This is a genomic window from Sphingobium xenophagum (assembly GCF_002288285.1).
In the GTDB taxonomy this organism is placed as follows: domain Bacteria; phylum Pseudomonadota; class Alphaproteobacteria; order Sphingomonadales; family Sphingomonadaceae; genus Sphingobium; species Sphingobium xenophagum.
Map to the genome: position 1 here is coordinate 112265 of NZ_CP022747.1, position 56272 is coordinate 168536.

The following is a 56272-nucleotide window of genomic DNA, read 5'->3' on the forward strand; positions in this document are numbered from 1 at the left end:
GATCCGCTTCCGGTCGTGCTGCGCGTGACGGGCCCTGCGCGCAGCGTCTTCCAGAACGGACGCCTGCTCACCACCAAGATCGAGGGCTGCCTCATCAACGGGGCGGCGCGCGGCGACCTTTCGGCCGAGAAGGTCTACGTCAAACTGCAAAAGATGACCTGTCCGCAGCCCGGCGGCCGCTATGCGGTTTCGGAGGTCAAGGGCTTCATCGCCTTCGGCGGCAAAACCGGGGTGCGCGGCCGGGTGGTCTCGCGCGAAGGCGGGCTGGTGACGCAGGCCTTCATTGCCGGCCTCTTCGGTGGTTTTGGCCGCGGCTTCTCCGCAAACGCCAATTCGGTGTTCCAGGGCACCAACATCACCACAAACGGCAAGCGCGACAAACTCTCGGCGGGCGAGATCCTGGAGGGTGGCTTCGGGGAAGGCGTCGCCCAGACCGGCGACATGGTCTCGAAATATCTGATCGAGCGCGCCGAACAATATCAGCCGGTGATCGAGATGCCGACCGGCATCGATGTCGAAATCGTCTTCTTGGAGGGTGTCTATGTCCGTAACTGATCGCCTTCGCGCCGCTGCTGCGCGCACGCCCTGGAGCTTTGGCCTCGTCGCCCTGCCGGTAGTCGGACTAGGCGCTGCAGCCATTGCTGCCGCCGCCGTGCCGACCGAAGACAGCCAGGTCGCCGGCCTGCTCAAGGTACGGCTGCCCAAGACCGAGATCAGCGCTGTCAACTGCGCCAAGGTCGCAGGGCTGTGCGAAGTGACCGCCGGCGCCAACCTCTTCTATGTCGATCGAGGCGCCCGCTATCTCGTCATCGGCCGGGTCTACGACATGGAAACGCGGCAGGACGTGACGGCCGCACGCCTCCTGGAGATGAACCCCGACATGCTGGTCGGCGGCGCGGCCAAGGCCAATGCGACGGCCGCCCTCGACGGCGAGGCGGAAGCTTCTCCCGTCGCACCGACAGCCGGCGCGCGCCGTGTCTCAGTGCCGGTGCGGCCGGCCACGCTGTCGCTCGCGGGGCTGCCCCGCGACGGAGCGATCGTCTGGGGCAACAAGGCATCGAGCCAGTCGGTCACGGTCTTTACCGATTTTCGCTGCGGCTACTGCCGCGCGCTTACCAGCGTGCTGCGCAGCATGGACGTCAAGGTCATCGAACGGCCCATTTCGGTCTTGGGCAGCCGGGATCTGGCCGACCGCGTCTATTGCGCCAAGAACCGGGAAGAGGCGCTCCACGCCGCCTATTCCGGTGCGCCCTTCGAAAGCGGCGGCAAATGCGACACGCGCGGTCTCGACGCCAACGAGCAGTTCGCCCGCAGTCATGGACTGAGCGGGACCCCGGTGATCGTCCGCAGCGACGGCGCGATGCTTGAGGGCTACCGACCCAAGGACGTGCTCGAAGCGTGGCTGAAGGGAGCCAAGTCGTGAAGGGCCGCGCCACTCGCTGGCATGCTGGCCTAGCGCTCGCCGTCCTGCCAGTCATGGGGGGCTGCGCCTCGTTCGGCAGCAATATCGCGGGGAGTTTTTCCTGCCCTGCGCCGGACGGAATTTGTGCGCCGTCGTCATCGATCGACGACCGGGCACTGGCCCTTATCACAGCTGAAGCGCCGGACGCCGTGCCGTCAGCGGCGGGACCCTATCGCGATCCCGACATGGGAGGGGGGAAAGCCGCCCGGACAGCGGTGGCAAGCCCGCGGCGCATGCCGGTGTCGGTCGGAGAGGCGGGCCGCACACAGGAGAAAGTGCTGCGGATCGTCTTCCAGCCCTATATCGACGAGCGCGGCCGGTTGCACGAGGCGAGTGCCGTCCATGCCGTGGTTGCGCAAGGCGAGTGGCAGCAGCAGGCTATCGCGGACGCGTCTGGCCTCTCCTCCCGCAATGAGCGCGCCGCGGCCTATGCGGGCGAGACGCTCGCCGACGCGGTCGATCGGGCCGAGACGGAGCGCTTCTCCCCCGCCGAAGGCCTGCCTGACCCGGCGGCTGTCGCTGCTGCGCGGGCGCGTGCGACATCAGATCCGGTTGCCAGCATCAAGAGCGCTGTCGCGGCCCGGCTTTCGCCAAAGCCGGATGCGCGGGCGCGGCGCAAGGTCGCAGCGACACCCGCGCAACCCGTGAGCGCTGCGGCCCCGTCTGCCGAACCGACTGCTCCTCCCGCGGCAGCGGCTGCACCGCCGGCACGCGCGGTCCCGTCCGTCCCGCAGGCTGCGGCAGTCCCTGGCGCTCCCGCCAAGACGGCCGCTGGCGCGGAAGCGGCGGCGCGGGTGAAAGCCGATAGCCGGTACCAGGCGGTGGCGTCGCAGGCACAGGATGGTGCGCGGGCAGCGGCCACGGGCGCGCAGGCGCCCGACTTGCGGCCGGTGCTCAAGCCCACGGTGAATTCGGCCGCATTCCCCGGCGCCGTCGCGGAGGAGAACTGACATGGCGAAAGGCGGCTTTTTCGACAGCATGCTCTCGGGGCTCTTCGGCGATGCGGCGCGTCCCGATGATGACCGGCCCGCGCTCGGCGTTCCCATGCTGGCGCACTGGCTGCCCTATCGCAGTTATGATCCCAAGACGGGGATCTTCTACAACAGCGCCTCGCGCGGTTTCGTGATCGAGGCCGCTCCAATGGTGGGCGCTGACGAGCGCACCGCGGAGATCATCACGCAGTTCCTGTCCGAAGGCATTCCCGCGCCGGGCTGCATCCAGTTCCATCAGTGGATGAGCCCGCGCGTGGGGGAGGCGCTGAGCAAATGGTATCTGCCGCGCTATGCCGCACGCGGCGTCTACGAACGGATGGCCAAGCACCGGGTCGATTTCCTCAGCGACGGCGTATGGCAGTCGCTCTCGAAGGACGCGCCCTTTTGCCTGCGCCATCACCGCGTGGCGATCTCCTATTCGACGCCCGAGAGCTCGTCGGTGTCCGATGACGACATCGTCTCGGTCATGGAGGGCCTCGTCTCCGCGCTGGCTTCGGTGGGGGTCACGACCCGGCGCATGGATCCGGTCGCGCTGATCGCCTGGATCGACGACATCACCTCACCGACCACGGCTGCCGGCGAGGACGTCGTCAGCTACAATCCCTTCGATCCCATCGCCGACCAGGCCATTCGCCGCGACATCGAGCTCCGGGTCGAACCCGACCGGATGCTGCTGCGCACCGAGCGGTTCCGACCGACCGGCAAGGTCCACGAAGGGGCCCCGGAGATCGGCGAAATTTATCCCGATGTCTTCGACGTGCGCTCCTTCTCGGTGCGCAACCTGCCCAATCGCTGGGCGCCCTGGGACATGGCGAAGCTCGTGGGCGACATGTTCACCGACAAGCTGCGCATGCCGTGCCCGGTCGCGACGAACCTGTGCGTTGAATATCCGGACACCCAGGCCTCGTCGAACAAGGCGAGTTTCAAGTTCATGCGGACGACGAGTCTCGCCGATTCCAAGTCCGCGCGTTTCCTGCCGCAGCTGCGCGACCAGAGCCAGGAGTGGCGCTTCGTCAACGACGAGATCCGGCAGGGCCGCAAGCTCGTGCGGGTGTTCTTTTCGGTCACGTCCTTCTCGCCCAAGGGGCGCGGCGACGCCAACGAACGCGTGCTCAAATCCGTCTACCGCGCGGCGGGCTGGGACCTGCTCGACGACCGCTACCTGCAGGTGATGGGCCTGCTCTGCGCCATGCCCATGACGATGGCCAACGGCCTGTCGCGCGATCTCGAGCGGATGAAGCGCATGCGCACTCTGCTCACCACCACCGCAGCCAATCTCGCGCCGCTGCAGGGCGAATATCTGGGCGGCCATGTGCCACATCTCCTGATGGTGGGACGGCGCGGCCAGCCCTTCTTCTGGTCACCCTTCGAAAACGCGGCGGGCAACCATAATGTCGCGGTCTTCGGCAAATCGGGATCGGGCAAGTCGGTGGCCTTGCAGGAGCTGTGCGCTTCGCTGTGCGGCGCTGGCGCGAAGGTGGTCGTGATCGACGATGGCCGCTCCTTCGAGCATTCGGCCAAATTGCAGGGCGGCGCCTTCGTCGAATTCACCATGAGCTCTGGCTTCTGCCTCAATCCCTTCTCGATGATCGACGAGGCCCAGGCGGCGGAGGACGAGGACTATCTGCTCGACTGCATGGCGATGCTCAAGGCCATCGTGAACCAGATGTCGCGCCACATCGACCGTCTCAACGATACCGAGCGCGGCCTCATCGATGGCGCGGTCAACACGGTTTGGGAGGCGCACGGCCGAAGAGGATCGATCGACCTTGTGATCGAGGCGCTCGATGCAACCGGCAACGCGCTCGCGCACGACCTCGGTATTGCTATGCGCCCCTTCTCGGCGGCGGGCACCTACGGCCGGTTCTTCCAGGGGGAGGTCAGCTTCGAACTGAAGGCGCAGCTCACCGTCTTCGAGCTCTCGGATCTCTCCGCGCGCGAAGAACTGCGCAGCGTGGTTCTCACCGCCATCATGTTCATGTCGCAGCAGGTGATGCGCAAGGTCGATCGCGCAATCCCCAAGGCACTGCTGCTGGATGAAGCCTGGCAGCTGCTGCGCGGCGGGGCCATGGCCGACTTCATCGAGACCTATGCGCGCACCTGCCGCAAATATGGCGCCTCGCTCGTCACCGCCACGCAGTCGCTCAACGACTATTACAAGTCGGCGGGGTCAATCGCAGCGCTGGAGAACAGCGACTGGTTCGTCATTCTGCAGCAGAAGCCGGAAACGATAGCCGATTTCAAGAAGCATGATCGCTTCGAGATGGACGATTATACCGATGCGCTGCTGCGCTCCTTGAAGCGCAACGGCTTCGAATATTCGGACATCATGATCAAGGGACCCGAGACGCTGGCGGTTGGTCGCCTGGTTCTGGATCCCTATTCGGCCACATTGTTTTCCTCGAGCCCGCAGACCTTCGCCCGGATAGAGGCGCTGATCGGCGAGGGTCTCAGCATGGACGAGGCGATCGAGCGCATCGCCTTTCCCGACAATCCCGAGAAATGGGCGGCGAACGCGGAGAGTGATCCCGACGTCGCAATCGCCGCGGAGTAGGCCCGGTGGCAACGATCCCGAGCGAAGAGACGCTTAAGCCCGGCCCATCGGCGGCGACTACCCCGTGCATCCGGCTCGACCTGCGCACGATCCTCTATTGGTATCTCCACCTTTTCGGTTTCACCCTGTCGTCGCTGCTGATCAGCTGGGGACTGTTCTTCCTCTTCTTCCTGGCGATCGGCGGCTTCTCGATCGACGGCATGATGCACCAGCTGGCCAATATGGCGAGCCGCTACGTCGCCGCGGACCCAGCGCGCATCGCATCGTTCAAGCAGGTGCTGGCCTGCGCGCAGCTTCTCCTGGCCGGCGCGATCATCGTGCTGCGCCGACATCTCATCATTCCGCGTCATGTGTCTGAAGGGAACCGTTCCCATGGCTGAGCAGGCTGAACTCGATCTTCCTCCCGTCCCCGCGCCGTCGGGCAAAGCCACGCGCTCGCGCCGCCGGGCCCTCTTCGCAGGATTGACCCGCTGGCAGATGCTGGGCGGGCTCCTGCTGCTCGCGTCGCTCGTCTGGGCGATGTGGGTGACCCGGCAGGTGAGTGCCCGGCCCGATCATATCGTCTCGGTCAAGCTCTCCGAACTGGTCGGAGAATATGTCGAGGCGCAGCGCTACTCGGCATCGCCACCTGAGCGGGTCAAGGCCGAGATGCAGGCCTTCATGGCATCGCTCGACAAGGAGCTTGCGCGTCGCAGCGCCCATGGCGACGTCATCCTCGTCGGCGAGGCTGTGCTCAGCAAGAATGTCGATGACATCACGGAAACGGTGAAGAAGGCGGTCTACGCCTCGGGCGTGCCGATACCCAAGCGGATAACGGCCGACGAGCTGCAGCGCCTGCAGCAAATGAGCCTGCAGGCCGCGCCCGAGATGCCCGTGCCGCAGGATCCGCGGACGGCCGCGCCGGCGAGCGCCGCACAAGCCACCGCCCAACCGGTTCCATCCGTCCTTCCCCCGGCCGTTGGTGCCCAGGGAGCCACCGTGTCGAGCTTTGGAGCGCCCGATGTCGGCCCTGCTCAGTGACAAGGGCGAAACCCCGATGGTGCCGGCGCACCCCGCAACGGCCTGGCGACCGCGCAAGCATCTCTGGGCAGCGCTGGGGCTCCTGTCGGTCGGCACAGTGGTTCTGGGCGCGATCGCGGATTGGCGCGATCGTCATGCCTTCCTCATCAACGCGAGCGAATCCCTGCCGAACTGGGCGTTCCTCATCGATCGGGGCCGACTGCCGGGCCGCGGTGACTATGTCTTCTTCGACCCGCCCGCGACCGCTCTCGTGCATCGCCATTTCGGAGCGCGGCCCGCTATGTTCGGCAAGCTGGTTTATGGTCTCCCCGGCGATGTCGTTTCCCATAGCGGGAACGACGTCCTGATCGGCGGCCGCATGGTGGCGCGCATGAAGCGAGCCTCGCGCCTGGGCGAGCTGTTGACGCCCGGCGCGACCGGGCCGATCCCGGCGGGCTGCTATTTTGTCGGGACGCCGCACAAGGACGGGTTCGACAGCCGCTATGCCGACATCGGATTCGTCTGCGCGCGCCAGATTATCGGGACCGGGGAGCCGCTACTATGAGGCGCACCATCCTGCTGGCGGTGACGACCGCATGCCTGGGCGGCACGACCCTGCTTCTTGCCGGCTCCGCCAGCGAGGCGCGCGACTATGGAACGGCAGGGCAGGCCTTTCCGATCATCGAGCCTGACCTGCTCGCGACGATCGAGGCGCGGCTGCGCCGTGCCGAAGCGAGCGGCGAACTGGCGCGAACCAACGCGCTTTTCGCCAAGCGGGTCGAGGCCAAGGTGCGCCGGCCAGATCCCGTCGCCGGTATCTCGCCGGCCCAGGAGACGCGCAGCTGGGATTTCGATCCCTCGGTTCGCATCGACCACGATGTCCGCGACCAGAAGGGAAATATGATCGCAAAGGCGGGTCAAAAGGTGAACCCGCTCGATTTCGTCGGCATTCATCAGGATCTTGTCTTCGTCGATGGGGACAATGCCGAGCAGCTGGCTTGGGCCTGCGGCAAATATAGCGACATGAAGGCGAAGATCATCTTCGTGAAGGGATCGCCGATCGAGGCGATGTCGCAGCGCAAGCGGCGCTTCTATTTCGACCAGGAGGGCAAGCTCACCGGCCGCTTCGGCATCGAGCACACGCCCGCCGTCGTCAGCCAGGCGGGCCGCGTGATGCGGGTCACCGAACATGCGCTCAAGGGGAGGGCGGGCTGATGCCCTTGTGGCTCGACCTCCTGCGCACGCCGATGGCCGCGCCCGAGACAAGCGACCTGCGCCGCATGCGCCGGACGTGGCAGGCGTTGTGCATCCTTCTCGCGCTCGTGGTCGGGGGGGTCGGCCCGCTGCGCCAATGGGTCGGCCGCCCGGCCGTCGCGGCGGTGGCCCTCGCGCTGCTCGTCGCCACGGCGCTCTACACAGCGCTGTATCTGGCTCGCAAGCAGCGCGCTGACACAGCCTATCTCGATCAATTGGGAGAGCGAGAATGACGCGCGGTCTTCGATCCCTGCTCGGCGCTGTGTCGCTTCTCCTGACGCTGGTGCTTTTTGCGGCGCCAGCGCAAGCGGCCGGACCGACCTGCAACGGCAAGTTCGTCAATCCGATCACCGACGTCTGCTGGTCGTGCCTCTTTCCCCTGTCGGTGGGCGGCCTCAAGATCTGGCCGAGCGGCCGGCCCGATACCAGCAATCCCGCCTCGCCGGTCTGCGCCTGCGCGGATCCGTTGCCGCGCATTGGCATTGCCGTCGGTTTCTGGGAGCCGGCTCGCCTCGCTGATGTGACGATGAAGCCGTGGTGCTTCCCCAACCTGGGCGGTATCCGTATCGCCCCCGGGTTCGATATCGGGCAGGGCTATCTTGCCGGTCCCTCGATGGTCGGCGGGCGGTCGCAAAGCACGGCCAAGTGGCATGTGCACTGGTATGTGTATCCGCTACTCTATTGGATGGAGATCCTGACCGACTTCGTCTGCTTCGAGCAGGCGAGCTTCGACATCGCCTATATGACCGAGATCGATCCGCTCTGGCAGGACGATGCCCTCACCACGCTGATCAACCCCGAGGCGATCATCTTCGCCAATCCGATTGCTCAGGCCGCCTGCGCGGGTGACTGCATTGCCGGAACGGTCAACCTACCGCTCGATCCGCTCTTCTGGTGCGCGGGCTGCCAGGGTTCGATGTACCCGCTCAACGGCAATGTCCCGGCCTCGATCGGCCATGTGCAGTCGTCGCGGCTGGCGGTCTCCCGCTTCGCCTACAAGATGCACCGCGAGGCGCTGGCCTGGGGGACGATGGGCTCGAAGGGCTTGTGCAAGAAGTACCTCATGCCGATCATGCGCAAGCAGCAATATCGTTTCCAGATGGTCAATCCGATCCCGACCGTGAGCGGGAGGTTCGCCTGCTCCGCAATCGGGGCTTCCACGATGCCGCCCGATGCGGGTCGCGCCTATCCCGCCGGCGGCGAGGACATGGGCTACCTCGTCTGGCGCAAGCGCAACTGTTGTGTCCTGTAGGGAGGGGTCGATGCGTTTCGCTGCCTGGGGCGTTACCGCCCTGCTTGCTACCGCCGGTGTATCGGCGCTGCTCGCTCAGACCGTCGATGGTCTCGACGTGCAGGCCATCAAAAAGCGCTCGGCCGATCTCGCCGCGGATGCCGAAGCCTTCGTGAACCACGTCAAGGATCGCGGCGATCAGTTTCGCGAGGAGGCCGTCGCGGTGCGTGAAGCCGGCACCGAAAACATGCGGCAGGTCGCGGCCAAGAATCTGCCCAAGGGGCCAGACGGCGCGATCGACTTCGATGAGATCGTGCAAGGCGCCGCCGGCAATGCCAGCGTCAAGAGCGGCGAGGCGCCGCAATTCATCGTCTTCGCCAGTCTCTCGATGCCGCCGCAGTCCCTGAAGCCGCTTATTCGCGATACGGCGCGCGCTGGCGGCGTCGTGGTGTTCCGCGGCTTTCCGAACAACAGCATGAAGGAGTTTTCGGCTCGGCTCGGGCAGATCGTCGAGCGCCAGGACGAATTCGCCAATGTCGGCATCGATCCGCGACTGTTCCGAGCTTTCAATGTGCAGGCGGTCCCGACCTATGTTGCCGTGTCGTCCGATTTCGACCTGTGCGCCGGCTTCTCCTGCCAGACAAAGGTGCCGCCCTATGACCGCATGACGGGCAATGTCACCGTGGAATATGCGCTCAGCAGCTTTGCCGACGGCAATGGTCCGGGCGCCCGGGTCGCCGCCGTTGGCCTCTCAAATATGCGGATGCAGCGCTGATGCGCCTCGCGCTCGCAATCAGTCTCGCGGTCCTGGCCGGGGCCAGCTTCCCCGCGCAGGCGCAGACCACGCTGGAGGAAGCGCGCGAGCAGGGAAAGGCGATGGGAGCCGCGGCCAAGGCCAATCCGGTCCTGGTGCCCAGCGACAACGCGCAGGCCGAAGCCGTGCCGGGGTTCTCGGGAACCACCCTTCCGCAGGGCAGCTATTTCGATGACCCGGACAAGCTGATCAATGATGCGCAGGCGCTCAAGTCGAGCAGCGAGCAGTACCAGATCACGACCGACAGCAGCCATGTGCGCCCGACCTTCAGCAATGCCGAGATTCTTTCGACGACCAATCGCGCGACCACCATCGAGGAGGATCCCTCCACCTATCTGGCGGGAGAGGCTTATGGCGGGACGAGCGGAAGCTGCACCGCGCTTCCGCCTGGGTCGGGCACGAGCGGCTATTATGAAGCGAGTTGCAACGCGGGCGCCAAGGTAACGACCAACGCCCGCAGTTGCACCGTCAATCTGGATGTGCGCACCGATAAGCGGACGATCTACACCTATTATACCGGCCGTTTGAGTTTCCTGCCGAGCGATGGCGGCCCCTATCCGGCCCGTGCCGCGTTCGACGATGAAATCGCCTCCGGGGTCTGCTGGGAAAGCCGGCCCATCGACTATTGCGACAATATGGCGGCCTATGGCTACACGGCGGCCGACACCTGCAAAAGCCTGGGCCACACGGCCGTTGAGGTGAAGTGCAGCGCTGAAGCGCAAGGGATTACGCAAGGCGCCTATCACCCTGGCACGGTGATTTCGACCGGCAACTACTGGCTGACCAGGCAGGAGGAACCAGCGGTTCCCGTCATCACCCGCAACGAGGGTCTCTGCGCGGCCTATGCCGGCGACAGCAAATGCACGCTGGAATCGGAGATCTGCACGGCAAGCGATCCGGTTACCCGGATCGTCGATGGTGTGCCTGTCACGCAGCCGTGCTGGGCGTGGCAGCGCAGCTACCAGTGCCACACTATTTCGTCGGCCAACGACTGCTCGGAACTCGAAGCCAATGGCAGTTGCACCTATCAGCGCACCGAATGCCTGGACGAGGATCCTGACGGCGGACCCTGCAAGGTTCAGGAGAAGATCTATCGCTGCCCGACGCCGTCGGGCACCTCGGCCGACGCCCCGCAATATATCTGCGGCGACGACGTCTATTGCATCAACGGCGACTGCGAGCCGATCGAACGGCAGGCCTCGACCGAATTCAAGGATGCGCTGGTGGCGCTGCACTCGATCGACCAGGCCGGCAAGGAGTTCGACGAGACCAATTACCGGGTGTTTTCGGGCACACGCGAGACCTGTCACAAGCCGGTATTTGGGCTCATCAACTGCTGTGCCGGCAAGGTTTCGGGATTGGTGCCGGTAGCCGCGGGCGCCGCCGCTCTGGCGGGCGGGCCGGCTGCGATCGCAGCTTTCGCGACGCCTTTCCTCGTTTTATTCGCCTGTTCTCAGGACGAGATGAGGCTCGATATCAAGGACCGGATGGGCTTTTGCCACAATCTGGGTACCTACTGCTCATCGAGTTTCCTGGGCATCTGCAAGACCAAGCGCACGGCCTATTGCTGCTTTGAAAGCAAGCTGTCGCGGATCCTCCAGGAGCAGGGCCGGGTGCAGTTGGGAAAGCCCTGGGGGGCGCCCAAGAAGGAGCAGTGCCAGGGTTTCACGATCGAGGAGTTCGCCTCGCTCGACCTCTCGGTGATGGACTTCACCGAAATCTATTCGGACTTCCTGGATGCAGCAAAGCTTCCCGACGAAGTCCAGACGATGACGGACATTCAGTCGAAGATACAGGATTACTATGATCTCCACGGCAAATGATCCGGGGCTACCCCGCGATGCCGGGGACGAAAGCGCGATGACGGTTCTCGAGCTGTCGATCTTCGTCTGCGCCTTCCGCGCCCGCACTCCCATCCGAGCAAGCGAGATTTTCGCGGTCCTGCATAGCTGGTTCGGCGACATGCCCGCCGATCAGGTCGCGCTGCTGGTCCCCGGCATGGTGAGCCGTGGCTGGCTGACGCCGGTCGGCGAGGCAGTGAAGGCGAGCGAGCAGGGCCGCCGCGCTGCGCGGCCGCTCGTGGAGGGAATTATCCGGATGCTCGATCAAGGCACCCGGCTCATCGACGTGGCGCTGATGATGTCGGTGCTGCGCCTTACCAGGGGAGAATTGGACAATGGCCCTGCCGATAATTGATCCCGTCATCTTCGCCTTGGTGCTGACGCTGACGGGCCCAGGCGCACAGCCGCCGCCCGAGCCTGCGACGGCGAGAAGTTCGCCGTGCCGCGCAGCGAAGGACGCCGACCCGTCCGATTGCTGCGTCCACCCCCAGGCGCTCGACCCGTCCGCCGCCCGCCCTTCCGCGCCTCACTTTGCCGCTGCGCCACAGCCACAGGAAAGGATCCCGAGCCATGTCGAAGTTCACTAGGATTTGCGCAGTGGTTCTGGCGCTGATGCCCATGGCTGTTGACGCGCAGGAGGCAGGGGCAGGCCGCGACACGATCGACGGGCAATCGCCCGACGACTTCTATTGTGGCGAGCGCCGCCTGGGGCAATGGTTCTATTGCTCGAAACCCAAGCCGCGCGATACCCGCCCGGCGTCGCCGCAGGCGCCCGAGCCCTCGGCTGCCGAACGCATGGCCGCGATCGCGAAGGAGCTCGATGAGCTCAAGGCCCGCGCGATCCTTGACCCCTCTGAAGAGAATGTCATCGCCTATGTGCGCTTCCAGCGCGAGCAACTCGACCGGGCCTCGACCTTTGCCGATACGTGGCAGCGCGCTCTCTGGCAGCATCCCGACATCGACTACACGCTGCAGCGCCCGGTTTCGACGGTCGGCAAACGGGCCTGGCTCGACAATCGCAAGGCGGATCGGGATGCCGTCCTGACGAGTCTCAGCCAGCGCTACGGGCTCTTCTATTTCTACGCGCAAAGCTGCGGCGCCTGCGAGCTCTTCGCGCCGATCCTGCGCTCGGTCGCCGACAGCCATCGGATGGCGGTCATGGCGGTCTCGATGGACGGCGGCCCAAACAAGGAATTTCCCAACTATGTCGTCGACACGGGCCAGCGTGCCCGCATGGGACTGACCGGCAACGAGACGCCGGCGCTGGTCCTGTTCGACACCCAGACGAAGCGGACGATCCCGGTCGGGTACGGCATCCTCAGCGCCGATGAGATCATGGACCGGATCTTCATGCTCACCAACACCAAGGTGGGGAGTGACTACTGATGGCACGCAAGAGTTCCGGACGGGCACGGGCGGCGATCCGGCGCCTCTCTCATGGGGCCGCCTTATTGGCGGCATCGCATTTCGCGCTGGTGGGCGTTGCCCATGCCGATGTCGCGGGCCAGATGAACAGCTTCTTCAACGACGCGGGCGGTGCGGCCAATGTGACGGGCCCAAGCGCCTTCCAGGGCCAGTCGGCCGGTTACTATTCGATGGGCAATGTCTGGACGCGCTTCCCGCAAAAGTCGGTGTCGCCGTTCAACCTGCAGTTGCCCAGCGCTCGAGCAGGCTGCGGCGGCATCGACCTCTTTTCGGGGTCCTTCTCATTCATCAATGCCTCCGAGATCGTGGCGATGCTCAAGGCCACCGCCAACAATGCACTTGGCTTTGCCTTCAAGCTCGCGATTGACTCCGTCTCTCCGGAAATCGGCAAGGTGATGGACGAGTTCAGCCAGAAGGCGCAGCTCCTCAACCAGATGAACATCTCGAGCTGCGAGACCGCCCAGGCGCTGGTTGGCGGCATCTGGCCGCAGATGGACACCACCCGCTCGACCATCTGCGAAGCCATCGGCAACAGCCAGGGCATATTCTCGGACTGGGCCGCCTCACGGCAGGGCTGCAACAATGGCAACCAGCGCGATAACACGATCGCCGGAAACAGCGATGCGTCGATGAAGGACCAACTTGTCGGCGAGCCGCATAACTATACCTGGGAGGCCTTGAAGAAGGCAGGGAAGTTTGGAGCATTCGACCAGAGCTTTTCCGAATTCATCATGACCCTGGTCGGCACGGTCATCACGAAGCCGTCGGACGATCCGAGTGTCGGCGGCAAGGTGGTGATGATCGGCCCGGCCGAAGACGCCGTGGTAACCGCGCTTCTGGATGGTACGGCTGAGGCGCCGCCGGTGAAGCTCCTCAAATGCAATGACGAGAACTGCTACGAGGTCGGCGAGCAGACGCTTTCGGTGCCGGCGTCCTCCGCGTTGCGCCCCCGGATCGAAGCGCTGATCCAGTCGATGAACGACAAGATCCGCAGCGATACGCCACTTGATGCCGCAGAAAAGCAGCTTCTGAACATCGCGACGGTGCCGATCTTCAAGATCCTGAGCGTCCAGGCTTATGCGCATTACTCGTTGTCGCCCGGCGAGATCCAGGCAATGTCGGAGATCGTCGCGGTCGACCTGCTCACCGCTATGCTCGACAATATGATGGACCGGGTCGAGCAAAGCCAGGTTCACTACCAGACCTTCGATCAGGCTACCGCGGCCCAGTGGAAGGCTCAGATCGCCGCTGCCCGCGCCAAATACGCGCAGCGCGACGTCAAGCTCAACAACAAGCTGCAGGTCACGATGCAGCTCATCAACCGCAGCATGATGCTCGAGTCTACCCTGCAGAATTCGATGACGCCGGGCATGGCTTCGGCGCTGACCTTCTCGCGCGGGCTGAGCTCGCAGGGGCTGAACTGAAGCCGGGGAACAGGCGATGCTAGAGGTCTTCACGGTCGGTGGCGGCGAATATCTGGTCAACACCTTCAATGCTGTAGCGGCCTGGTCGGGGGGCGGGGGCTATCGCGCGCTGCTCCGGGTCGTGATGGTCATGGGCCTCATCTATTCGCTTCTCGTTGTGGCCTTCACGCTTAACTACAAAGCGTGGATGAACTGGTTCCTTCAGGCCACGGCGATCTATCTGTGCCTCATGGTGCCGACCGTCGACATCAAGGTGACAGACCGGGTAAATCCGTCGCTCGCGCCGGCGACGATAGACAATGTGCCGTTAGGGCTGGGCGTGCTGGCCAGCTTCACCACGCAGATCGGCGACTGGATGACACGCACCGCCGAGACCGTGTTCGTGATGCCCGGCGAGCTTAATTACACGACCAATGGCATGGTTTATGGCGCGAGGCTGTTCGATGCGACGCGCAACTTCGTGATCCGCGACGCCGAGTTTGCGACCAATCTCGAGAAGCATTTCAAGAACTGTGTGTTCGGCGACGTGATGCTGAACCAGAAATCGCTGACCGAGCTGTCGAGGGCGCAGGATCTGTGGGCTGCGATCGGCCCGGGTTCGGAAGCGCGCTCCCAGGAATGGCTGGAAAAGGACGGCAGCGGCGCGGTCACGAGCTATATCGTGACGTGCCGCCAGGCCTATGACGGTCTTTCGGGTCAGTGGGCCAACATGATCGAGGCCAATACCCCGATCTGGGCGAAAGAGGTCTACCCCAAGCTCAGCAACGCGCTTGCTGCCGACAAGCTGAAGCATGATGTTCCCATCGTGAACCAGGCTTTCACGGGGTCGGGAAGCAGCTACGCTGACTATATGCGGCAGAACACCGCGATCAACGCATTCATGCAGGCGCGCAACTCCATGGCGGGTAGCACGGGGGCGGCGGCAATCGACACGTTCGCGCAGACCCGTGCCGACGTACAGGCGCGCAACACCTATAATTCGATTGCGCAACAGGCGATGGCCTGGGTGCCGATCCTCAACATCGTTCTGACAGTCGTGTTCTTTGCGATGTTTCCGGTGATCTTTCCGCTCTTCCTCATGCCGCAAACCGGGCTGAGCGCGCTCAAGGGCTACACTGTCGGCTTCTTCTACCTGGCTGCCTGGGGCCCGCTTTACGTGATCCTGCATATGATATGCATGACGCGCGCCGAGACTGCGGCGACCGGCATCGCATCGGGCGGCGTTACGCTCGGCACTTTCGCAGGCATCGGCGCCGTAAACGGTGAGACTGCGACGATCGCAGGGTTTATGCTGATGTCGGTCCCGTTCCTCGCGGCCGGACTCGCGCGCGGCGCCATGTCCATCGCCGGACAGTCCATGTCGATGCTCGCGCCGGCACAGAACGCCGCCGAAGCCGCTGCCCTCGAGCAGACGACGGGCAATTATTCCTATGGGAATGTCAGCTGGGCGAACTCGACCTCCAACATGCAGCAGAGCGACCAGTGGACCAAGGCGCCGAGCTATATGGGCGGCGCGCCGATGACGAGTTGGCGCCAGGATAATGGCGCGCTGATCAATGGCTTTGGCAACGGACAGGAGGTCTTTGATACGGGCGGCGCTATTTCACGCCTGGCGTTTACGCCAACGATGTCGTCGGGCGCCGTCGCAGAATGGCGCGAAATGGCGAACGAGGCGCACCGTCAGTCGCAGGCCTATGAAAACGCCGCAAACGACATTCTGACCTCGACCCATACCAATCGCAGCGCATTCGGAACCTCGACCGAGCGGTCGTCTGGATGGGACTCGAGCAGCGGTCGCCAGGCCAACACTTCCATCGAACAGTTCGACCGGAGAACAGGAAGCAGTTCTCAGGGGCTGGAAGATAGATCTTCGACGAGCCAGTCCGAACGGGTCTCGGATAGCCATGATCGAAGTGCAGTTACTGCGGACGTCGTAACCGGCAGACTCTCGGCAGGACTGGGAGGACCGCAAGCGGGAGGTTCGGGCACGAAGGGCGGCAATGGTGGCAGGTTTGGACGCCTCCCAGGAATCTCAGGAGACGTATCTAAGTCTGGAACGCAGCAAGAGCAGTTGCAAAGAAGCACCGGGCAGACCAATTCCACCGATAGCTCCAACACCGCTTCCAGCGGGGTACGCGACGAGCATTCGAACGGCACCGGCGCGAGTTCCTCGGACGGTACCTACAGCCGGAGCGGCGTGTTCAGTCGCGCCTCGCAGACTTCGTCGGCTTCGGTGAGCACTGAAGACGCTCTCTCCCGCGCGCGCTCATATCAGGAGTCTGCGCGCAAGCTGGAGGAATTGTCCCAGCAGCTGTCTCGCGACGCCAGTTGGGCCGAGAGCCATGGCATGCAACTCAGCACGAACCTCAGCCAGGACCTCGCGAACTGGTACCGTGCGCAACAGGCGGCAAATCCTGGTCTGGATGCTCCCGAAATTTGGGCGACGGACCTTTCCGAGCATCAGCGCAGTGTCCGGGATGAAATGGTCCAGCGGTGGATGTCGGAGAAGCGTGAAGCGATCTACGAGGAAATCCGTGGAAGCCTCAACGAGCCTGATCTCGTTGATGTGCACCGCACCGACGTGTCCTCCGCGGCCGATGTCAGGGCCACCTATCATCCGCATGGTGCTGGCGGCATTCCGGCAGGGCCTAGTGCAGGCGATCCCGGCGCAGCAGCTGCTGTGATTTCGTCAGGCAAAGCTGCGCTAGACGGGGATCGAGCAGCCGCACAAGCGGGCAGAGCTTCCAATATGCAGGGCGCCTCCCGCATTCAGTCCGAGGTGAATGCGGGCCACGATAAAGGTTTTTTCCTGAATCCTGAGCTTCGGAAATGAGTGATGAACTACATCAAAAACCAATAGCCGAGGGCGCCGGCTGCCACTGCGTAAGCAAGCAGATAGCCAATCTTGCCCCCGAGCGTAACTTTCCCCTCTTCGTCAGTAAATGGCTCGAGGCTCGGAATCGGTTCATCAACCTTACCCGTGATTATCGGGCCACCGGTCAAACCTTGGGTGCGGATGTAGGTATCGATGTCGAACGACATGGAAATCTCCTAAGCACAGAAAATATACCCGAAACGCCGCCACCTCTCAAGTCCCGGCGACGGACAACGAACCTTGCTTAGGCCAAATTCAACCCCGGTTGGCGACACGCTTGCTAAGGATCTCGACCTGTCGAGCAACCTGGCATTTATGTTCTCGTGGCTCCTCGTTTCAGCGTTAGGGCTGCTGCCGCTGTTCGACGAAACGCTCCCACGTGATCCCACACCTTCCGCGTCGGCGCTGATCGTGTTTTTCGTCGCTGTCGGTTCGGCCGCCGTGCTGAGGCGGTATTACAGCTGGGTTGGCCTCGTGATGCACGTCTTCAGCCAGATTTTCATGTGGCTGTCCGTGTTCTGCGTTTCGCTTGCGGGTGTCCTTTATACGGCCGGATAGAGGCAGGGCACAGGTCTTGAAACCACGGAAACCGAACACATTTTTCGGATCGTGGGCCGGGCTTATCGCGCTGAACGACAGGCCGGCGCACCGGGCGTGCTCGGTGTTGCGGTTCGCTATAAGCCTCTCGCTGCGCCAGCGCGATCTGTCGTCTTAATCGATGGAGAGAGCTATGGAATCATTGTTCAATCGGACGATGCCTTCGCAGCGCAGGGCAAGCCCCATCGACCGGGGCTTCGATGCCGGCCTGCGAAACCACATGATCGGCATCTATCGCAACATGGCGCTTGGTCTTGCCCTTACTGGTCTGGTCGCGTTTGGCGTCGCGTCCACGCCGGCCTTGTACGAGCCCATCTTCGGCACGCCGCTAAAGTGGGTGGCGATCTTCGCGCCTCTGGCCTTCGTACTTCTGCTATCGTTCGGCCTACATCAGATATCGGCCGCCATGGCCCGGACAGCCTATTTCGTCTTTGCCGGCGTCATGGGCGTCTCGATGGCCAGCATCTTCCTGATGTTCACGGGCGAGAGCATTGCGCTCGCCTTCTTTACGGCCGCGGCGGTGTTCGCAGCGATGAGTCTGTGGGGCTATACCACCGGCGCTGACCTGTCGCGTTGGGCCCCGATCCTGATGGTGGGTCTGCTCGCTGTCGTGGCGGCCAGCATCGTCAATTTGTTCCTGGGATCCTCGACGCTGCAGATGCTGTTCTCGATCGCGGGCATCGTGGTGTTCACCGGCCTGACGGCCTGGGATACGCAGCGTCTCAGGAACGAGTATTACGCCTATGCCGGGCAGGAAGAGGCGAGCAAACTCGCCATCGTTGGCGCACTCTCGCTCTATCTCAACCTGATCAACCTGTTCCAGTTGCTGCTGACCTTCATGGGCCAGCGGCGCGAGTAAAGGAGGACGGCATGCACGATACTTCGCTTTGGCGCGGCGTCCCGCTGGTGGCGCAAAACTGGAAATGGATGATGGTTCGCGGTGTCCTGACTCTGGCGCTGGGCATAGCGGCGCTGCTGTTCCCCGCGGGCGCACTCTTTGCCTTCACGATGCTGTTTGCCGCTTTTGCTGGCGTCGACGGCATCGCCTCGCTGATTGCCGGGATACAGGGTGCCGCGCACAAGGCGGACCGGTGGATCGCCTTGGTCCTGCGCGGCGTTCTCGGGCTCGTAGCAGCCGGCCTCTTTGTGGCCTTGCCGTTGGAGTTCACCGTCAGCTACGCGTTGGCGACACTGGTTCTGGTTGCTGCCTGGGCCATCGCGGTCGGCCTGCTCGAGATCGTCGCTGCGGTTCGGCTGCGCAAGGAAATCCGCGGGGAAGTGCTCCTCGCCCTTTCCGGCACGATCACCGTCGGGCTAGGCGTCGCGATATTGGTCCTGCTCTATCTGCAGCCGATCGCCTCGATCCTGTCCGTCGCATGGCTTATCGGCGCCTGGGCTCTGCTCGGGGGCGGGCTGTTGATCAGCCTTGCCTGGCGGCTGCGGGCTTCGCGAGAGGGCCACAAGGGACCTGGTCCAGAGGCGGTGGCGGCGTAAAAGGAAGCGTGCGGCGGCCCAAGTCGAAACTTGGGCTCGCCGCATCGATCCCGAGCGTGGCGCCGCAGGTGCCTCAGACCATCGCGGCTTCGATATAGAGAACGGCATCCCTCACCGTCGCGATCTTCTCAGCATCATCGTCGGGAATCTGGACGTCGAAGCCTTCCTCGATCGCCATGACAAGCTCGACGACATCCAGACTGTCCGCACCCAGATCCTCCATGAAGTGGGATTCCAGCGTCACCTTGTCGGGTCGACACCCAGTTGCTGGGCAATCAGGTTTGCAACGCGCGTAGCAGTATCGGTCATGTCTTTGCCCGCGGGCCATGCTGGCGGATGCCGCATGGCATTCTCTGGCTCTTCTCTAGACGCTAGAGCCCGCACCGTCACGCAAACTCGCCGCGAGCTGGGCGGCTCAAAGAGGACAGGCAATCCCGGAACTCTGACCTGTGCTTCAGACATTTGCATCAGGATTTGGCGATAAGGACGCCGTCGGCATCAGTGGTGGCAGTTGTCACCCAGAACGATCAGTTTCTCGCCGCTACGCGCAGTTGGTCCATTTCCCGCGAAGCGATGATGGCTCGGCCGGACCCGATCAGATCGGCCGTCGGCATGCGATTATCGAGCACGAACGCCTGGATGACCGGCCATCGCGGACCAAACCACGCCTCGCCGTTTCGATACCGATTGCGGCATCGCCTTTCAGGGTCGCCGAGCAGATGAAGCTTTCGAGCGGCACGAATTCTCGCTCCATCGTAGAAAAGAAGGCGCGCACCATCGGCATGGTCGGCTCGCGGTTGTTGCCGGCGATGACGATGCCGAGCCGGTTGGTGCGCAGGCGCACGAGCGTGCCCACCGGGTAAATTCCGATGCTGCGAATGAACGCATCCAGCACGCCCGGATCGAAATGTCCCTCCCAATCGAGCATTTTGGCCAGCGCGTCGGACGGCGTCCAGGGGTCCTTATAGGGTCGCCGGGACGTCACCGCGTCATAGACGTCACAGATCGCGCCCATCCGGGCATGCAGCGAGAGCTGGTCGGCGGTGAGACCAAACGGATAGCCCTTGCCGTCGACCCTCTCATGATGGTGGAGACACACGTCGAGGGCGATCGGGGAGATGCCCTCGGTCTTCTTGAGAAGATCGTGCCCCTTTTGCGGATGCGTTCGAATGATCTCGAATTCGTCGTCGCTGAGCGAACCGGGCTTGTCGAGGACGCTGCCTGGCACCGCCATCTTGCCGATATCGTGCATCAACCCAGCAGTGCCGAGGTCACGGGTCAGCGTCTCCGATAGGCCGAGTTGGCGGCCCAGATTGATCATGAGCGCGCAGACGGCCACCGAGTGCAGATAGGTATACTCGTTCTTGCGCTTGAGGCGCGTCACCTTGATCATGGCGGCCGCGTCCCGCATCACCGATGCTGCGATTTCATCGACCAGCGGCTCGACGTCGCGCAGGGCGACCGCCTTGCCCATGCGGGCCTCGCCGAACATGCGCATGATGACCCGCTTCGACCTCTGGATCGACTCCGTGGCGCGCTGAACCTCGTCCATTTCGATCGGCATCGATCGTCGCACCGGCGCGAGCGGGGCAATGGCCTGAGGGCGGCGGGGCGCCTCAGCTTCTCGGGCAGCGGGAAGAGGGCCTTTGGCTAAATTGGCCGACGGGACAGGAAGCGGCGGCGGCGAAGCTCCCATCGCATCATCGATATAGATCGCCTTGACGCCAGAGGCGCGGATCTCGTCCACGTCCGCGGGGGAGAGGAGGAATTTCGTGCGCCAGAAAGGGTGCTTGAACCAGAAGCCCTCGAAGCCGACGACGAACATTCCGGCACTAATCTGGTCGATCGCGATCTTGCGCTTCATGGCACCCCTTCGCCCCGTCTTCACCCCCCGCGCCCTAAATTCCGGTTAAGAACGGGCTAAAGGCGCGGTCGGCATGCGCGAAGAGTGCGGGGGAGCTGATTACCCCACGCAGACTGTATAACCCCGCCGGCAACCCCGGCGCGCGGCGTCTTTTGCCTGTCAGATTGGCTGAGCGGGAGAGTCGAGCGTGAAGAAATGCTGGATGACCTCCCGGGCGAGCCGTGCGGGCCGCCTGGTCACGGCGTCGACACAACACCAGCTCGACTTCACTTCCGCGAGCACCTCTTCACCGCGCCGGATAACCGTGTCGTAAAAGGCGCGGGCACCCTGAACCTTTTCCAGCAGCACCGTCGCGATGACGCGGTCGTCCAGGAAGGTCGGGCGGCGGTAGGTGATCTCATGCTTGAGCGCGACCCAAAGATGCCCTGCGACGGCCTCGCTGGGCGCGAGCGAACGCCAGTGGTCGAGAACGGCATCCTGCACCCATTTGAGGTAGCTGGCATTGTTGACATGGCCCATGAAGTCGATGTCGGACGGGTCGATGCCGATCTCATAAGCGTGGGGAATCGCGGTAGTCATGGGCCTTCTCATATCATGATGGAGCGCAAAGGGCTTGGGCCGTAAGCGGGGCGCGCGGAGATTACACGCCGCCACGTCCCGATCGATGCCCCGCCCGGCATTGCGGACGTCGGCATCGGTGGCAGGCCTTATCACACATGATCTATGATTGATAAGATTGCAGTTTGATGTTTTATACGTCATGAGAGCGCATGATCACTTCGCAGCAGATGCGTGCCGCTCGCGCCCTCCTTGGGATTGACCAGCGCCAACTCGCCCAACTCGCGCACCTTTCGCTACCGACGATCCAGCGCATGGAAGCCTCGGGAGGGCAGGTGCGCGGCGTGGTCGACACCCTGGTGAAAGTGATCGGGGCGCTCGAAAGCGCTGGCATTGAACTGCTTGGCGAGAACGCGCCGAGCAGCGGCGTGGGCCGCGGGGTTCGCCTGCGCGAGACGAAGGCTGGGCGCTCGGCCGGGACCGTGCCGTCGCTGCTTTATGATCAGGAAGATCTCGGCGCCGTACCGCCGCAGTGAGCCAGGGAACCATGATGAGCAGTTCGGACGACTATGTGTATGACGAAGCCTCCGGCGAGTGGATCAGCCCGCAGGATGTACAGGCCCAGGCACAAGGCCTGAGCGATGCGGTCGAAGTGCGCGATGCCGTGGGCAATATCCTTGCCGATGGCGACAGCGTCACTCTGATCAAGGATCTCACCGTCAAGGGCGCCAACCAGACGCTCAAGCGCGGCACTCTCATCAGGTCCATTCGCCTGACCGGCGATCCCCAGGAAATCGATTGCCGCTACGAGGGTATCAAGGGCCTCGTCTTGCGCGCCGAATTCGTCCGCAAGCGCTGAGCGACTGCACGCCAGATAGAGGAACCCTGTTGGAAGTCATCTCGATCGTTCTGCTTCTGCTGCTCGCGGTGATCCTGAGCGGCATCCTTTCGCGAATGGTCCCCCTGCCGTTCCCCCGGCCATTGTTTCAGATCGCGCTTGGCGCGCTCATCGGGCTTGCTGCGGACTGGCGGGTCACGCTCGATCCCGAAATCTTCTTCCTCCTCTTCTTGCCGCCGCTGCTCTTCCTGGATGGCTGGCGTATTCCGCGCGAGGAATTGTTCAAGGACGGCAAGACGATTGTCGAACTGGCCCTGGGCCTTGTAGTGGCGACGGTCGTCGGAATGGGCTTTTTCATCCACTGGATGATCCCGGCCATGCCGCTTGCCGTCGCCTTCGCGCTGGCGGCGGTCGTCTCGCCGACGGATCCGATCGCCGTTTCGGCGATCGCGCAGCGCGTGCCCATTCCCAAGCGGATGATGCATATCCTGGAAGGGGAGTCGCTGCTCAACGACGCCTCCGGCCTCGTCTGCCTGCGCTTTGCCATCGCAGCGACGCTGACCGGCGCCTTTTCGCTTCACCAGGCCGCCATCAACTTCGTGTGGGTCGCGCTGGGCGGGCTGGCGGTCGGTGCGGGCCTGACCTGGCTCGTCTCGCACGCCAAGAACTGGGTGTCGCGGCGCTATGGCGAGGAGGGCGGAGCGCAGATCCTCATTAGCCTTCTTTTGCCCTTCGGGTCCTATCTCGTTGCCGAACACTTGCACTGTTCGGGCATCCTGGCTGCGGTGGCCGCAGGCCTTACGATGGGTTTCGTTGAGGGGAGCGGCGAACTTGCCGCCTCGACGCGCATTCGCCGCAACACGGTGTGGGATGTCATCCAGTTCACCGCCAATGGCGTGATCTTCGTGCTGCTCGGTGAACAGCTGCCGGCCATCCTCGCGGGCGCGGCGGAGACGGTGCGCCTCACCGGTCATCATGAATCCTGGTGGCTCGGCGTTTATGTGCTTGCGATCAATCTTGGACTGGCCGCCTTGCGCTTTCTTTGGGTTTGGCTGTCGTTCCGCTTGAGTTTCTTCCGGCAGGGCGAGGGACAATCGACCCCGAACTGGCGCATAGTCGCAGCGATGTCCTTTGCCGGCGTGCGCGGCGCTATCACGCTTGCGGGCGTACTCACGCTACCGCTCGTGCTCAGCGATGGGTCGCCCTTCCCTGGGCGCGACCTCGCCATTTTCCTGGCGATGGGGGTCATCATAGTCTCGCTGCTGGTCGCGAGCCTTGGCCTTCCCGTCCTGCTGCGCGGCCTGCGCATGCCGCCCGAGCATGACCAGCAGAGCGTCGAAGATGCCGCGCGCATCAAAGCGGCCGAAGCGGCCATCGCCCGGATCGAGGAGGTCCAGCATGAACTGGCCGAGGGCCGGGCGGATGCCGATCTCTATGTGTCGGCTGCCGCGCGGATCATGGACGGCTACCGCGAGCGGATCGAAAGCAGGGTGGGGACGCGCGAGGAAAATGCCGAGATGCGGCGAGGTGAGGCGATCGAACGGCGCCTGCGCATCGCCGCGCTCAAAGCGGAACGGAGCCAGATCTTTCGCATGGTTCGCAAGCGAGAGCTTGGCAGCGAGCTTGCGCGCAAGCTCATACGGGAGCTTGATCTCGCGGAAGCCCGCCATGCGGCCCAGCTCGGCTGACGGGTCGACACAGGACAGTACGGAGCCAAGAACAGAAAAGGAGGAGCGGGCCATGGACGAGGCCGACCGGGAATGCAGGGTCGACGAAGCGCTGCGCCTGCTGGAGCGTGCGCTGACCCTGGTCGACGGCGTCAACGAGGATGCGGCGATGCACCTCCAGACCGCGATCGACCGCCTCATGCCGCCTGCGAGACGGTCCCAAATCGCACCCGAGGACTGGGACCTGATCAGCTTGCTCCCGCACCTCACCAGCCGCGTCTACTGCCTGCATCGCCATAATGGACTGGACGTCGTAACGGTGGCGACACGGCTTGGCTTGTCCCCGGACGAGGTCGTCAAACAGGTACGTTGCGCCGAAGCTTTCCTTATCGGCCACGCGATCCAGTAATCACGGCGCGGTCGCAACCGTCACAGTTCGTCGAAAATCAGAAAGAATTCTGCGCTTTTGCGGCCTTGTCCGTGAACCATGGCCCCCTGCCGCCGTTCATAGGGAAACGGGGCATATGTGTTGCTGTATTACCGAGGATTGCATGATGGCCGATAGGCAACATGTTCTGGTTGTCGATGACGAGCCGGTCCTCCGGATGATCCTTGTCGATCTCCTGGAGGGCGAGGGATATGCGGTCGAAGAGGCTTCTAACGCCGCCGAGGCTCTTGAGGTCCTGCAAGCGCTGCCCTCGATCCGGATCGTCGTCACCGATATCCAGATGCCGGGGTCGATGGATGGTTTGCGCCTGGCGCGCTATATTCGCGATGCCTATCCTCCCATTGCTCTGATCGTTTCCTCAGGCGCCGTTCGGCCCGAGCAAGACGCGTTGCCCGACGATGCTGTCTTTCTCTCGAAGCCGGTCGACCATCGCGAATTGCTCCGCGTGATCGAGGACCGCCTCTCCGCCGCCTGAGAACAGGGCGCGCGGAGCGGCGAGCCACATCAGGGGCGCCTAGAAAAGCGTGACAGCCGCCGCGAGGATGAGCGATCCTGCGACAATAGCGCCCGCGATCCACCGCCCGGCCGCAGCGATCTCCGTGCCCCAACGCCGCGGTGGGATGACCTGATCGCGCTCCAGCCGCTCGATGATCAACCTCAGCAGCCGCGGGCCATCCTGCCCGATCCTTGTGATCTCGAGCAGCAGACCTTGCAGCACCGGGGTCCAAGCAGCGGGATCTAGTCGCGAGGCAACGATGCGCACTGCAGCCTGCCGCAGAGCAAGGGTCAGGTCGAAGCCGGGGGCAATGTTGGCGAGGACGCCATCGATCGTCACCAGTGCCTTGAAGATAAGCAGCAGGTCGGGCGGGACGGTCAGCCGCTCCTGCCGCATGAGCGCGAAAAAATCATTGACCAGGGTGGCGAGCACCAGGCGCGTGCCGCCATGGCGGGCGACAAGCTGTTCGGCCGCCAGAAGGAGCCGCTCGCGAGGCGGGCTCTCACCGGCGGACCAAAGGGCGAGCGTCTCCGCCAGGGCCTGCGGATCTCCGATATTGATAGCCTGGACGAAGCGCAAAAGCTCTTCCCGGCGCCTGGGGCTGACATGGCCGATCAAGCCGAGGTCCAGCAGGGCGAGGCGGTTTCCGGGCAAGCACAGGAGATTGCCGGGGTGGGGATCGGCATGGAACCGGCCGGTGAGAAGGACCATGTCGAGCACGACCTGGGCGCCGAGCGATGCGATCGCGTGGGGATCGATGTCTGCCTCGACGAGGGCCTCTGCCGAGCGCGGCGCGACCCCTTCGATATAGTCCATGGCCAGCAGCGTTTCCGACGTCCATTCCCAGTGGATCTCGGGAATGACGACCTGCGCGTTGCCGGCGAGATCGCCGCGCAGGCGGTCGGCATTGCGGGCCTCGTTGGTGAAGTCGAGTTCCTCCAGGATTGCGGACGCGAGCTGTTGGACGAGCGCGGTGGGAGCAAAGCGCCGGATTTCCGTACTGGCCCGCTCGAGGACCGCCGCGAACTGGGCGATGAGGCGCAGATCCGCTTCCATGCGGGTCCGGATGCCGGGCCGCCGGATCTTGAGGACGATGGCGCGACCATCGTGCAGGCGGGCGCGGTGGACCTGCGCCATCGAGGCGGCGGCAAGCGGCTCGGGATCGAACGCGGCGAATGCCTTACTGACAGATTCTCCCAAGGCCTCCTCGATGGCGGGCCGCACCGTTTCGAAGGGGAGCGTCGCCGCCTGGCTGTGAAGCCGCTCCAATTCGGTAATCCAGTCGGGCGGAAGAAGATCGCTGCGTGTGGCGAGAATTTGCCCCAGCTTGACGAAGGTGGGACCCAATTCCTCCAGCGCCAGGCGCGTGCGTGCGGGCAGCGCCGCTGCCTCGCCCGCAGGAAAATCTTTGGCGCCCAGCCCGAGCCGGTCGATCGCCGTGTCGAGGCCATAACGCGCCAGGACCCCGGTGACCTCACCAAGACGCTCCCGGTCCCGGGCCGCTACCATCAAGCTTTTGAACATGGCGTGAGAGATAGGGGCTGTACACCGGAAACGAAGGGGCGGCGTTTTCGAGACCGCGCCGTGCGCGGCAGGAACGTAGGGAGCAAGGGCGGGTTTCGTGAGAGCCACCCCGCGCGTCGTGCAGGGCTGCGCCTTGCTAACGAAGGATCCTGATGAAGATCGCCATCCATGCCCAGCTCGACTATCGGTTCGACCGGCCGACCGACGTCCTCCTGCAGCTCGAAGCGGCGGCCATCCCGGAGCAGATAATCGATGACGCCCATATTGACCTGTCCGAGACCGAGCATTTTGCGCGCGTTTCGGCGCACGATCTGATTGGGGAAAGAATCTGGGTACGCGTCGGCAGCGAATTGCGCGTCGATTACCAGGCGACCGTCTCGATCAACCGGATCCTCAACGATTGCCAGGCATTGCCTGCCGTCCCGCCCCACCAGTTGCCGGGCGAGACGGTGCAGTATTTGATGCCGTCGCGCTATTGTCCCTCTGACCAGTTCCAGTCCTTCGTCCGCGCCGAATTCGATGCGCTGGAAGGCGGCCGGAAGGTGATCGCGATGCGCGACTGGGTGCATAGCCATCTCAGCTATGTGCCCGGCGTCAGCACATCGGACACGACGGCTGCCGATACCTTCATTCGACGGCAGGGTATCTGCCGGGATTATGCGCACGTCCTCATCACTCTCGTGCGCGCCGCAGGCATTCCGGCGCGCATAGCGAGCGTCTACGCGCTTGGCGTCGAACCGCAGGATTTTCACGCCGTGGCTGAGGTGTTCCTCGGCGGCGAATGGCATCTGGTCGACGCGACGGGCATGGCACGCGAAGCTGCGATGGCCAAGATAGGGATCGGCCGCGACGCGGCCGACATTGCCTTCCTTACCGCTTATGGCAGCGCTGTGCTCAACAGCCAGTCTGTCCAAGTCCAAGCCGTGCCCTGACAGTGCGAGGGGATGCGATCCCTGCCCCGATACCGGCTTTGCACAGTGCCTTCATGCATCGTTTAAGCGACACGTGCAGACTGCCCAACGGTGGCAAGACCCTTGAACCATTGCCCCTCTCTGGATCAATCACGGCTTGAAACCCGCATCTCGTTGGACGAAACTATCCTGCCCCTCCCAGCAGAAAAGGAAGAGGTTCCATGCAATGGTCGGGCCTCCAGCGCAGTAAGACGACGCAGCTGCCGGAAGAACGCGTGGGAGTGTTCCAGTCAGGCCGACAGATCGGCTCGGTCCCGGCGAACTTCGATCCACGAACCACCCCCTCGAAATCGGTTCTTTATGTTCTGCGCGACGGCGAGTTCGCCAGAGGCGCTGAAGGGTGGATTGCAACTGCCTCGCTAGGCCCTGGCGACCTGGAAGCGATCGCCGGGTTCAAGTGGCTCTAGAACGTGGTTCAGTTCAATTGGACGGCAGGTCGAGCTCAGAGGTCGAGGCGATAGGCAGGCATAGTTCGTCGTTCGATCGGATCGTGCCGGCTAAGGATAGGGGAGCGCAAACGGCATAGCCATGCGCAACCGGAAGGCACATTTCCGAAAAGCTTGGCTGTGGCCCCGCGTTGCCCCTAACAGGACGCGCTTTCGAGGCCATCCTTAAGGCGTTATACTGGCGTATGGCTCAAGAAGAACTCGATGCATTGGCCTCGGTCGTCCAAAGCCTGAAGAGCGATCTCATTCGGCTGCAGGGCGCGTTCGCCCGCGATGCCTTACTGTCGGGTCGCCATAGTCCCGCGAGCCTTGGCGACCTTATCGAGGAATGCGGCCGGCTCGTGCCGGGCTATGAAGGCTCCTGTACGCAAGGATTTGCCGAGGCAATCCGAAAGTGCGGCGCAGATGGGCCGCCTTTCACGGTAATTTCCGGGGGCAAGGACGGCTAAGAGCCGCCCGGTGTGCGAAGCGTTACCGCCGAAGCGGTGAGGCTTGCGCCAAATCATTCCGGATGGTTGTTGCCGCGACACCGCCTTCCCCCATAGCGTGGCTGATCTGGTCGAGCCCAAGCACGACGTCGCCGGCCGCATAGAGCCCCGGCACGCTGGTCCGTTGGTGGCTGTCCACCACTAAGCATCCATCACCCGAAGCTTCGGCGCCGAGATCGACCGCCAATTGCGAGTGGATCGTCGAGCCCAGCGCGGGGTAAAGGGTCGCAAAGCGGTGATGTCCTCCGGGCAGCGCGATCTCTAGTCCATCCTCGCCCAGCAGGAAGGCCGTGCATGGCCCCTCGAGAAGATTGATCCCGGCCGCGCGCAGGCCCGTCTCCTCATCCGCCGACAGGGCATGCCTGCCATCTGGCGCGATCAACGTAACGTCGCTCGTGTAACTGCGCAGGAATATCGATTCCTTGTACCCGTGCGCTCCCGTACCGAGCACCGCGACACGCTGGTCGGTCACCTCATAACCATCGCAGATCGGGCAGTAGCGCAAAAGCCCACGAGACAGCGCTTGGCCATGCGTCACCTCGTCCATATCGGGCCGGTGGTTCGACACGCCCGTGGCGAGCAGGACGGAGCGTGCTGCGAAGCGATGCGGCCCGCCGCGAGCCAGGAAGACATCTCCGTCCTTGTCCAATTTTTCGATCCGGACCTGCGAATAGACGGCGCCATGGAGCAGGGCCTGTTCGCGCATCCGCGACAGCAGCTCCGCGCCCGCGATCCCCTTGGGGAAGCCGGCATGATTGCGCGTCCTGGGAATGAGAGCGCGGCGCGGCTGTCGCCTGCGTCGGCGACGGTGACCGCGAGATGAAAGCGTGCCAGGTAGATCGCGGCCGTAAGCCCCGCCGGGCCTCCGCCGATGACCAGACAGTCGAGCGGCTGTGCTCCCGAAACGCCCGCCGCACGGACACGATCAGAGTTTGGGCGGTTCATGGTAAAAGTCGACCTGCATGCGGACATTGCCGAGCGGTGTAACGAAGTGGGGCTGGTCGGGTTTCACGACCCCGACAACCTCCTGGGTGAGAAGGATCTGACTGTGCGGCTCCACATAGGTGAGGTTCAGGGAGCCTTCCAGGACGCGGATGACGCCCCAGACCCCCACCTTGGTGCGATGATTGCCGCGCAGCCTAGCCGGTATCGTATTCTGGTCGAACACAGGCGTGGAGCGAAAGGGTTCGGGCATTCTCTTGTCCGCTTGCAGGTTTCGGTGCGCCCCCGTTGGTCCTGTGGCGCACCGGACGAAGCGTGGTGCACAGGAAGCCTAACGCACGGCGCTTGTCCATGCGAGAGGACAAGCGCCTGGACGAGCCGCCTATGCCGCAGCTTCCTCGGCAAGGGGCATCCCGTACCACTGGCCGGCGACCGTGCGCAGGAACAGCATAGGACGGCCGCCATCGATCTGCTGGAAGCGATAGCGATCGTGATCGCCCTGGGACTTCACCCACGCGCGTGCCCATTCGGTCGCCTTGTACTCGCTGTCGAATTCATCGCTTTGCGCGACAGGCTTGCTGTGGTCGTTGTCGCGAAACAGCTGATAACGCATGAAATGTCTCCTTTGGTCGGTTACTGAATGGAGCTGGCCACGCCATCAGGGTCGACCGGAAGTTCGTCCTTTACCGGCATCCTGACGCTGCGCAGCCTCGTTAAGCGCGCGGATCACCCGGTCGAGCATGGCGGCATTGCTGGCCGCCTTGGGCAGTTCGCGGACCGCAAATCGATGCAGGCGATCGAGATCCTTGCGGGGCACCACGATTTCGATGGATTTTTGCCCGAGATGCTCGGGAGCGACGCCCTGCGCGGCCCGACCGGACGCAAGAAAATGATCGAGGAAGCGCTTGCGATCTGCGAAGGTCCAGCCCAGCGCCTTCAGATCCTCGGGACCAACCGTCAGCAACGCAATCGCGAACTCCATGATATCGTCGAAGGGCAAGGTGAGGCGGGCACCCTTGCCCCGGCCTTTGAGCCTATGGATCAGCGCCTGTTTCATCGTATCGAGAGTATCCCGTCGACCGCGCTCCATTCGGTTGGACGGATCATCTGCTCATGGGCGATCCGCACGGAATGCAGGGCGGCGGTGATCTCGTGCCGCCAATGGTCCAGGAAGTCGAACAACACTGGAAAATCGGGCGCGAGATCATATTCCTGCCAGACAAAGAGCTGCAGGAGCGACGGCGCGTCAGGGCGGTAATAGTGTATTTCCGCCGTAGTCATGCCGTAGCCCTGCAGCTGCGCCAGAAAACCGCGGTCACTCATTGTAAGCGGGTTTGACCGGAATCCCCCTCGTCCAGCGTGCGCATGGCCGCGAGCACTTCGTCGATCGGCACGGCGCGTTTGGCGCCGCGCGGCTTGCGCAGCGCTGGCTTGTCGCGCACGGCCGATCTGTCCGATGCCCACGACGCCAGGATGGCGCGTTTGACCTCGGGCTCCAGATCCGGATGGTGCGCGACGTCGAAGGGATGAAGAAAACGGGAAAATGGTTGCGACATAGTCAGCCTCCTTTCCTGTCGCTCCTGTCTTTCGTGGCGGACATCCTCATCCGCACCCACCAGATTTTGGTACGATGCGGAGTCGCGTCAAGACGTTTTTTCATCTCCAAGCCATTGAGATCGACGGGATTGGCACTGCGTTCCATCGAGTGCCAAAAAATTTTCAGGAAGGTCTTGAAGGGGCAAATTGAGCTTCGCGGTCGGCCCTGGCACTCGCGACGAAAACGGAAAGCTCACCGACACCACGGTGAAGACCGGCGACCGGGTGCTGTTCGGCAAATGGTCGGGCAGCGAGGTTCGCATCGATGGCGAGGATCTGCTCATCATGAAGGAGAGCGACATCCTCGGCATCATCGAGCCCGTCGCGGAGCTCAAGCAGGCCGCCTGACGGGTCGCCCCCATCCCTCGAACATCAGGAAGGACAAAGGAAAGGAGTTAGGCAGATGGCTGCCAAGGAAGTGAAGTTCGCCTCGGACGCGCGCGATCGCATGCTGCGCGGCGTCGATACGCTGGCCAACGCCGTCAAGGTGACGCTCGGTCCCAAGGGCCGCAATGTGGTCATCGAGAAGAGCTTCGGCGCGCCGCGTATCACCAAGGACGGCGTCACCGTCGCCAAGGAAATCGAACTGAAGGACAAGTTCGAGAATATGGGCGCACAGATGCTGCGCGAGGTCGCCAACAAGCAGAACGACAAGGCCGGTGACGGCACGACCACCGCCACCGTGCTGGCCCAGTCCATCGTGCGCGAAGGCTCGAAGGCGGTCGCGGCGGGGATGAACCCCATGGACCTGAAGCGCGGCATCGACCTCGCCGTGACGACGGTCGTCGAGGATCTCAAGGCGCATGCCAAGAAGGTCTCGGCCAACAGTGAGATCGCCCAGGTCGCGACCATCTCGGCCAATGGCGATGCCGAAGTCGGCACCATCCTCGCAGAAGCGATGGAAAAGGTCGGCAATGAGGGTGTCATCACCGTCGAAGAGGCCAAGAGCCTCGCGACCGAGCTTGAGACGGTCGAGGGCATGCAGTTCGACCGCGGCTATCTCTCGCCCTACTTCGTGACCAACGCCGAGAAGCTGAAGGTCGAGCTCGAGGATCCCTACATCCTCATCCACGAGAAGAAGCTTTCGAACCTCCAGGCGCTCATTCCGCTGCTCGAGCAGGTGGTGCAGTCGGGCCGGCCGCTGCTCATCATCGCCGAGGACGTGGAAGGCGAAGCGCTCGCCACCCTCGTCGTCAACAAGCTGCGCGGCGGCCTCAAGGTCGCGGCCGTCAAGGCGCCGGGCTTTGGCGATCGCCGCAAGGCCATGCTCGAGGACATCGCGGTTCTCACCGCCGGCAGCGTGGTCAGCGAGGAACTCGGCACCAAACTGGAGAATGTCACGCTCGGCATGCTCGGCCGCGCCAAGAAGGTCATCATCGACAAGGACAACACCACGGTCGTCGATGGCGCCGGCGCGCGCGACGAGATCGACGCCCGCGTGGCGCAGATCCGGGCGCAGATCGAGACGACCACCAGCGACTATGACCGCGAGAAGCTCCAGGAGCGCGTGGCCAAGCTTGCCGGCGGCGTCGCCGTGATCCGCGTGGGCGGCGCGACCGAGGTCGAGGTCAAGGAGAAGAAGGACCGGGTCGACGACGCGCTGCACGCGACCCGCGCCGCTGTCGAGGAAGGCATTCTGCCTGGCGGCGGCATCGCGCTGCTCCGCGCGTTGAAGGCGCTCGACGGCCTCAAGGCAGGCAATGACGACCAGCAGTCCGGTATCGACATCATTCGCCGCGCCCTGCGCGCGCCGGTGCGCCAGATCTGCGACAATGCCGGTGAAGACGGCGCGTTCATCGTCGGCAAGCTGCTCGAAAGCGACGACTATAACTGGGGCTTCAATGCCGCGAGCGGCCAGTATGAGGACCTGGTGAAGTCGGGGGTCATCGATCCCGCCAAGGTCGTGCGCACCGCGCTGCAGGATGCGGCCTCGGTCGCATCCCTGCTCATCACGACCGAAGCGCTGGTCGCCGAGCTACCCAAGGATGAGAAGGCCGCGCCCATGCCGGCCATGGACTACTGATCCTCCACCGACAGGGCCGGCGCGGCCGGCCCTGTCACCTCATCATCATTCAGCATAGCGAGAGGGATTTCCGGGCTTTCTGACAGGATTGCGCGCGGCCTCCTCGTGCGTGCTGCCCAGGCAAAGTGGCTCGGATATGCGCTCGATTATTCCTGTTATCCTGTCCGGCGGGTCCGGTACGCGCCTCTGGCCGATTTCGACCGCGGCCAGCCCCAAGCAATTCATCGCGCTCGCCGGCGAGGAGAGCCTGCTCCAGCAGACGGTCCGGCGGGCCCGCGCCGCGGGCCTTGTCCAGGCGCCGATCCTCATCGCCAATCGCGGTCACGACGCGCTGCTCGGCGAGCAATTGCGCTCCATCGACTGCACGCCCGCCCGGCTCATCTTCGAGCCCGTCGGTCGCAATACGGCGCCTGCTATCGCGATGGCGGCGCTCGAGGCGCCCAGTCCGGACGCGCTGCTCCTTGTCATGCCCAGCGATCATGTTATCGCCGATGTGCCAGCCTTCGCCGCCGCCATAGAACGCGCGGCACCGCAGGCGACCGCCGGATGGCTCGTCACCTTCGGCATCACGCCGGACCATCCCGAGACGGGCTATGGCTACATCCGCTGCGGCGAAGCGATCTGCCAAGGCGTTCATCAGGTCGATCGCTTCGTCGAGAAGCCCGATAGCGACCGCGCTGCCCGGATGATCGCTGAAGGCGGTCACTGCTGGAACGCCGGCATATTCCTCCTGCGCGCCGATGCCTTCCTCGAGGCCATGCGCCTGCATGCCCCGGCAATGCTGACTGCTGTCGAGGCCGCGCTGGCGTCGGCAACGCGGGAAGGCCATCGCATCGATCCCGACGCTGACACCTTTGCCGCCATTCCCGCGGACTCGATTGACTATGCGGTTCTGGAAAAGGCCGCACGCGTCGCCGTCGTGCCGGCGGCGATGGGATGGTCGGATCTGGGCAGCTGGGACGCGCTTCACGCCATCGGCAGCCGCGACGAAGCCGACAATCTCTCGGAGGGCGAGGTAAAGGCGCTCGACAGCCGAAACTGCCTGTTCAAGAGCACCGGGCCACGCATCGCCGCGATCGGCGTTTCCGATCTCATCGTCGTAGCCACCGGCGACACCGTGCTGATCGCGCCGCGCGGGCGCTCGCAGGACGTTCGGCGCCTTGCCGGACAGGAGAGCCCTTCCGCCACCCGCGAGGCCGCCACGGCATCCTGACCCTCAAACGCATCATCCCTGGGAGAACCGACCGATGCTGACAGAAACCTGTCTGGAACGCGAAGAGCCGGCCGACCTCGCCCCCGAGGCTGCGGGCTTGGCGAGAATGCTGACACCGCGCTATGTCGCCAAGCCCTGGGGCCGGCGCGACGGCCTGCCGGCGCCAGAAGGGGCGCAGCCGCTGGGCGAAATGATCTTCGAAGCGCCGGACGCGGGCCTGACGATCAAATGGCTGCAGACGAGCGAGCCGCTGTCGGTCCAGGTCCATCCACAAGGGGCCGGCCGCAAGCATGAATGGTGGCATGTCACCGAAGCGCTCCCGGGCGCCTATCTCGATCTCGGGCTCGAGGCGCCCGCCTCGCGCCAGGCGATCGCCCAAGCGGCCCGCGACGGAACGCTACCCTCGCTGCTTCGGCGAATTCATCCGCGGGCAGGGGACAGCTTCTACATCAAAGCCGGGACGATCCATGCGCTCGGGCCCGGCCTCACCGTCCTCGAGGTCCAGGAGCACAGCGATGTGACCTATCGCCTTTTCGATTATGGGCGGCCGCGCGAGCTTCACCTCGCCCAGGCCCTGTTCGAAGCGCGCACCGAGGTCGAGCCGGTGGAAGCCTTGCCCGGCGCAGGCGCGCCCTTCGCGCTCTCGCAGTTCGCCCTCACCCCGGGCGGCCAGGTCGTCCTCGTTCCCGAGCGAGCCTGTCTGGCCGTCCTGTCGGGTGAGGGCACGATAGCCGGCCGGCCCTTCGCGGCCAACCAATGCTGGCTCACGCACGGACCGGTCGCGCTGCATGCCGACACGCAGGCCCGCCTCGTTCTTGCCGAGCCCCGCTCCGCTCGGTCCGCACTTGCTGAAGGAGATCTGTTGCCATGACTATCGATCTGACGCCGCCGCCGGTGCGCCATGTCGCGCTCATCGGCAATTTCCCCCCGCGCCGCTGCGGTATCGCAACCTTCACGGCGGATCTGCACGCCGCGCTGAAAGCTGGCGATCCGGATCTCACCATCTCGACGATCGCGCTCAACGACCCGGGCGTGCATCACGATTATCCCCGCGAAGTCGGCTATGAGATCGCGCAGGACAATCTCTCCGACTATGTTGCGGCGGCGGAGCATATCAACGCGCTCAACCCCGACATCGTATGCCTTCAGCACGAGTTCGGTATCTTCGGGGGCGAGGCGGGCGACCATCTCCTTGCCCTCGTCGACAGACTGCGTGCGCCGATCGTGACCACACTGCACACCGTGCTGACCGATCCCACGGCCGACCAGCGGCGCGTGATGAACGCGCTGGCGCAGGCCTCCTCGCGGATCATCGTCATGACCGAGATGGGGCGCACGATCCTTGCCCGCGACATGGGCGTCCCGGCGCACAAGATCGTGGTCATTCCCCACGGCATTCCCGATATGCCATTCCTCGATCCGGCATTCGAAAAGCACCGCTTCGGTCTCGACGGGCGGCGCGTGGCGCTCACCTTCGGCCTGCTCTCGCCCAACAAGGGCATCGAGGTGATGATCTCGGCGCTGCCGCAGCTGGTGCGCGATCATCCCGATCTCATCTATGTTGTGCTCGGCGCGACCCATCCGCATCTGGTGGCCCGCGAGGGCGAAGCCTATCGTGAGGACCTTGCCCGGCAGGTGAGCGCGCTGGGGCTCGAGCGCAACGTCCGTTTCGTCAACGAATATGTCGATACGCCCACGCTGCAGGCCTGGCTGTCGGCCTGCGACATCTATGTCACCCCCTATCTGACCGAAGCGCAGATTACGAGCGGCACGCTCTCCTACAGCGTGGGGCTCGGCAAGGCGGTCGTATCGACGCCCTACTGGCACGCACAGGAACTGTTGTCCGACGGATGCGGCGTGTTGGTTCCCTTCGCCTCGCCGGACGCCCTGGCGAAGGCGGTGAGCGACCTGCTGGGTGACGGCCGGCGCCGCGACGAATTGCGGCGCAGCGCCTACCAGGCGGGGCGCGCCATGACATGGCCGGTGGTCGGCGGCAGCTATCTGTCGCTCTTCGCCCAGGCCCGGCTGGGCTCTCCCCTGGCGACCACGCTCGTCGGTTTGCGCCCGTCCGTCACGCCGGCGTCAGAGCCTTCGCTCGATGCGATCGATCGCATGACGGATGGTTGCGGCATGCTGCAGCATAGCCGCTCCAAGGTGCCGGACCGCCGACACGGCTACTGCCTGGACGACAATGCACGGGCGCTGATGCTCGCAAGCGAATTTGCCCTGGAAGGGCTGGATACGCCCCGCGCCGCGCGCCTTGCCAACATCTACGCGTCCTTTGTCGATTTCGCCTGGGATGAGGATGCGGGCCGCTTCCGCAACTTCATGGGTTATGATCGGGACTGGCTCGAGACGGAAGGGTCGCAGGACAGCTTCGGCCGCGGGCTCTGGGCGCTGGGTCGGACCGCGCAGGCAACTGATGACCATGGTCTCAAGCTCTGGGCCACGGCGCTCGCCGACAAGGTTATTCCGGCGAGCAGCTTTCTGCAGAGCCCGCGCGCCCAGGCTTTCGCGACTTCCGGACTTGCCGCTTTCCTGGCGGTCTATCCCGGCCATCGTCCCGCCCGTCTGCTGATGGAGACTTTCTCGGTCCGCCTGCTGGAACTGCTGCGCGCCAATCGCCGGGACGACTGGATCTGGTTCGAGCCGGTGCTGGCCTATGACAATGCGCGCCTGCCCGAAGCGCTGCTGCGCGCGGGCCGTGCGCTCTCGCGCCCGGATATGGTCGATGAAGCGATCGAGGCGCTTGCGTGGCTGGCCGAGCGCCAAACCGCGAAGGAAGGCCATTTCCGTCCGATCGGGACAGAGAGCTTCGGGCTCCCCCATGAAACGCCGCAGGCGTTCGACCAGCAGCCGCTTGAAGCCTGGGCCACGATCGAGGCCTGCGCCCTAGCGTTCGAGACGACCGGCGACGCCCAATGGCTCACCCATGTCGAGACCGCCTATGCCTGGTATCTGGGCGCCAACGATCTGGGCCTGCGGCTGGCCTTGCCCGATGGCGGCTGTTTCGACGGCCTGCAGGTTGACCGGGTCAACCTCAACCAGGGCGCCGAATCCATTCTCGCCTGGCAGTTTGCAGCGCTCGCTGTGCGCCGACTAAGGGCCAGGAGCGACGGGTCGCAGAACCAGGAAGAGGGAGAGGAAGAGGGGAGCGTCGCTGCATGTCGCTGATCCAGTCGATTCCCTTGCGGCTGCGGCCCAACCCGGCGCGGGTGGTCGTCCGGCCCTTGCAGATTGCGCCTGAACCGCGCGATCTCAATCCCGTCCAGAATGAGCGCATGCATCGCATCATCAATGGTGTGCGGGCCATGGAGGGCGCGACGGTGGACCGCGAACTGGCTGTCATCCTCGCCGATTTCGGGAACCGCCACCGCGAAATCCGCACGGTGTTCGAAGAGCGCTTCGAGCAGGTCGCGCGCGAGGTGGGGCTGGCAGACAGTCTATCGCCCCCGGTTCGCCAGTTGATCGGTGCCTATTTCTGCCATGAATATTCGTTTGGCGCGGCGGCGCTGATGAACCCCAGCATCGTGCCACATCCCGACCAGAATGGCGTGCCGGAGGGCGGCTTGCGTTTCGTTCTGTCGCTGCGGGCGGTGGGCGAGGGGCATATCTCCTCGATCACCTTCCGCGAGGGACTCATCCGGCCATGCGGCACGATCGAGATGGCGCCGGAACCCGATTTCGCGATTGCCGCGCGGCCCGAGACCGGGCCCGGCGGTGAAGTCCGCTTCACACGCCATGTTGAGGGGATGCGGCTCGATGAAACCGTGCTCTTTCCCGCAACGCCCGCCCAGCGCAACGGGCTCGAGGATCTTCGCCTCGTCCGCTTCACCGATGACGACGCTTCGACCTGCTATTATGGTACCTATACCGCCTATAGCGGTGCGGCGATCGCCTCGGAGCTTTTCGTCACCCGCGATTTCGAGACCTTCGCGTTGCAGACGTTGACGGGTCCGGCGGCGCGGAACAAGGGCATGGCCCTGTTCCCCCGCCGGTTCGGCGGCGATTATCTGATGATCGGCCGGCAGGACAATGAAAGCCTGTTCCTGTTGCGCTCGCCCGATCTGCATCACTGGGAGGAAGGCGAGCGGATTGTGGGACCGCATTATCCCTGGGAACTGGTTCAGATGGGCAATTGCGGCGCGCCCATCGAGCTTGATGAAGGCTGGCTCGTGCTCACCCATGGCGTGGGCGCGATGCGCAAATATACCATCGGCGCGGTCCTGTTGGACCGGGATAACCCCGCGCGGGTCATCGGCCGCTCTGCGGTGCCGCTCCTCTCGCCTTCCGATGAGGACCGGGAAGGCTATGTTCCCAATGTCGTCTATACCTGCGGGGCGATCGCGCATGGCGGAAGGCTGTTCATGCCCTATGGCGTTGCCGATACGTCGGTGAGCTTTGCCAGGATCGAGATAGCCGATCTGCTCGCCGCGCTACGCGCGCCCGACGCCATGGGGTCGCTCAATGACAATGAACGGGAGTGGCAGGGCCATGAACGCATTGCCGAATGAACTGGAGGCGGCGGAGAGCCGGCCAAGCGAGGGTGCCGCTCTCAAAAGCGTGCGTACCCTGATGACGCAAAGCGGTGTTCCTTTCGGCACGAGCGGCGTGAGGGGGCCCGTCTCGGCCATGACTGACGTACTCTGTTTTACCTATACCCGCGCCTTCCTTCAGTATCTGAGATCGATTGGTGAGTTCGCTCCCGGCCAGCCCGTCGCGCTGGCCGGCGATCTGCGCCCCAGTACGCCGCGGATCGTGCGCGCCTGTGCGGCGGCGGTCCGCGTCGCCGGCGGCGTGGTGGTGAACTGCGGGCTCGTGCCGACACCGGCGCTGGCCTATTACGCGCTGGGCCGCAACATGCCCTCGATCATGGTGACGGGAAGCCATATTCCTGCTGATCGTAACGGGATCAAATTCTATCGGCCGACCGGCGAAGTCCTCAAGTCGGACGAGGCCGGCATACTCGAGCAGCGGGTCTCACCCGACGACAGCCTTTTCGACGCTTCGGGCGCGCTCCTAAGCGCCGAACCGCTGCCTCCGACCGTCGAGATCACAAGCGCCTATCGCGATCGGTATGTCGGCTTCTTCGGCGCGGACGCGCTCAAGGGCATGACAGTCGGGGTCTACCAACATTCCGCGGTGGGACGGGACGTCCTGGTGAGCGTGCTCGAGGCTCTCGGCGCCGTCGTACTGCCATTCGGCCGATCCGAAACCTTTGTGCCGGTCGACACCGAAGCCATTCGCGATGAGGACATCCTTCTGGCGCAGGCGTGGGCGAGCGAGCACAGGGTCGATGCGATCGTGTCGACAGACGGGGACTCGGACCGGCCGCTCGTCGCCGACGCGCAAGGGACCTGGCTTCGCGGCGATATTACCGCCCTTTTGTGCGCTCGCGCGCTTGGCGCGGACCGTATCGTGACCCCGGTGAGCAGCAACACTGCGGCCGAACTGTCAGGCGCCTTTGTCGGGGTTCGGCGGACACGGATCGGTTCACCCTATGTGATCGCCGCGATGCAGGAGGAGATCGCGGCCGACCCGGCCGCGATTGTCTGCGGTTATGAGGCCAATGGCGGCGTCCTGCTCGGCTCGACGGTGCTCGACGGTGACCATCCGCTGGATGCCCTTCCCACGCGCGACGCTGTCTTGCCGATCGTTTCGGTGCTTGCCGCCGCCAGGCGAAGCAGCGTCGCGGAACTGGTCGCGAGCCTGCCGCAACGCGCCACCCATAGCGACCGCCTCCCGAACGTGGCGCCGGCGCAAAGCGCGGCGCTTCTGGGTTGGCTCCGGGAGGGATCGGCCGAGGAGCAAAGGGCGCGCATCGAAACCTATTTCGGCACGATTGGCGGCCACGTGGTGGAGATCGACACCACCGATGGTCTGCGCGTGACGTTCGATCGCGGCGTGGTGATCCATTTGCGCGCGTCCGGCAATGCTCCGGAACTGCGCTGCTACACCGAGGCAGCAACAGCTGCTGCCGCAGAGGATCTGAGCCGGTGCGCGCTGATCATCCTTCGCGACGACTTGTTGCCGATCTCGACCCCGGATTGAAACCAAATCCGGCGTCATCCGTTTGCCTTCCATCGCGATGGCCATGGAACGCGAGGTGGGCGTGTGCCTGTAAACCAGCGACCGTGCGATGAGGGGGTAAAGATGCTACTGGCTACCAGAACTTTCTCGGCGTAACTCCTATGCATAGTCTGGAGCCGCGCTTGACCGAACATTCAAAAATACCACAACCCTATGAAGACATATTCGTGGGCGACAGTGAGATGGCCCGCCTGCTGCGGGTCCATGACTGGGCCGCAACGCCGCTCGGCCCGCCGGAAAACTGGCCAAATGGGCTTAAGGTCGCACTTCGACTGCTGTTGACATCGAAATTTGAGATGTGGCTCGGTTGGGGGCCGGACATCCATTTCTTCTACAACGACGCCTACCGGCCGACACTGGGCAACAAGCACCCGCGCTCCATTGCCATGCCGACGCGCGAGCTGTGGGCCGAGATCTGGGACGACATCAAGGGACGTCTCGAAACGGTCTATCAGAAGGGCGAGGCGACCTGGGACCGCGCTCTTTTGCTCATCCTGGAGCGCGCGGGATACCCCGAGGAGACCTATCACACCTTTTCCTACAGCCCCCTGCTGGGCGACCAGGGGACGGTCGAGGGCGTGTTTTGCGCGGTCAGTGAGGAGACCGACCGGGTTATCAGCGAACGGCGGCTGGAATCGCTGCGCCAGCTCGCATTGGCCCTTGCGGGGGCCCAAGGGCATGACGCCGTGCTGGACGCTGTCGAGGCGGAACTCGCGCGCAACGATCGCGACATGCCCTTTGCGCTTATCTACCTGTTCGACGAAACCGGCGCCCCTGTCCTGGCGCGAAACTTCGCGGGGATGGACCCTGATCATCCCTGCGCGCATGCAGTAGGCTCGGCGGAAGATCCTTGGGGAGTCAAGCGGGTTCAGCTCGATTGGACCGCTCCCCTGATCGACGAGTGCACGCACTCCGATCTCCCAACCGGATCCTGGGACCGTCCGCCCACGAAGATCGCCGTCGTTCCCCTGGTCGATCGCGGAAACGACCGGCCGTTGGGCGCCCTCGTGGTTGGCCTCAATCCTTATCGTCCCGCCGGCGAGCAGTATCTGAGTTTCCTCGGTTTGCTTGCCGGCCAGATTACCGCAGGCCTGACCAGCAGCTATGCCTTCGAGGCGGAACGGGAGCGCGCCGCCGCGCTGGCAGAAGTCGCCACGATGCGCGAGGAAGCCTCACGCGTCCTCGAACAGGCGAACCGCCAGCTGATCGCGGAGGTGGAACTGCGAACGCAGGAGCGTGACCGCATTCGCCGGCTCTTCCGCCAGGCCCCGAGCTTCATGTGCATCCTCAGTGGTCCCGATCATGTCTTCGACATGGTCAACGACGCCTATCTGCAGCTCGTCGGTCATCGCGACGTGGTCGGCATGCCCCTGCGCGACGGACTTCCCGAGATTGCCGGCCAAGGCTTCATCGAGCTTCTGGACGGGGTGTATCAGACCGGCGAGCCCTTTGTGGGCCGCAATCTCGAAGCCCATCTGCAGCGCACGCCGGACGGACCGCTCGAGATCCGCTTCGTGAACCTCATTTATCAACCCATTGTCGAGCCCGATGGCAGCGTCTCGGGTATATTCGTCGACGGCTATGATGTGACGCATCAGAAGCGGGCGGAAGATCAGCTTCACGATCTTAACGAGACGCTCGAGCACCGGGTCGAGCAGCGCACCGAAGAGCTGGGCACGGCGCTGGGCCGGCTACAGCAGGAAACGCTGGACCGGGAGGCCGCCGAAGCGGCGCTACGCCAGTCGCAGAAGCTCGAAGCGCTCGGCAAGCTGACGGGCGGCGTGGCGCATGATTTCAACAATCTGCTGCAGGTGGTGAGTGGGAACCTCCAACTGCTCTCGCGCGACCTTGCAGGAAACGAGCGCGCCGAGCAGCGGGTGCAGAACGCCATGGCAGGCGTATCGCGCGGCGCGAAGCTCGCCTCGCAGCTCCTGGCATTCGGTCGCAGGCAGCCGCTTGAGCCCAAGGTCGTCAACCTCGGCCGGCTCATCAACAATATGGACGATCTTCTGCGCCGGGTGATCGGCGAGGATGTCGAGATCGAGACCATCCTGAGCGGCGGCCTCTGGAACTGTCTCGTCGATCCGGGGCAGATCGAGAACGCGATCCTCAATCTCGCGATCAACGCGCGTGATGCGATGCCGGATGGCGGGCGCCTCACGATCGAAGCGGCAAACGCATCGCTCGATGATGATTATGCGCGCCAGCACGACGAGGTTGTCGCGGGACAATATGTGATGGTGGCGGTGACCGACACCGGCACCGGCATGGCCGAGGACGTCATCGAACAGGTTTTTGAGCCCTTCTTCAGTACCAAGCCCGAAGGCAAAGGGACGGGGCTCGGCCTCTCCATGGTCCATGGCCTGGTCAAGCAGTCCGGCGGCCATATCAAGATCTACAGCGAGGTGGGCGAGGGCACGACCATCAAGCTGTATCTCCGTCGCGAGACCGCCACGGAAGATCTGCTGACCGATACGAGCACGGGTCCGGTGCGCGGTGGTTCCGAGACGATCCTGGTGGTGGAAGACGACGACGCCGTCCGCGAGACCGCCGTAAGCCTGCTTGCCGAATTGGGATATCGCGTGCTCAAGGCCCGCGATGCGCAGAGCGCGCTCACCGTCATCGAGAGCGGCGTGCCGATGGATCTCCTGTTCACCGACGTCGTCATGCCGGGCCCGTTGCGCAGTCCCGAGCTCGCGCGCCGGGCCAAGGAGCGTCTACCGAACCTGGCGGTACTCTTCACCTCGGGCTATACCGAGAATGCGATCGTCCACCATGGCCGGCTTGACCCGGGCGTCGAGCTTCTTTCCAAGCCCTACACGCGCGAAGCGCTTGCCCGCAAAGTCCGGCATGTGCTTGCCAACGAGGCGCAGCGCCAGCTGAGTTCGCAGGACGCCGACCAGGGGCAGGAACCATCGCCCCCGGCGGCTTCCCCGGCCGAAGGTGCGGCGCGGGCTCTTCGCATTCTTCTCGTTGAGGACGACGGGCTGATCCGCTTCAACACCGCGGACATGCTGGCAGATCTCGGCCATAGTGTCCTGGAGGCGGAAGATGCCGAAGCCGCCGAGGCGCTGCTTGCGGAAAACGAGGTCGATCTTGTCCTGACCGATGTCGGGTTGCCCAGGGCGTCCGGCATCGACCTCGCCCGAAGCGTAATGGCGCGATCGCCTGCGCCAGCAATCGTTTTTGCCAGCGGCGACGATAGCGGCATATCATCGACCGAATTCCCGAACGCGGTCATCCTGCTCAAGCCCTATTGCATGGACGATTTGCGCAAGGTTCTCGGCGCGATCGTCCTTGGCTGATCGTCGCGCCGGCGCCGTGAAGGCACCGCCGGCCATACTAGCTGGCATGATGATTATTTCGGCAGAAAGGATCGCCGCTAACCAGTGTTTAAGGGGAGAGAGCTAGCCATATCCGCGTTCCTATCGGTCGATGGGCGGATGGAGAGGGCCCTATGGACATGGCCTTGCGGGAAGCCAGAGCATGGCGCGAGAAGCACGGGCGAAACGCCTTGCAGCGACTGGTCAGCGAGATATTCCAGGCTGCGCGTGCCAAGGATGAGCCCCGCCTGGCAAAGCTCGAAAAGGTTCGCGCCATCCTGACCGCCGAGGACCGCTGATCCAGCATCGATCCCTCTAGTTGGCGAGGCGGTCGCGCAAGACCCTGACGGTTACCATGAGGCCTTCGGACTGCCAGGCCTTATCCAGCTTGCCCTTGAGCGGACCGCGCAAGACCTGCTGCATCAGCCTGGTGCCAAATCCCTGACGCGCGGGCGGCCCTTCGAGGCGGGGGCCACCTGTTTCCTTCCAGCAGATGACGAGCTCGTTGTCGCAAGGATCCCATACCACCCGCACGCGCCCATGCTCGCTGCCCAGCGCCCCATATTTGACGGAGTTGGTGGTGAGCTCATGGAACAGGAGTGCGAGGCTGGTGGTCGACTGGGGACCAAGCAGGATCGTCTCGCCTTTGCAGGAGACGCGGCCCGGGTCTGAAAGCGATGTATGGGCCTCAAGGGATGCCTGAATCAAGGTGGTGAGCTCGGCACGGTTCATACCGTCCGGGCGCTGGTCCTGTGTCTCCGCCGTTTGCTCCGGCATCGCATGTGCACGGGCGAGGGCCTGCAGCCGCCCCGTGAGGGTACGGGCCAGTTCGGCCGGGCTGGTGGCATGGCGCGCGCTCATCTCGATCATCGCCTGGGTGAGGGCAAAGAGGTTCTTTACCCGGTGATCCATTTCGCGCGCGATCATCGCCTGTTGTTCGAGCGCCTCTTGCAGTCGGAGCTTATCCTGCTGCATTTTCCTGGCTACCGCGACCAAGTCGGCGAGTTCGGTCAGGATCCGCAGATCTTCGCTATCGAACTGATCTTCGTGGCTCGCGACGACCCACAGGGTGCCATGCGCGGGCTCCTTGCCAATACGAATGGGAACGAGCAGGACCTCGGGAATGACGAGATCGTGTGCGGCGATCCAATCATAGGCGCGCTCGGGATGACGGCACAGAAGCGGCGCATTGCGGTCCAGCGTCTCTCCGCACGGGCTGTTATCGCGCGGCGTGAGCGCGCCTTCGAAGCGGGCGAGAGCCCCGTTCAGATGCTGCCACCGGAACACCGGGGGATCCTGGCTGTCATCGAGAATGCTGAGCCCGGACGCGCTAGCCTGGGTCAAATCGAGGGCTTGGGCCACCATGAGCGGCATCACCTCGTCCGGAGCATCCACCATTTTTCCGAGAAGCTGACGGACAGCGAGCCGTTCCGCGCCGGGTTTGTGGCGGTTGTGCGGACGTGCGCTCAGTTCGTCCGTGATGAAAAGTTTCGCGGACGGCCTTGCTGGGAATGATTCGGTGGCATGCGTCGACACCTCACCCTCGCTGACTACCTCGATTGAAAAGAAAACGCGCTCCCGCCGATGAGTCAAGTCGGTCAACCAATCCGCCGGGAAGTTCGTCTTGGCGCGATTTGATGAGGGTTAAACGAACTTCACGCTCGCCGCGCAAATTTGATGGGTGAAACATCATTCCTCGCGCGATTTGCCTATGCTTTGAGGCGCCCACGAAAGATGGCTGTTGCGAGGAATCGCGGATTTGTGTTTTTTATGGGAGGACGCTTGTCGGCATGAGAGCATGTCGGCCGCCGGGGCGGGGCAGGCACGTGGGCAAGTACAGGCGGAACGGGCGCGCAGCGTTTGGGGGTTATGTTTGGCGGATCTTGATGCATCTTCGCGATCGCCACGCAAGTGGCTGGGCTGGCTCGGCTCGAGGCATGGCGGCGACGAGGGCGCCGGCTCTCGTCCGGCTGCACCTGCGCAAGACCGACAGCTAACCGCCCGCCATCACATCCTGGGAGAGATCGCCTCCTTCCTGCTCGACCATGGACTCGATATCAGTGTGGAAAATCTTGCCACGGCCCATGGCATAGCGAGCGGAAGCAACCCTGCGCTGGCGCGCAAGGTAATGCAGCGCTTGGCGGATGGCGGTGCCGTGACGCAGGTCTGGCTGGATGAAGTCACCGCAGCGGCCAGGTCTGACGAGGAACCGACCGAGATCAAGCAGCTGATAGCGCGTCTCGAGCACACGCTCGATACCTTCTCGACGAACACGACCGCCGCTCATCGTGCGACGTCTGATTACGGCGACGAACTTGAGCAGCAGGTGGCAGACCTCGCAGGCGTCCAGCAGACCGGACAGATCATTTCGACCCTGGCCGATCTTGCCAAGGCCATGCTGGAAAAAACCCGCAGCCTCGAAGCCGAGATGCGGACCAGCGAATCGGAAGCCAAGGGCCTGCGGCGCAGCCTGGAAAAGGCTCGGCGCGACGCGGAAGTCGATCACCTTACCGGGCTGCCCAATCGCCGCGCGTTCGAAGCGGTGCTCGAGCGCGAGCACAAAGCCGCCCGGGCAGCGCTCGATACGCTTGTCCTGGCTTTTTGCGACATCGACCATTTCAAGCGCATCAACGATACCCATGGCCACGAGGCGGGTGATCGTGTCCTGCGCCTCATCGCTGAGCTGCTTTCGGGGATTTCGGACGAAAAATGTCACGTATCTCGCCATGGCGGCGAGGAGTTCGTGATGCTCTTCAGGGGATGCACCCTGTCTGAGGCCAAGGAGCGCCTTGATCGCATGCGCGAGAGCCTTGCCGAGCGACGCCTGGTCAACCGACACAATGACGAGCCCTTCGGCCAGATTACCTTCTCGGCGGGTTTGGCGGATGTCTTTGATCATCCCGATCCCCGCTGCGCTCAAGGCCGCCGACGAAGCGCTTTACGCGGCGAAGACCGGGGGCCGGAACCAGATCCGCGTGGCGCCCAAGCCGGGCACGGTCCCCTGACGGTCAGGAGCGCGCTTGCCGCAGGACGTCGCGGACCACCGAGGCGGGGACCGCGAAACCGATGCCGACATTACCCTCGAACGGCGCCAGGATCGCCGTGTTGATCCCGATCACCTCCCCGCGCATGTTGACGAGCGGTCCCCCGGAATTGCCCGGATTGATCGGCGCATCGGTCTGAATGAGACCGACCGGACTTTGCGGCGTCAGGCCGCGGCCCAGCGCACTAACGATGCCGGCTGTGACGGTTTGGCCAAGCCCGAAGGGATTGCCGATCGCCACGACATAGTCACCGACCTCGGCGGCATCGGCACTGGCAAGCGGCGCGGCTTTGAGGTTCCGAGCCGGAATCTGCAAAACCGCGATGTCCGCGTCGGGACTGACGCCGACCAGCCGGGCTTCAAGCTTGCGCTGATCCTGGAGCATGACGACGATGACCAGGCCGTCCTTGACGACATGGGCGTTGGTCAGAACCAGCCCGCGTGCGGCGTCGACGATGACCCCCGAGCCGGCGGACAGGCGCGGCTCGAGCGCCACGTCCGGGACCCCGAAATGACGGCGAAAATAGGGATCGCGAAGCAGGGGGTTTTGCGCATAGGGGGAGGGGTAGGCCACCGCGATGTTCACCACTGCCGGCGAGATGCGCTTGACAAGCGGGGCGACCGTGAGCCGGTTGATCGGCACCGGCTCGGCTGCGGAAACGGGTGGGGTATCTCGCGCTGCGCCGCCCCATGAGAACCCCCAGCCGAACAGGAGGACGGCCAGCAAGGCACAGCCGAGGGCGCCGATAAAAAGCCTCCCACGCTTCATGACAGGCCCGGGTGGTGACACGGATCGGCTGCGGTGTCTTTGCCTTGTATGGCGTCGGGATCTGCAAGCACCGGATAGTTTCCGCAACACCGGGCATGCGGCCCCGTGGGCCAGCAGCAAAGCGGCGCCATGGCAGTATGCTGGAAGGCCTGAAGGGCGGGCTGGACGGGGCGCCGGCGGGGCTTGTCATGGGCGACGAAGCTGAGCCCGCGCCCACGACAATAGGCCTCCGCAGCCTCGCGCGTGGCAAAATCAAGCGTCAGGGAAGAAAGTGGATCTCCGGCCCCGGTCCATCCCGTCAGCGGATCGGGCGAGGGCGCGAACCGCTCTCTAAAGCGCATGCGCCAGCGACCCCGCCGCGCGCGCCCGGGGTGGTCGGCATAGGGATCGGGCTCGATGATCGCCTGCGCATCAGGCGGCAGCGCGCTCGTATAGCGCTGCCATGTCGGCTGCATGGCGATCGCATCGTCATTGTCGTTGGCCCCTTTGGGAGTCGGCCGCACCCCGGGGGCGGCGGGTACCGGACTGATCAGACTGGGTTGCGTTGCCATCCTATCCTCCAAGATGAGGACGGCCCGATCGGGCCGCCCTCTCTTCCTGGTCAATTCTTGTTGATCGGAATACGCCGGACGCTGTCGCCGTCTCCCTCTTTACGCGGAATGGTGACGGTCAACACGCCGTTGCTGAAGCTGGCCTGCGCCTTGTCGGATTCCACGCCCTTGGGCAGGTGAATCCGCCGTTCGAAGCGGCCGTAGCTCCGTTCTGAATAGCCGCGATCCTTGTCCTCGAGTTCGGACTTCTTCTCGCCTTTCAAGGCGAGGACGCCGTCCGCGATCGACAGATCGACCTGCGACTCGTCCAGGCCGGGCAGTTCGGCCGTGACGCGGATGTCCTTCTCGGTTTCGCTGAGTTCGATACGCGGATAGTCGATGACATGGCCAAAGGCCGTGAGCGACGAAGGCAGGCCCCGCCACAGATCGTCGAACAGGCGATTCACATCGCGATGAAGCGACATGAGCGGATGGGTGGTCCGATCCCGCTCCGGCTCGGCGCCTACGACCGCGGGTAGCCGGTTTTCCTGCCGGCTCCAGGGAATGAGATCACGAAGAGACATGATGATCATCTCCTTTTGAGGCTGGATTGTGGGACATGGCCTGCCGGCCGCCGTTCCCGAAGGAACGACGCCGGCAGAACCACTTGGGGCACGAGATCAGGCCGCCTTGGCTTCCTGGTGCTGCGTCTCGATCTGCGCGGGCTCGGGGGACGACCCGCCGATCGCGATACGCCGGGGCTTCATCGCCTCGGGCACGACGCGCTTGAGAGCAATGGTCAGAAGACCATTGTCGAAGGAAGCCTCGCCGACTTCGATATGATCGGCGAGCTGGAAGCGGCGTTCGAAAGCCCGCGCGGCAATGCCGCGGTGCAGATACTCGCTCTTGCCGTCGTCATCGGCGCGCTTGCCCGTGACGGTGAGCTGGTTCTGCTGGGCCACGACCTCGACGTCCTCGGGACGGAAACCTGCCAGGGCGAGCGTGATCTGATAGCTGTCCTCGCCGTTGCGCAGAATGTCGAACGGTGGATAGCCATCGGAGCCATCGCCCCGCATGCCCGTCTCGAGCAGATCGAAGAGTCGGTCGAAGCCGACGGTGGAGCGCCGATAGGGCGCAAAGTCAAAATTGGTTCTCATTTCCAAATCCTCCGGTTGAGCAATTTGGGCATGAGAAGCGCCGGTACAGTAGAGCCGACGCTCTCTATGTCCAACCGGACCCGAACGGCGTCCGGCACCCCAGACGTAATTTCGGCAAACGCAGATTCAAGAGATAAAAAAAGGAAAGGAAACAGAGGCCTGAAGAAATTTAGGCTCACTGAACCAGCCGATTTAGTCTCGGGCGATCACCCGTCGCGATCCTGCGAAAACGGGAGCTGCGCACGTAGGCAGAACGCTGCGGGATCAGGATAATCTTAACCAGACTCGCTTACCCTTGCCGCAAGGCAAAGGGTTCGTGTGCGTATGAATGGGGCAGTGGTTCTGCTGATCGTCAATGCGGTGGTGGCAGGCCTCTTTGCGCTCAGCTATTTCCTGATCGCCCGTATCAGTCGGGGACAACGTCCGGTCATCGCGTTCGGGGTCAGCTACCTTTTGGGCATGGTGACGCCGATCAGCGAGATCGCGATCCGGCTGACCGATTATCCCGCGCCCTTCATGCTGGCGAGCTACATGGCGCTTCTGGGCGGTTTCCTTGCCATGGCGGCCGCGCTCAGCATCTTTCATCGCAAGCTCCCGCCCTGGACAGCGATCGCCGCTCTTGCCGTGCTAGGCCTGAACACGCGGATTGCGATTTGGGGCGGGACGCGAGACGATCTCATTTATGAGCTGGCCTTCCAGCTGCCCTTGGCCCTCGGCATTCTCCTATGCAGCCATACGGCGTTTCGCACCGGCAAGGGCCAGCTCAACCACAGCCTGGCCGGGCTGTTTCTCCTGAGCGGTCTCAACTTTTTCATCAAACCCTTCGTTGCTGCCGCCTTGGGGTCAGGGCAAACCGCAAGAGACTATGCCGGGAGCGCCTATGCGCTTTATTCCCAGGCCAGCACGGCCATCCTGTTGACGGCTGCCGGGCTCACCGTCCTGCTGATCGTCATCCAGACGACCATTCAGGAATATGTGCGCACGGCGGAGACCGACCATCTCTCGGGCCTCCTCAATCGCCGCGGTTTCGACCGTCAGGCGCAGGCGCTGCTGGCATCGGCTCCAATCGGCAAGCGCCAGCTCTGTGCCGTGATGATCGACCTCGACCATTTCAAGCGGATCAACGACTGCTTTGGGCATGATATGGGCGATCGGGTCATCCAGGCCTTCGCTGATATCCTGCGCAGTACGGCGCCCAAGTCTGCCCATCTTGCGCGCACCGGCGGCGAGGAATTCGTGATCCTGCTCAATCGGGTCTCCGCGCCCGCGGCTGGTCTTATCGTCGAGGCCATGCGCGCCCATACCCGCGAACATGGCCAGGCCGACCTGCCTACTTTCAGCTTCAGCGCGGGAATTGCGCAATACCAGGCGGGCGACAGCCTGGCCGACCTCATGCGCCGCGCTGACCAGGCATGCTACCGAGCCAAGACCTTGGGACGTGATCGTATCGAGACCGACGACGGGATAGGGGCGGACAGCACGGCCTCGACGGTGGTGCCGTTCAAGGCCGTGAATGCCTGAAGGCCAGAACCCGGCCCTGGGACCACTTCGATTTTTGAAAGACAGCATGCGCCGCCTTCTCGTCCTTACAGTCGCCATCGTCTCGTCGAGCTTTCCGGCCTTTGCGCGGGCCGCCGAGCCGACCGCCGGGGCTGCCGCTATCATCGTCACTGCGCAGAAGATCGAGCAGCGGGACCTGGATGTGCCGATCACCCTTTCGGTCGCGACTGGCCCGCGCCTTCGGGAGCTCGGGGTGACCGACATCGGCGAACTCTCGGCCTATGTGCCGGGCCTCAACATCCAGATCCAAAGCCCGCATAGCCCCGGTTTCGTGATCCGCGGCATCACGTCGGACAATGGCTCCGCGCAGCAGCCGCCGCGCGTCAGCGTCTACTATAACGGGGTCGACATTTCCCGTGCTCGCGGGGCCTATCAGGGTCTTTTCGACCTTGCACGGATCGAGGTCGCCAAGGGACCGCAGGCGACGTTGTTCGGCACGGCCGCGACCATCGGCGCGGTCAGCCTGGTCCCCAATCTCGCGCGTCCGGGTTTCTCGGCCGGCCTCACGAGCGCCATCGGCAATCTCGGCGCCCTGCGCGAGGAAGGCTTCCTCAACATCGGTTCCGAGCGGATCTCCGCTCGCCTCGCGGGGCAGTGGAAGAAGCGCGATGGCTACGTCCCAAATCTCGCGCCGGGCCAGGATGATCTCTATGCGCAGGACCAGCTCGGGCTGCGCGGCGCTCTCCACTTTCAGCCGACGGAAAGTCTTTCCGCGGATCTCGTTCTGACCTACGACCGGCAGCGCAATTCCGGAACGCCCTTCCTGTCGCGGCGGCTTGGCTCGACGGCGGCGCAAGGCGTCTTTGGGGCAGCCTATCTCGGTAGCTCGCCAGCCTCCGGGGCAGTGCTGGGGGGCGATAAGCTCGGGATCGACCGCCACGTCTATGATGTGAACCTCACGGTGACCGCGAACATCGCCGATGGCTGGTCCTTCACGACGACCAATGGCTATCGCCGGTTCAATTCGCGCGAGGTGTTCGACGCCGACGGGTCGGCAGCATGGTATCTGGAATTCGCCGAGCAGGCCAAAGGCTGGCAGGCAAGCCATGAAGGCCGCTTCACCTATCGCGACGATCAGTGGCGGGCGATCTTCGGCTGGAACGCTTTCATCGAAAACGGATCGCAGACAGTCCCCTTCTCCACCGAGGTCGGCACCTATCTGCAGTGCACTGCCAATGTGATCCCAGGGCTCGGCTGTGTCGATGCGAACAACCAGGTCATTGCATCGCGGGCAACCGCCCTCCTCTCGCGAGGGCTCGCGACCGTCATTCCCTATTCGAGCTGGTACCGCAACTCAGGCCGCAATACGACTTGGTCGCTGTTCGGCGACGTGAGCTGGAAAGCAGCGCCGCGCCTGGAACTTCTTGCCGGCGCTCGGCTGCTGATCGAGGACCGGCGCTCGGGCTATGCCGCGCAGCAGCCCAATGCGCTGCTCTACGGCCGCCCGCTGCTGCCACTGGTCGATACGGCCGGGGCCACCTATACCGCCAAGCGCAGCTTTGCCGCTCTCCTTCCGCGCTTCAGCCTGCTCTATCATCTGTCGCCCGCGAGCACGCTGTTCGCCACCATCTCGCAAGGCCGTCGCTCACCTGCTGTGGAGCTTTCGGCTGCGTCGGGGCCTGTACCTGAACTGTCGATCGTCCCCGCCGAGACGGTCTGGAACTACGAAGCGGGTCTGAAGATCGCGCGCGGCGCCATCAACGGCGCGGTTTCGGTCTACTATGACCGCTATCGCAACTTCCAGGTCACTGTCCTCGATGTCTCGAGCGGCGCGGTCCGCATCGACAATGCCGGGTCGGCAGGCAATGCGGGCGTGGAGGCGGAACTGGACGTGCGTCCGGTCCGGGGCGTTCGCTTCTTTGGCAACATGGCTTACACGGGCGCGCGGATCGACGATCGGCCGGCCAACGGGATCTATGCCGGCGATCGCTTTCGGCTCCAGCCCCGCTGGCAGGCGTCGGCAGGGATGCTGATCGAACACCCTGTATCAGATGCCGTCAGCCTCTTTGCCGCGCCGAACGTCACCTACCGCTCCAAGCTCTATTTCGATGTGCCCAATAGCGAGGCCATCAGCCAGTCCGCAGTGACCCTGATCAATGGTCGGGCCGGAGCGCGCCTGTGGAGCGACCGCCTCGAAATCGCCGGCTTCGTGCGCAACCTTGCTGACAAGCGCTACCTGCTCGATGCTGGCAACGTCGGCGGCTCGTTCGGCTACCCGACGTTCATTCCGGCCGAGCCCCGCACCTTCGGCATCGAGATATCGGCCCGCTACTAGCGGCGCAGACAGGCAAAGCGCCCGCGAGGGGAGGGCGAGGCGCGTGCGACCTTCTGTGCACCCGCCCCCCGGTCAATGGCCTTCGCGTGCCTGGTTCTCCCGATGTCCGCCCAGTTTCGCGATGCGCTGCTCATCATCGATCCGGTGCATGGCGCGGCTGAGCTTTTCGAAGGCGCGAACCTCGATCTGGCGGACGCGCTCACGGCTCACCTTATAGACGAGGCTCAGATCCTCGAGCGTTTTGGGTTCGTCGATCAGACGACGCTGGACCAGGATATCCCGCTCGCGGTCGGAAAGCGTGCCGAGCGCCTCGAACAGCATGTTCTGGCGGCGCTGGCGTTCCTGCGCGCCGGCAAGCGCCTCGTCCTGGAGCGGACTGTCATCGCTCAGCAGGTCCTGCCACTGATCCTCGCCCGTTTCCCCGAGCGGCACGTTGAGCGAGGCGTCGCCGCCCTGCATCATCCGCCGGTTCATGCTGGTGACTTCGGTTTCCGAGACCCCGAGCGTGTCGGCGATCTGGCGGACCTGATCAGGTTTCAGATCGGTGTCGTCATAGGCCTGGAGGGAGTTCTTGATCCGGCGAAGATTGAAGAACAGGCGCTTTTGCGCGGCCGTCGTGCCGAGCTTGACCATGCTCCAGCTGCGCAGGATGAATTCCTGGATCGAGGCCTTGATCCACCACAGCGCATAAGTCGCAAGACGAAAACCGCGATCAGGGTCGAATCGCCGGACCCCCTGAATCAGGCCGACATTGCCTTCCGAAATGAGGTCGGCAACCGGCAGGCCGTAGCCGCGGTAGCGCATCGCGGCCTTCGCAACCAGGCGAAGATGGCTGGTCACGAGCTTGGCGGCCGCTTCCGGATCGCCATGCTCCTTGAAGCGCTTGGCAAGCATATATTCGTCTTCGGGCGAGAGGATCGGGAATTTCCTGATCTCCGCCAGATACCGGTTCAGTCCATCCTCACCGGCCGGCGCCGGAATAACGGCGTTCTTGAGTGCAATGTCTGTCATGGCTCTTCACGCAATTACATGTTTGGCGGGCGAACCTTGCCGCCGGCCAGTCTGCGTGGGTCCTGTGACCAGCGCCCGCAGCTGTCGCGACGCGGCCAGGCTCTGCCTCGGCTTAACCAGTATAAAATCACTTCAAAGCGTTTTGAATATCCTAATGACGCAAAACCAGCGCCGCTGGTTCCCATCCCGGTTGTGCGAGGGCGGTAGCCATCTTCAATGCTCCGGCACGCCCACGATGCGGGACCTATCGTCGGCCCCCGAGCCGGCTAAAACACGCGCAGACGAGCGGGGTGATCCAGAACGGCCATGGTTTGCAGCACAATGGCCGGGCAGCAACGTCAATTTCGATTGAAGCCCATTTCGCGACTTTGAAGCTTGCGTTTCCAGAGTTGCTCGATGCTCCGAATCTCGTCGACAGTCGCCGCCGATCCACTGACTTCCAAGATGCTGACCTGATAGTCGCCTGGCTCGCTGCTCTTCAGGCCAAGATTGCCACCATGACCGTCCTGAGCGTAATTCATCCAGCGGCCGAAAAAACCGCCTTCACCCGTCGCAGAGCCTACATATTGCTCTTTCGTTTTGGCGGAGGTGAGAAGGTAAATTCCGCGTGCGGCGCGCAACGCTGACACCCATGTCGCCGGCAAGCTCTGCACCTGCGATACGTTCGTCACGCAGTGCGTGTACCCGGGAAAGGCGTCTTCACGAAATGCGCGCGTGAGCTCGATGATCGGCTTGTTCTGACGGTCGGGACGCTGCACCCATTTGCGCGCGCCCGCGCCCCATTCAATCCAGAGCCGGCCGATATAGGGCTCCAGATGCGAGGTGAGCACCGTACGGTATTGGTCGAGCGTGTCGGCGGTCAAGGTGATGCCGGCGACCTGGTGGAGCGGGTCCAGCCAGCCTGGAGGCGCGGCGCCGATATGCTCCGCCGTATAGATTCCGGCAAACAACGAGCCTCCTGTCGGCGGCGCGACAAAGCTCGCCCAGATCGGCGCGGCCAGGCTGGCCCGATTTCCGGCGGTCTGGACGCTTTGATAGTCCTCGAAGGCCGGTCGGTCGTCGCGCCACAAACCATAGGGCGTGCGCCCCGTGGACGCCTTGGTCTGGTGCCGCAGGAGGCGAACATCGGCCGGGTCAAGCCCGGCCTTTTCGAGGAGATCAGTGAAGAGCAGCATTTACAGAAACTTGTCGCCCGCGTGGTCGTCGAACATCGCAGCGTCCCGCACATAATCCGCGACCGTATCGAGCGACTTGTGCCGGCTGTGGTCCTTCATCTTGAAGAGATTGGCGCGCTGGGATGCTGCCTCTGTGAGAAAACCCGCGCGAAGCGAATGGCCTGAGTAGAGGGCAGGATCGAGGCTTGCCGCAGTCGCGCAGGCCTTGACGAGCCGCGCGACCGTCTTGTCGGTCATCGGTTGATCGGTAAGCCCGTCCAAGCGGGTCAGCCGCCGAAAAAGAGGCGCCTGCTGCGCCTCGCCGGTCTTCGTATCGGCGCCGTCGAGGGCGGCGGCGGACATCCAGGCCCTCAAGAGCCGGATCGGCTGTATCACCCGGCCCTCGGGGATGGCGACAACTTGTCCGAGTGCTTCCTGATCGCGCTTCGATTTCGGGATGGTAATGCGAACGCCCTTGGCGGTGAAGACGAGATCGCCCAGCTGCATCGCGGCAAGCTCAGAACGCCGGAAGGCTCCGGCCATGCCGATCGCCAGGATCGCGCGGTCCCGAACGGCTCGCAAACCATTGCCCTTTATCGTGGCGAGCATGGCCTTGAGGACATCAGCCTCCGCCGGCGCCTTCTGGAGCTTCTTGCGCGCATAGCGTCGGCGAACGCCCGCCATCATCTGGGCAATGATACGAGCCGCGTCGCGCGCCGTAGGCGGAGCGAAGCCAGCCTCTTTATGGTGATGATTGATCGCCGCGACGCGGCGTCCGATCGTGACCGGCGCGATACCAGCCTCGGCCTCGACATGGGCAAAAAGCGCGACGATGTCGGGGTGGGCTGGCAATGCCTCGACGTTGCGCGCATCGCAGAATGCGCAGAAGCGTTCCCAGTCGCTGGCATACGCTTTTTGCGTCGAGCTGGCCTTGGCAGCAGCCAGCGTTTCGCGCGCACCCCCAATTTCCGCGAGAAGATTGGCGGGAAGATCGGTCGATAATGGAAGCAGGTCGCGTGCCATCGCGATCAGCCTAACAGAGCCCCCTCTCGGCGTAAATCCTATGTCCGAGAATCCCATTTATCGGACATAGGTGGATGGAGGGGATCCCAGACCGAATGAGCCGTCGCACGCTTATCCAGCCCCCGGCCGTGTGGCTTGATAGCGCAGCTGGTGGCACAGCGGCTCGCCGGCAGAATAGGCGCGGATGCTTTCCAAGGTGGTCTCAGCGATGGCTGTCAACGCTTCTTCGGTGAGGAAGGCCTGGTGGCCCGTCATCAGGACATTGGGGAACGTCAGCAGGCGCTGGAGGATGTCGTCGTCG

At 63.9% G+C, this 56272-nt stretch carries 55 protein-coding genes and 4 pseudogenes (2 of these 59 cut by a window edge); 39 read left to right on the forward strand and 20 right to left on the reverse strand.

What is annotated here, in order from left to right:
- The 16 genes from CJD35_RS18575 to CJD35_RS18650 all read left to right on the forward strand — a co-directional run.
- Window positions 1-555: the end of a TraB/VirB10 family protein gene (locus tag CJD35_RS18575; protein ID WP_095687389.1), read on the forward strand. It extends 777 nt beyond the left edge of the window; the window shows 555 of its 1332 coding nt (coding positions 778-1332); its start codon lies beyond the left edge, outside the window; the stop codon is at window positions 553-555.
- Window positions 542-1423: a DsbC family protein gene (locus CJD35_RS18580; protein ID WP_095687390.1), complete on the forward strand. Its 882-nt coding sequence runs from the start codon at window positions 542-544 to the stop codon at window positions 1421-1423. The genes CJD35_RS18575 and CJD35_RS18580 overlap by 14 nt, the downstream gene beginning before the upstream one ends.
- Entirely contained in the window at window positions 1420-2412 is a 993-nt protein-coding gene (locus tag CJD35_RS18585; RefSeq protein ID WP_095687391.1) for a TraV family lipoprotein, read from the forward strand. Before CJD35_RS18580 ends, CJD35_RS18585 begins: the two co-directional genes overlap by 4 nt.
- A 1-nt stretch (window position 2413) precedes the next feature.
- On the forward strand, window positions 2414-5008 hold the full coding sequence (gene traC / locus CJD35_RS18590; RefSeq protein ID WP_095687392.1) for a type IV secretion system protein TraC: 2595 nt from the start codon (window positions 2414-2416) through the stop codon (window positions 5006-5008).
- A gap of 5 nt (window positions 5009-5013) precedes the next feature.
- Complete coding sequence (locus tag CJD35_RS18595; RefSeq protein ID WP_095687393.1) at window positions 5014-5388, forward strand: hypothetical protein; 375 nt, start codon at window positions 5014-5016, stop codon at window positions 5386-5388.
- Window positions 5381-6028, forward strand: coding sequence for a TrbI F-type domain-containing protein (locus CJD35_RS18600; protein WP_095687394.1), 648 nt, complete (start codon window positions 5381-5383; stop codon window positions 6026-6028). The genes CJD35_RS18595 and CJD35_RS18600 overlap by 8 nt, the downstream gene beginning before the upstream one ends.
- Complete coding sequence (locus tag CJD35_RS18605) at window positions 6009-6572, forward strand: S26 family signal peptidase (protein WP_174703674.1); 564 nt, start codon at window positions 6009-6011, stop codon at window positions 6570-6572. The genes CJD35_RS18600 and CJD35_RS18605 overlap by 20 nt, the downstream gene beginning before the upstream one ends.
- Window positions 6569-7222: a type-F conjugative transfer system protein TraW gene (gene traW / locus CJD35_RS18610; protein ID WP_095687395.1), complete on the forward strand. Its 654-nt coding sequence runs from the start codon at window positions 6569-6571 to the stop codon at window positions 7220-7222. The genes CJD35_RS18605 and traW overlap by 4 nt, the downstream gene beginning before the upstream one ends.
- Window positions 7222-7494 (forward strand): hypothetical protein, encoded by a 273-nt coding sequence (locus CJD35_RS18615; RefSeq protein ID WP_095687396.1) that lies wholly within the window; start codon window positions 7222-7224, stop codon window positions 7492-7494. Before traW ends, CJD35_RS18615 begins: the two co-directional genes overlap by 1 nt.
- The gene (traU, locus tag CJD35_RS18620; RefSeq protein ID WP_066701734.1) at window positions 7491-8513 is read left to right on the forward strand and encodes a conjugal transfer pilus assembly protein TraU; all 1023 of its coding nucleotides are present in this window, start codon (window positions 7491-7493) and stop codon (window positions 8511-8513) included. The genes CJD35_RS18615 and traU overlap by 4 nt, the downstream gene beginning before the upstream one ends.
- A gap of 10 nt (window positions 8514-8523) precedes the next feature.
- Window positions 8524-9267 (forward strand): type-F conjugative transfer system pilin assembly protein TrbC, encoded by a 744-nt coding sequence (gene trbC, locus CJD35_RS18625; RefSeq protein ID WP_095687397.1) that lies wholly within the window; start codon window positions 8524-8526, stop codon window positions 9265-9267.
- Window positions 9267-11129 (forward strand): conjugal transfer protein TraN, encoded by a 1863-nt coding sequence (locus CJD35_RS18630; protein WP_095687398.1) that lies wholly within the window; start codon window positions 9267-9269, stop codon window positions 11127-11129. The genes trbC and CJD35_RS18630 overlap by 1 nt, the downstream gene beginning before the upstream one ends.
- Window positions 11110-11502, forward strand: a complete 393-nt coding sequence (locus CJD35_RS18635) for a hypothetical protein (protein WP_244917345.1) — start codon at window positions 11110-11112, stop codon at window positions 11500-11502. Before CJD35_RS18630 ends, CJD35_RS18635 begins: the two co-directional genes overlap by 20 nt.
- Before the next feature lie 215 nt (window positions 11503-11717).
- On the forward strand, window positions 11718-12533 hold the full coding sequence (locus CJD35_RS18640) for a conjugal transfer protein TraF (RefSeq protein WP_095687399.1): 816 nt from the start codon (window positions 11718-11720) through the stop codon (window positions 12531-12533).
- Window positions 12533-13996: a conjugal transfer protein TraH gene (locus tag CJD35_RS18645; RefSeq protein WP_095687400.1), complete on the forward strand. Its 1464-nt coding sequence runs from the start codon at window positions 12533-12535 to the stop codon at window positions 13994-13996. The genes CJD35_RS18640 and CJD35_RS18645 overlap by 1 nt, the downstream gene beginning before the upstream one ends.
- A gap of 16 nt (window positions 13997-14012) precedes the next feature.
- Window positions 14013-16829 carry a conjugal transfer protein TraG N-terminal domain-containing protein gene (locus CJD35_RS18650; protein ID WP_095687401.1) on the forward strand — a complete coding sequence of 939 codons (2817 nt, stop codon included), beginning with the start codon at window positions 14013-14015 and terminating at the stop codon, window positions 16827-16829.
- 8 nt (window positions 16830-16837) lie between these two features.
- Here CJD35_RS18650 and CJD35_RS18655 read toward each other — a convergent pair whose 3' ends face one another.
- A complete protein-coding gene (locus tag CJD35_RS18655; RefSeq protein WP_095687402.1) occupies window positions 16838-17038 on the reverse strand; it encodes a hypothetical protein in 201 nt (66 codons plus the stop codon).
- A gap of 73 nt (window positions 17039-17111) precedes the next feature.
- Between CJD35_RS18655 and CJD35_RS18660 the strand changes: the two genes are divergently transcribed.
- From CJD35_RS18660 to CJD35_RS18670, 3 genes are all read left to right on the forward strand, one after another.
- Window positions 17112-17429, forward strand: coding sequence for a hypothetical protein (locus tag CJD35_RS18660; RefSeq protein ID WP_244917346.1), 318 nt, complete (start codon window positions 17112-17114; stop codon window positions 17427-17429).
- A gap of 259 nt (window positions 17430-17688) precedes the next feature.
- Entirely contained in the window at window positions 17689-18327 is a 639-nt protein-coding gene (locus CJD35_RS18665) for a Bax inhibitor-1/YccA family protein (protein ID WP_095687495.1), read from the forward strand.
- A gap of 11 nt (window positions 18328-18338) precedes the next feature.
- On the forward strand, window positions 18339-18962 hold the full coding sequence (locus tag CJD35_RS18670; RefSeq protein WP_095687404.1) for an HdeD family acid-resistance protein: 624 nt from the start codon (window positions 18339-18341) through the stop codon (window positions 18960-18962).
- 73 nt (window positions 18963-19035) lie between these two features.
- On the opposite strand, the pseudogene acpP reads toward CJD35_RS18670, so the two are convergent.
- From acpP to CJD35_RS18685, 3 genes and pseudogenes are all read right to left on the reverse strand, one after another.
- Window positions 19036-19271, reverse strand: a pseudogene (gene acpP / locus CJD35_RS22845) (acyl carrier protein).
- A 286-nt stretch (window positions 19272-19557) separates the two neighbouring features.
- Entirely contained in the window at window positions 19558-20826 is a 1269-nt protein-coding gene (locus CJD35_RS18680; protein ID WP_244917347.1) for a cyclic di-GMP phosphodiesterase, read from the reverse strand.
- A gap of 159 nt (window positions 20827-20985) precedes the next feature.
- Window positions 20986-21405, reverse strand: a complete 420-nt coding sequence (locus CJD35_RS18685) for an acyl-CoA thioesterase (protein ID WP_095687406.1) — start codon at window positions 21403-21405, stop codon at window positions 20986-20988.
- A gap of 191 nt (window positions 21406-21596) precedes the next feature.
- Here CJD35_RS18685 and CJD35_RS18690 point away from each other — a divergent pair, with 191 nt between their 5' ends.
- From CJD35_RS18690 to CJD35_RS18710, 5 genes are all read left to right on the forward strand, one after another.
- Window positions 21597-21920: a helix-turn-helix domain-containing protein gene (locus CJD35_RS18690; protein WP_095687407.1), complete on the forward strand. Its 324-nt coding sequence runs from the start codon at window positions 21597-21599 to the stop codon at window positions 21918-21920.
- A gap of 14 nt (window positions 21921-21934) precedes the next feature.
- A complete protein-coding gene (locus CJD35_RS18695; RefSeq protein ID WP_095687496.1) occupies window positions 21935-22243 on the forward strand; it encodes an alkylphosphonate utilization protein in 309 nt (102 codons plus the stop codon).
- Window positions 22244-22272: 29 nt separating this feature from the next.
- Window positions 22273-23910, forward strand: coding sequence for a Na+/H+ antiporter (locus tag CJD35_RS18700; protein WP_095687408.1), 1638 nt, complete (start codon window positions 22273-22275; stop codon window positions 23908-23910).
- A 52-nt stretch (window positions 23911-23962) separates the two neighbouring features.
- Entirely contained in the window at window positions 23963-24298 is a 336-nt protein-coding gene (locus CJD35_RS18705; protein WP_095687497.1) for a hypothetical protein, read from the forward strand.
- 142 nt (window positions 24299-24440) lie between these two features.
- Window positions 24441-24812 carry a response regulator gene (locus CJD35_RS18710; protein ID WP_244917316.1) on the forward strand — a complete coding sequence of 124 codons (372 nt, stop codon included), beginning with the start codon at window positions 24441-24443 and terminating at the stop codon, window positions 24810-24812.
- Window positions 24813-24851: 39 nt separating this feature from the next.
- On the opposite strand, the gene CJD35_RS18715 is transcribed toward CJD35_RS18710, so the two are convergent.
- The gene (locus tag CJD35_RS18715) at window positions 24852-26357 is read right to left on the reverse strand and encodes an ABC1 kinase family protein (protein ID WP_095687410.1); all 1506 of its coding nucleotides are present in this window, start codon (window positions 26355-26357) and stop codon (window positions 24852-24854) included.
- Window positions 26358-26509: 152 nt separating this feature from the next.
- Between CJD35_RS18715 and CJD35_RS18720 the strand changes: the two genes are divergently transcribed.
- From CJD35_RS18720 to CJD35_RS22775, 3 genes are all read left to right on the forward strand, one after another.
- A complete protein-coding gene (locus CJD35_RS18720) occupies window positions 26510-27289 on the forward strand; it encodes a transglutaminase-like domain-containing protein (protein WP_095687411.1) in 780 nt (259 codons plus the stop codon).
- 200 nt (window positions 27290-27489) lie between these two features.
- A complete protein-coding gene (locus CJD35_RS22770; RefSeq protein ID WP_095687412.1) occupies window positions 27490-27735 on the forward strand; it encodes a hypothetical protein in 246 nt (81 codons plus the stop codon).
- A 224-nt stretch (window positions 27736-27959) separates the two neighbouring features.
- Entirely contained in the window at window positions 27960-28223 is a 264-nt protein-coding gene (locus CJD35_RS22775) for a hypothetical protein (protein WP_095687413.1), read from the forward strand.
- A 22-nt stretch (window positions 28224-28245) separates the two neighbouring features.
- Here the strand turns inward: CJD35_RS22775 and CJD35_RS18735 are convergent.
- The 6 genes and pseudogenes from CJD35_RS18735 to CJD35_RS18760 all read right to left on the reverse strand — a co-directional run bounded on the left by CJD35_RS18735 (window position 28246) and on the right by CJD35_RS18760 (window position 30760).
- A pseudogene (locus tag CJD35_RS18735) lies at window positions 28246-29207 on the reverse strand (NAD(P)/FAD-dependent oxidoreductase).
- A complete protein-coding gene (locus CJD35_RS18740) occupies window positions 29188-29457 on the reverse strand; it encodes a TehB family protein (RefSeq protein WP_095687414.1) in 270 nt (89 codons plus the stop codon). The pseudogene CJD35_RS18735 and the gene CJD35_RS18740 overlap by 20 nt, the downstream one beginning before the upstream one ends.
- 129 nt (window positions 29458-29586) lie before the next feature.
- A complete protein-coding gene (locus tag CJD35_RS18745) occupies window positions 29587-29817 on the reverse strand; it encodes a hypothetical protein (RefSeq protein ID WP_095687415.1) in 231 nt (76 codons plus the stop codon).
- A gap of 45 nt (window positions 29818-29862) precedes the next feature.
- A complete protein-coding gene (locus tag CJD35_RS18750) occupies window positions 29863-30261 on the reverse strand; it encodes a hypothetical protein (protein WP_095687416.1) in 399 nt (132 codons plus the stop codon).
- Entirely contained in the window at window positions 30258-30527 is a 270-nt protein-coding gene (locus CJD35_RS18755) for an usg protein (RefSeq protein WP_095687417.1), read from the reverse strand. The genes CJD35_RS18750 and CJD35_RS18755 overlap by 4 nt, the downstream gene beginning before the upstream one ends.
- Entirely contained in the window at window positions 30524-30760 is a 237-nt protein-coding gene (locus CJD35_RS18760; protein ID WP_095687418.1) for a hypothetical protein, read from the reverse strand. The genes CJD35_RS18755 and CJD35_RS18760 overlap by 4 nt, the downstream gene beginning before the upstream one ends.
- Window positions 30761-30956: 196 nt before the next feature.
- Here CJD35_RS18760 and CJD35_RS18765 point away from each other — a divergent pair.
- The 9 genes and pseudogenes from CJD35_RS18765 to CJD35_RS22525 form a co-directional block, all read left to right on the forward strand.
- Window positions 30957-31148 (forward strand): annotated as a pseudogene (locus CJD35_RS18765) (co-chaperone GroES); the annotation flags it as partial.
- Window positions 31149-31203: 55 nt separating this feature from the next.
- Window positions 31204-32823: a chaperonin GroEL gene (groL, locus tag CJD35_RS18770; protein WP_048938217.1), complete on the forward strand. Its 1620-nt coding sequence runs from the start codon at window positions 31204-31206 to the stop codon at window positions 32821-32823.
- Between the two features lie 136 nt (window positions 32824-32959).
- Window positions 32960-34036: a mannose-1-phosphate guanylyltransferase/mannose-6-phosphate isomerase gene (locus CJD35_RS18775; protein WP_048938218.1), complete on the forward strand. Its 1077-nt coding sequence runs from the start codon at window positions 32960-32962 to the stop codon at window positions 34034-34036.
- Between the two features lie 34 nt (window positions 34037-34070).
- A complete protein-coding gene (locus tag CJD35_RS18780) occupies window positions 34071-34907 on the forward strand; it encodes a class I mannose-6-phosphate isomerase (protein ID WP_095687420.1) in 837 nt (278 codons plus the stop codon).
- Window positions 34904-37210: a glycosyltransferase family 4 protein gene (locus CJD35_RS18785; protein ID WP_048938220.1), complete on the forward strand. Its 2307-nt coding sequence runs from the start codon at window positions 34904-34906 to the stop codon at window positions 37208-37210. The genes CJD35_RS18780 and CJD35_RS18785 overlap by 4 nt, the downstream gene beginning before the upstream one ends.
- On the forward strand, window positions 37201-38550 hold the full coding sequence (locus CJD35_RS18790; protein ID WP_048938221.1) for a glycoside hydrolase family 130 protein: 1350 nt from the start codon (window positions 37201-37203) through the stop codon (window positions 38548-38550). The genes CJD35_RS18785 and CJD35_RS18790 overlap by 10 nt, the downstream gene beginning before the upstream one ends.
- Window positions 38531-40087, forward strand: a complete 1557-nt coding sequence (locus CJD35_RS18795) for a phosphomannomutase (RefSeq protein ID WP_080993618.1) — start codon at window positions 38531-38533, stop codon at window positions 40085-40087. Before CJD35_RS18790 ends, CJD35_RS18795 begins: the two co-directional genes overlap by 20 nt.
- A gap of 221 nt (window positions 40088-40308) precedes the next feature.
- Complete coding sequence (locus CJD35_RS18800; protein ID WP_095687498.1) at window positions 40309-43431, forward strand: response regulator; 3123 nt, start codon at window positions 40309-40311, stop codon at window positions 43429-43431.
- A gap of 152 nt (window positions 43432-43583) precedes the next feature.
- Window positions 43584-43748, forward strand: coding sequence for a hypothetical protein (locus tag CJD35_RS22525; protein ID WP_157742340.1), 165 nt, complete (start codon window positions 43584-43586; stop codon window positions 43746-43748).
- A 16-nt stretch (window positions 43749-43764) separates the two neighbouring features.
- Here CJD35_RS22525 and CJD35_RS18805 read toward each other — a convergent pair whose 3' ends face one another.
- Window positions 43765-45051, reverse strand: coding sequence for a sensor histidine kinase (locus CJD35_RS18805; RefSeq protein ID WP_095687421.1), 1287 nt, complete (start codon window positions 45049-45051; stop codon window positions 43765-43767).
- Between the two features lie 826 nt (window positions 45052-45877).
- Between CJD35_RS18805 and CJD35_RS22850 the strand changes: the two are divergent.
- Window positions 45878-46282: pseudogene (locus tag CJD35_RS22850) on the forward strand (GGDEF domain-containing protein); the annotation flags it as partial.
- 175 nt (window positions 46283-46457) lie between these two features.
- Here CJD35_RS22850 and CJD35_RS18815 read toward each other — a convergent pair.
- The 4 genes from CJD35_RS18815 to CJD35_RS18830 form a co-directional block, all read right to left on the reverse strand.
- The gene (locus CJD35_RS18815; RefSeq protein ID WP_234415787.1) at window positions 46458-47219 is read right to left on the reverse strand and encodes a trypsin-like peptidase domain-containing protein; all 762 of its coding nucleotides are present in this window, start codon (window positions 47217-47219) and stop codon (window positions 46458-46460) included.
- A gap of 38 nt (window positions 47220-47257) precedes the next feature.
- Window positions 47258-47812, reverse strand: coding sequence for an NADH dehydrogenase ubiquinone Fe-S protein 4 (locus CJD35_RS18820; protein ID WP_080993619.1), 555 nt, complete (start codon window positions 47810-47812; stop codon window positions 47258-47260).
- 50 nt (window positions 47813-47862) lie between these two features.
- Window positions 47863-48375 (reverse strand): Hsp20/alpha crystallin family protein, encoded by a 513-nt coding sequence (locus tag CJD35_RS18825; RefSeq protein ID WP_048938264.1) that lies wholly within the window; start codon window positions 48373-48375, stop codon window positions 47863-47865.
- Window positions 48376-48471: 96 nt separating this feature from the next.
- The gene (locus CJD35_RS18830) at window positions 48472-48948 is read right to left on the reverse strand and encodes an Hsp20 family protein (protein ID WP_008829907.1); all 477 of its coding nucleotides are present in this window, start codon (window positions 48946-48948) and stop codon (window positions 48472-48474) included.
- 324 nt (window positions 48949-49272) lie between these two features.
- Here CJD35_RS18830 and CJD35_RS18835 point away from each other — a divergent pair, with 324 nt between their 5' ends.
- Together CJD35_RS18835 and CJD35_RS18840 are read left to right on the forward strand one after the other, a co-directional pair.
- Window positions 49273-50469, forward strand: a complete 1197-nt coding sequence (locus CJD35_RS18835; RefSeq protein WP_048938225.1) for a GGDEF domain-containing protein — start codon at window positions 49273-49275, stop codon at window positions 50467-50469.
- A gap of 46 nt (window positions 50470-50515) precedes the next feature.
- Entirely contained in the window at window positions 50516-52783 is a 2268-nt protein-coding gene (locus tag CJD35_RS18840; RefSeq protein WP_048938226.1) for a TonB-dependent receptor, read from the forward strand.
- A 72-nt stretch (window positions 52784-52855) separates the two neighbouring features.
- On the opposite strand, the gene rpoH is transcribed toward CJD35_RS18840, so the two are convergent.
- The 4 genes from rpoH to CJD35_RS18860 form a co-directional block, all read right to left on the reverse strand.
- Window positions 52856-53794: an RNA polymerase sigma factor RpoH gene (gene rpoH / locus CJD35_RS18845; protein WP_048938227.1), complete on the reverse strand. Its 939-nt coding sequence runs from the start codon at window positions 53792-53794 to the stop codon at window positions 52856-52858.
- A gap of 338 nt (window positions 53795-54132) precedes the next feature.
- Window positions 54133-54969 carry a GIY-YIG nuclease family protein gene (locus CJD35_RS18850; RefSeq protein WP_095687422.1) on the reverse strand — a complete coding sequence of 279 codons (837 nt, stop codon included), beginning with the start codon at window positions 54967-54969 and terminating at the stop codon, window positions 54133-54135.
- Entirely contained in the window at window positions 54970-55971 is a 1002-nt protein-coding gene (locus tag CJD35_RS18855; RefSeq protein WP_048938229.1) for a site-specific integrase, read from the reverse strand.
- A gap of 111 nt (window positions 55972-56082) precedes the next feature.
- Window positions 56083-56272: the final stretch of a 2-hydroxyacid dehydrogenase gene (locus CJD35_RS18860; protein WP_048938230.1), read on the reverse strand. The gene runs 830 nt beyond the window's last position; only the last 190 of its 1020 coding nucleotides appear in the window; the start codon falls outside the window, past its right edge; the stop codon is at window positions 56083-56085.

Bases quoted from the DNA above. Each gene is read 5' to 3' on its own strand.
- CJD35_RS18580 (WP_095687390.1), top strand. From the start codon at position 542: ATGTCCGTAACTGATCGCCTTCGCGCCGCTGCTGCGCGCACGCCCTGG.
- traC (WP_095687392.1), top strand. From the start codon at position 2,414: ATGGCGAAAGGCGGCTTTTTCGACAGCATGCTCTCGGGGCTCTTCGGC.
- CJD35_RS18600 (WP_095687394.1), top strand. From the start codon at position 5,381: ATGGCTGAGCAGGCTGAACTCGATCTTCCTCCCGTCCCCGCGCCGTCG.
- CJD35_RS18605 (WP_174703674.1), top strand. From the start codon at position 6,009: ATGTCGGCCCTGCTCAGTGACAAGGGCGAAACCCCGATGGTGCCGGCG.
- traW (WP_095687395.1), top strand. From the start codon at position 6,569: ATGAGGCGCACCATCCTGCTGGCGGTGACGACCGCATGCCTGGGCGGC.
- CJD35_RS18615 (WP_095687396.1), top strand. From the start codon at position 7,222: ATGCCCTTGTGGCTCGACCTCCTGCGCACGCCGATGGCCGCGCCCGAG.
- traU (WP_066701734.1), top strand. From the start codon at position 7,491: ATGACGCGCGGTCTTCGATCCCTGCTCGGCGCTGTGTCGCTTCTCCTG.
- trbC (WP_095687397.1), top strand. From the start codon at position 8,524: ATGCGTTTCGCTGCCTGGGGCGTTACCGCCCTGCTTGCTACCGCCGGT.
- CJD35_RS18630 (WP_095687398.1), top strand. From the start codon at position 9,267: ATGCGCCTCGCGCTCGCAATCAGTCTCGCGGTCCTGGCCGGGGCCAGC.
- CJD35_RS18635 (WP_244917345.1), top strand. From the start codon at position 11,110: ATGATCTCCACGGCAAATGATCCGGGGCTACCCCGCGATGCCGGGGAC.
- CJD35_RS18640 (WP_095687399.1), top strand. From the start codon at position 11,718: ATGTCGAAGTTCACTAGGATTTGCGCAGTGGTTCTGGCGCTGATGCCC.
- CJD35_RS18645 (WP_095687400.1), top strand. From the start codon at position 12,533: ATGGCACGCAAGAGTTCCGGACGGGCACGGGCGGCGATCCGGCGCCTC.
- CJD35_RS18650 (WP_095687401.1), top strand. From the start codon at position 14,013: ATGCTAGAGGTCTTCACGGTCGGTGGCGGCGAATATCTGGTCAACACC.
- CJD35_RS18655 (WP_095687402.1), bottom strand. From the start codon at position 17,038: ATGTCGTTCGACATCGATACCTACATCCGCACCCAAGGTTTGACCGGT.
- CJD35_RS18665 (WP_095687495.1), top strand. From the start codon at position 17,689: ATGATCGGCATCTATCGCAACATGGCGCTTGGTCTTGCCCTTACTGGT.
- CJD35_RS18670 (WP_095687404.1), top strand. From the start codon at position 18,339: ATGCACGATACTTCGCTTTGGCGCGGCGTCCCGCTGGTGGCGCAAAAC.
- CJD35_RS18680 (WP_244917347.1), bottom strand. From the start codon at position 20,826: ATGAAGCGCAAGATCGCGATCGACCAGATTAGTGCCGGAATGTTCGTC.
- CJD35_RS18685 (WP_095687406.1), bottom strand. From the start codon at position 21,405: ATGACTACCGCGATTCCCCACGCTTATGAGATCGGCATCGACCCGTCC.
- CJD35_RS18690 (WP_095687407.1), top strand. From the start codon at position 21,597: ATGATCACTTCGCAGCAGATGCGTGCCGCTCGCGCCCTCCTTGGGATT.
- CJD35_RS18695 (WP_095687496.1), top strand. From the start codon at position 21,935: ATGAGCAGTTCGGACGACTATGTGTATGACGAAGCCTCCGGCGAGTGG.
- CJD35_RS18705 (WP_095687497.1), top strand. From the start codon at position 23,963: ATGGACGAGGCCGACCGGGAATGCAGGGTCGACGAAGCGCTGCGCCTG.
- CJD35_RS18710 (WP_244917316.1), top strand. From the start codon at position 24,441: ATGATGGCCGATAGGCAACATGTTCTGGTTGTCGATGACGAGCCGGTC.
- CJD35_RS18715 (WP_095687410.1), bottom strand. From the start codon at position 26,357: ATGTTCAAAAGCTTGATGGTAGCGGCCCGGGACCGGGAGCGTCTTGGT.
- CJD35_RS18720 (WP_095687411.1), top strand. From the start codon at position 26,510: ATGAAGATCGCCATCCATGCCCAGCTCGACTATCGGTTCGACCGGCCG.
- CJD35_RS22770 (WP_095687412.1), top strand. From the start codon at position 27,490: ATGCAATGGTCGGGCCTCCAGCGCAGTAAGACGACGCAGCTGCCGGAA.
- CJD35_RS22775 (WP_095687413.1), top strand. From the start codon at position 27,960: ATGGCTCAAGAAGAACTCGATGCATTGGCCTCGGTCGTCCAAAGCCTG.
- CJD35_RS18740 (WP_095687414.1), bottom strand. From the start codon at position 29,457: ATGCCCGAACCCTTTCGCTCCACGCCTGTGTTCGACCAGAATACGATA.
- CJD35_RS18745 (WP_095687415.1), bottom strand. From the start codon at position 29,817: ATGCGTTATCAGCTGTTTCGCGACAACGACCACAGCAAGCCTGTCGCG.
- CJD35_RS18750 (WP_095687416.1), bottom strand. From the start codon at position 30,261: ATGAAACAGGCGCTGATCCATAGGCTCAAAGGCCGGGGCAAGGGTGCC.
- CJD35_RS18755 (WP_095687417.1), bottom strand. From the start codon at position 30,527: ATGAGTGACCGCGGTTTTCTGGCGCAGCTGCAGGGCTACGGCATGACT.
- CJD35_RS18760 (WP_095687418.1), bottom strand. From the start codon at position 30,760: ATGTCGCAACCATTTTCCCGTTTTCTTCATCCCTTCGACGTCGCGCAC.
- groL (WP_048938217.1), top strand. From the start codon at position 31,204: ATGGCTGCCAAGGAAGTGAAGTTCGCCTCGGACGCGCGCGATCGCATG.
- CJD35_RS18775 (WP_048938218.1), top strand. From the start codon at position 32,960: ATGCGCTCGATTATTCCTGTTATCCTGTCCGGCGGGTCCGGTACGCGC.
- CJD35_RS18780 (WP_095687420.1), top strand. From the start codon at position 34,071: ATGCTGACAGAAACCTGTCTGGAACGCGAAGAGCCGGCCGACCTCGCC.
- CJD35_RS18785 (WP_048938220.1), top strand. From the start codon at position 34,904: ATGACTATCGATCTGACGCCGCCGCCGGTGCGCCATGTCGCGCTCATC.
- CJD35_RS18790 (WP_048938221.1), top strand. From the start codon at position 37,201: ATGTCGCTGATCCAGTCGATTCCCTTGCGGCTGCGGCCCAACCCGGCG.
- CJD35_RS18795 (WP_080993618.1), top strand. From the start codon at position 38,531: ATGAACGCATTGCCGAATGAACTGGAGGCGGCGGAGAGCCGGCCAAGC.
- CJD35_RS18800 (WP_095687498.1), top strand. From the start codon at position 40,309: ATGGCCCGCCTGCTGCGGGTCCATGACTGGGCCGCAACGCCGCTCGGC.
- CJD35_RS22525 (WP_157742340.1), top strand. From the start codon at position 43,584: ATGGACATGGCCTTGCGGGAAGCCAGAGCATGGCGCGAGAAGCACGGG.
- CJD35_RS18820 (WP_080993619.1), bottom strand. From the start codon at position 47,812: ATGGCAACGCAACCCAGTCTGATCAGTCCGGTACCCGCCGCCCCCGGG.
- CJD35_RS18825 (WP_048938264.1), bottom strand. From the start codon at position 48,375: ATGTCTCTTCGTGATCTCATTCCCTGGAGCCGGCAGGAAAACCGGCTA.
- CJD35_RS18830 (WP_008829907.1), bottom strand. From the start codon at position 48,948: ATGAGAACCAATTTTGACTTTGCGCCCTATCGGCGCTCCACCGTCGGC.
- CJD35_RS18835 (WP_048938225.1), top strand. From the start codon at position 49,273: ATGAATGGGGCAGTGGTTCTGCTGATCGTCAATGCGGTGGTGGCAGGC.
- CJD35_RS18840 (WP_048938226.1), top strand. From the start codon at position 50,516: ATGCGCCGCCTTCTCGTCCTTACAGTCGCCATCGTCTCGTCGAGCTTT.
- rpoH (WP_048938227.1), bottom strand. From the start codon at position 53,794: ATGACAGACATTGCACTCAAGAACGCCGTTATTCCGGCGCCGGCCGGT.
- CJD35_RS18850 (WP_095687422.1), bottom strand. From the start codon at position 54,969: ATGCTGCTCTTCACTGATCTCCTCGAAAAGGCCGGGCTTGACCCGGCC.
- CJD35_RS18855 (WP_048938229.1), bottom strand. From the start codon at position 55,971: ATGGCACGCGACCTGCTTCCATTATCGACCGATCTTCCCGCCAATCTT.